The sequence below is a fragment of the Nocardioides sp. OK12 genome (assembly GCF_024341885.1).
GTDB classification, from domain to species: Bacteria; Actinomycetota; Actinomycetes; order Propionibacteriales; family Nocardioidaceae; genus Nocardioides; species Nocardioides marinisabuli.
This window is the reverse complement of the sequence record NZ_BNET01000003.1, coordinates 1-55150: the sequence shown is the minus strand read 5'-3', so window position 1 is coordinate 55150 and position 55150 is coordinate 1. Positions and strand designations below refer to the sequence as shown.

Genomic DNA, 55150 nt, shown 5'->3' with positions numbered 1-55150 from the left:
AACGAGCGCGCCCTCCTGCTGGCCCGCGAGAACGCCCGGTCGCTGGGGGTCGCCGAGCGCTACGCCGCACTGCTGCCCGACGAGGTGCCGGCGGAGGCGGCGTACGACGAGATCTGGTCGAACCCGCCGATCAGGATCGGCAAGCAGGCGCTGCACGAGCTGCTGCTGACCTGGCTGCCGCGGCTCGCGCCGGGCGGTCGTGCGGTGATGGTCGTGGGCAAGAACCTCGGCGGCGACTCGCTGCAGCGCTGGCTCGGCGAGCAGGGCTGGCCCACCACCCGGCTCGCCAGCGCCAAGGGCTTCCGGGTGCTGGAGACCCGGCGCGCGGCGGACGTGGGCGCCGGACCCGTCAGGGAGTGAGCCCGAGCGCCAGGAGCGCCGCTGCGGCGGGGTCGTCGCTGGTACGACGCCGGTAGGCCAGCAGCGCTAGCTCGCCCGCAGGGGCGTTGAGCTCGACCACGGGGCGCCCGTCGCCGACGGCGACCGGCTCGTCGTCGAGGTCGGTGGGGGTCAGCAGCAGGGTGCCCGGCAGCGGGTCGATGCGTCCCATCCGCAGCTGGCGGGGGTAGAAGAGGGTGACCACCTCGCGCACGGCCTCCCAGGCCAACGGTGCCGGCACGTCCCACTCCCCGGCCCGGCCCTGCGAGTCGAGCAGGTCGAAGGTGTGCAGCGTGGTCTCGAGGGTCTGGCGGCGGGTCCACCAGCCGGCGGTGCCGCGGCCGCGGCCGAAGGTCCAGGTCTCCTGGTCGGGGTCGGTGCCGGTCAGCACCCGCACCAGCTCGTCGACGTGGCCGCGGAACCAGACCGGCAGCTCGCCGAGGTCGGTGGGCGCCGGCACGGGGTGCACCTCGGGGTCGCCGGTGCGGACCACGTGGGCGGCCCACTGGTAGACCCCGCCGACGTGCTCGACCAGGTCGGCCGCGCACCAGTCGGGGCACCCCGGCACCGGTGCGGCCGGGTCGGCGTCGTCCACGAGCCCGGCCAGCCGCTCGGTGGTGGTCTGCAGCAGCCGGTTCCAGTCGTGGGGCACCGAGCCATCCAAGCACGACGACGGCGCCCGGTCCGCGAGGGACCGGGCGCCGCCGTCAGTGGTGGTGCCCTGGGTGGTGCTCGTAGTGGTGCTCTGGGTGGTGCGGATCAGCCGGCGTCCGGGACACCGCTCTCGGGCGGGGCGTCGTTGGCCTGGTCGGAGGAGTCCTCCTCGATGGGGGCGTCGCCGATGTCGCTGACGAGCACCGGGGTGAGCTCCTCGGCCTTGCCGCCCTGGAGCTCCACGACACGCATGCCGGAGATGCCCATGTGGCTGTCGGCGCTGAAGCGGAACGGCGCCAGCTGCGGGCCCTCGATGTCCTCGAACGACTCGACTGCCTCGACCAGGCCGTCGCGGGTCAGGTCCTCGCCGGCGGCCTGCAGGGCCTGCACGAAGGCGTAGGCCTGCGACATGCCGTAGATCCGGTAGTTGGTCAGCTCACCGCCCTCGCCCTCCTGGTCCCAGACCTTCTGCCACAGCTGGACCCACGGGTCGTCGGCGGCGTCGACGCCGGGGATGTACTCGGTGGTGAGCACGCCGTTGAGCGCGCTGTTGTCACCCTCGACGGCACCCTCGGAGAAGCGGTTGAGCAGCGAGCCGACGAGCTGGGGGTCGGAGCCGACGTTGGAGTAGAACCAGGTCGGGTCGTAGCCGAGGGCCAGCGAGGTGAGCTGGGTCAGCGCGGTGTACGACGGGGTGTTGAACGCGATCACGAGGTCGGCGCCCGCCGCCTGGAGACCGGCCACCTGCGGGCCGACGTCGGTGTTGCCGGAGGTGTAGCGCTCCACGCCGACGATCTGCTTGTCGAGGTACTGGCGCACACCCTTCTCGCCGTCCTCGCCGAAGTCGTCGTCCTGGAGGAACAGCCCGACCTTCGCCTTGGGCATGTTCTCGGCGATGTACTGGCCGATGATCTTGCCCTCGATCTCGTAGTCGGGCTGCCAGCCGAAGGTGTAGGGCTTGGACTCGACGTCGTCGCCCCACTGCAGCGAGCCCGAGGAGACGAACAGGTCGGGCACGCCCTCGGAGTTGAGGAAGTCGACGACGGCGCTGTGAGTGGGGGTGCCGAGGCCGCCCACCATCGCGAAGATCTCGTCTTGGAGGACCAGCTCGTTGGTGACCTGGCTGGTGTTGGTCGGGTTGTAGCCGTCGTCCTTGACGATGTACTCGATCTGGCGGCCGTTGACGCCGCCGGCGGCGTTGACGAAGTCGAAGTAGGCCTGGGCGCCGGTGGGGATCTCGCTGTAGCCGGGCGCGGCGACACCGGTGAGCGGGAAGTGGCCGCCGACGGTGACGGTGTCCTCGGTGACACCGACGTCGGAGGCGCCCCCGCCGTCGCTGCCGCCGTCGCTCTCGCGGTCGCCTCCGGCGCCGCAGCCCGCCAGGACCATGGTGGCCGTGAGCAGGCCGGCCACGGGGGCCAGCAGTCGTGCCTTCATCGTGTACTTCCCTTCGAGGTGGTGGACCCGGATGCCGAGGGCTTGCCGGGGTCGGGCTCGGTGGTGCTGTGGTGCGGGTCGTGCGGGGAGTCGTTGCGGTCGGGGGAGTCGGGGGACGTGGCGCCGCCGGCGGCGGCCATCTGGCGCCGTGCCCGGCGGGTGGCCAGCGACATCTTGGTGGTGCCGACCAGGCCGGCCGGGGCCAGGAGGATGACCAGGACCATCACCAGGCCGTAGACCAGCGGCGCCAGCTCGGCGGCGCGGATGTCGGAGAGCCCGGCGTCGCCGCCGATGCGGGTGACGAACGGCGGCAGGAAGGTCAGCAGGCCGGCACCGATCAGGGCGCCGGACAGATAGCCGAGACCGCCGAGGACCACGGCGGTGAGCAGCGTCAGGCTGAGCACGATCGTGAAGCCGCTGGGGGCCGCGAGCCGGGCGGTGATGGCCAGGACCGAGCCGGCGGCGCCGGCCGCGGCCGCGCTGACCATGAACGCCGAGATGCGGGCCCGGCCCAGCCGGATGCCGGCGAGCTCGGCGGAGACCTCGTCGTCGCGCACCGCGCGCCAGCGGCGACCGACCCGGCCGCGGGCCAGGTTGGCCAGCAGCACGAAGGTGACGATGAGGGTGATCCAGCCCAGGTAGGCGACGTACTGGCTGCGCGACATCTCGGTGCCGGTGACCAGGTACTCCAGGTCGAGCGCCCAGGTCGGGACCTCGGGCAGCGAGACCCGCAGACCCTGCTCGCCGCCCAGGAAGTCACGGAAGTAGAGCGCGATGCCGGGCACGGCGATGGCGAGCGCGAGCGTCGCGCCGGCCAGGTAGGGCCCGTGCAGGCGGGCGGCGGCCACGCCGACGGCGGTGCCCACGACGAGCGCCACGACCGTCGAGGCGAGCACGACCAGCGAGATCGGCATCGAGCCGGTCGGGTCGTCGAGCAGCAGCGCGGTGGTGTAGGCGCCGAAGGCCATCAGTGCCCCGTGGCCCAGGGAGATCTGGCCGTTGATGCCGGTGAGCACCGTCAGGCCGCCGGCGGCGATGCCGAGGTAGGCCATGGCGGCCAGCTGGAGGGCGCGGAAGTCGCTGACGCCCTCGAGGACCACCATCACCACGAGCAGGCCGAGGACGGCGGTGAGCAGGTGGCGACCCAGCACCGAGTGGCGCCACACGTCGAGGAAGCGGTTCATCAGACCCTCCTGGCGGAGGCGACGGCGAAGAGCCCGCCGGGCCTCAGGGTGAGCACGAGCATCAGGATCAGCAGGGCGGCGAGGGCGACCAGCTCGGAGCCGAGGTAGCCGCTGACGAAGCTCAGCGACAGGCCCAGGGTCAACCCGCCGACGACGGCACCGACGGGGCTCTCGAGCCCGCCGAGCACGGCGGCGACGAAGCCGTAGACGACGATGGAGTCCATGTAGCCGGGGTGCACCAGGCCGCCGCTGGCGATCAGCAGGCCCGAGAGGGACCCGACCACCGCGGCCAGGGCCCAGCCCAGGGTGAGCATCCGGCCCACCCGCACGCCCAGCAGGCGCGCGACCTCGGGGTTGTACGCCGAGGCGCGCATCCGCAGACCCACGTCGGTGTAGCGGAAGAGCAGGAGCAGCAGCACCATCACCGTCGCGACCGCGGCGATGGTGAAGATGCCGGAGGTCGTGAGCCGGATGGTGGTGCCCCCGACCTCGAGGCCGCGCAGCCCGAACGGGGCGGGGAAGGAGCGGAAGCGGTTGCCGAAGATGACCGCGGCCAGCGCGTGCAGGGTGATGAAGAGACCCAGCGTCAGGATGACCGCGTTGATCTCGGGCTTGTCCTCGACGGGGCGGATGATCACCCGCTCGATCACCGCGCCGAGCACCAGGCCGGCCAGGAGGGCGGCGGCGAAGCCGATCCAGTAGGAGTAGCCGGCGTCGATCAGGGTCAGTGCGATGAAGGTGGTCACCATCGCCATCGGTGCCTGGGCGAAGTTGACGATCCGGGTGGACCGGAAGATCAGCACCAGCGCCAGCGCGAACGCGGCGTACACGGCGCCGAGCGTGAGCCCGCCGAGGGCGGTGTTCACGAGTTGTTGCACGTCGATCTCCGTTCTTGGGGTGGGCGGTGCGGTCAGAAGCCGAGGTAGGCGTGGCGCAGCTGGTCGTCGGCGGCCAGGACGGAGGCGGCCTCGTCGGCCACGACGCGGCCGAGGTTGAGGACGATCCCGTGGTCGGCGACCGACAGGGCGCTGCGGGCGTTCTGCTCGACCAGCAGGACGCTGAGGCCCTGGTCGTCGACGAGCCCGCGCAGCAGGTCGAAGATCTGGGCCACGATGCGCGGCGCCAGCCCCAGCGACGGCTCGTCGAGCAGCAGCAGCCGGGGCTCCGACATCAGGGCCCGGCCGATGACCAGCATCTGCCGCTCGCCGCCCGAGAGGGTGTGGGCCAGGCCCGCGCGCCGGTCGGCCAGCACGGGGAAGAGGTCGAAGACGCGCTGCAGGTCCTCGGAGCGGAACTTGCCGCCCTTCGCCAGGCCGCCGAGGCGCAGGTTCTCCTCGATGGTGAGCTCGGTGATCACACCGCGGCCCTCGGGGACGTGCACCATGCCCAGCGCCGGCATCTGCTCGGCGGTGACCTTGCGCAACGGCTGGCCGTCGAGGGAGATGGTGCCGGACTCGGGACGGTGCAGGCCCGAGACGGTGCGCAGCAGCGTCGTCTTGCCGGCGCCGTTGGCGCCGAGCACGGCGGTGATCTGGCCCTTGCCGGCGGTGAAGGAGACGTCCTGCAGCGCGGTCACGGGTCCGTAGCCGGCGGTGAGACGGTCGAGGGTCAGCATCAGTGGGTCACCTCGTCGCCCAGGTAGGCCGCGAGCACGGCGGGGTCGTTGCGCACCTCGTCGGGGGTGCCGTGGGCGATCACCTTGCCGAAGTCCAGCACGGTGATCTCGTCGCAGACCCGCATCACCAGGTCCATGTGGTGCTCCACGAGCATCACCGACATCCGCGAGCCCAGCGACGACACGAGGTCGCCGAGCTCGTCCATCTCGGCCGCCGACAGGCCGCTGGCGGGCTCGTCGAGCAGCAGCAGCGTCGGCTCGGCCGCCAGGGCGCGGGCCAGGGCGACGCGCTTGCGGACCGGGTAGGGGAGGCTGGCGGGGTAGCGGCCGGCGTACTGCTCGATGCCGAGGTCGGCGAGGACCGCCATCGCCCGCTCGCGCAGCGCCTTCTCCTCGCGGCTCGCGCCGGGCAGGGCCAGCAGCGAGCCGAGGAAGCCCGAGCTGGCGTGGCGGTCGGCGCCGACGATGACGTTGTCGAGCACGGTGATGCGGTCGAAGAGGCCGAGGCCCTGCAGCGTGCGGGCCATCGAGAGGCCGGCGAGCTGGTGCGGGGCCAGCTTGTCGAGCGTCCTGCCCTCGCGCACGATCCGACCGGTGTCGGGGGTGACGAAGCCGCAGGCGACGTTGAACAGCGTGGTCTTGCCGGCGCCGTTGGGACCGATGACGCCGTGCACGGAGCCGGGACGCACCGAGAGGCCCACCTCGCTGAGGGCGGTGATGCCACCGAAGCGGACGGTGACGTCAGAGAGCTCCAGGGCTGCGGCCCTCGTGCCGGTGGCGGCGGACGGTGTGGACGACATGGGGTCCTTCCGGGAACGGGCAGCCGGACGCGTTCGTCCCGCTGTGACGTCCACCACTTTGGTCGCAGCGCACAGATCGCGCACTAGGCGCATCGCACAAAATATGTTGGCCGATGCGCCATTTCACCGCCTTTACGCTGGCGCTCCTTGTGCGATGGGTGCGAACGTGCTCGTCATGCGTCTCGACGTCGGACCCGGGCGGGTCACCCTGGAGGACGTCCAGCGCGCCTGGCTGCCCCTCGTCGAGCAGTCCGACCGCATCGCCGACAGCATCACGCTGACCCTGCTCGAGCGCGACGCCGCGATCTACGACCAGGTCGACCCGGACATGCGTGCCGACGTGCGGGAGAGCACCCGGGTGCACATCCGGCGCGGCCTGGAGGTGCTCACCGGCCAACGCCCCGCGGGCAGCTCGGCGGCGGTCCAGGTGTGGCGCGAGACCGGCCGGCGACGGGCCCAGCAGGGCGTGCCGCTGGAGCTGGTGCTCAACGCCTACACGGTCGGGGCGCGGATGCTGTGGGAGGCGCTGGTGGCCGACTCCCAGCGCCGCGACGGGCGTGGCGACGAGCCGGTGCTGCTGCTCGCCGCGCGCATCGTGTGGTCGAACCTCGACGTCCAGACCGCGGTGCTCATCGACTCCTACCGGCGCGAGAGCGCCCGCCTCACCCGCGCCGACCTGCAGCGCCAGCAGTCGGTGCTCGACGCGCTCGTCGAGGGCCGCGGCGCCGACCCGGAGTACGCCGCGGAGGTGCGCGACGCGCTCGGCGTCGACCCCGACGCCCCGGTCGGCTGCCTGGTGGCCCTGCTGGACGGCGAGCCCGACGGCGGCATGGGCCCCAGCGAGGACCGCCTCGAACGGCTCGGCCTGAGCGTGCGCTGGCACGTGCGCGGCGGCACCTACTTCGGGCTCGTCGCCGCCTCGGCCGACGTCGCCCACCCCGTCCCGGTCACCCTCGGTGAGGACCAGCTCGTCGAGGCTGTCGGCCCCCAGGTCCTGGCTCGGGTCGGGGTCTGCGTCGCACCCGACGGCGTGGCCGGCTTCGCGTCGGCGTACCAGCTCGCCACCCGGGCCGCCGAGACGATGCCGCGCGGCACCACGGGCGCCGTCGCGGTCTCGCAGCGACTGCCCGAGGTGCTGCTCGCCGGGTCACCCCAGGTGGCGCCGCTGCTGCTGCGCGAGACGCTGGGACCGCTGCTGGCCCAGCCCGAGGCCCAGGCGCGCACCCTGCTCGACACCCTCGCGGCCCTGCTGCGCCACGACGGCTCGCCCACGCACGCCGCGGAGGAGCTCTACTGCCACCGCAACACCGTCATCTACCGGCTCAAGCAGATCGAGGAGCTGACCGGCCGGTCCCTGAACAGCCCCCGCGACAAGCTGCTGCTCGAGCTGGCACTGATGGCCCGCGACCGCTGACCCCCACCCACCCTCCGCAGCCGGAGCGGTCGTCGAGACCCGCCGTGTGGTTGCCGCCCGTTGGTCGAGCAGTGACGAGCGCCAGCGAGGAACGTCGTCGAGACCCGGTGAGGTGGGCGCCGCCGTACGCCGGGCCGTCCCGTGCGCGGAGTGGTCACGGACGACAGGTCAGTGGCCCTCTGCTGTGTCGTCGGTGACCACTCTGCGCCGTGCCGCTGCCCGCCGTACGCCGTGTGGTCGCGGGTTCTCGACGCCGCTCGGGCCTTCGGCCCTCGCTGCTCGACCAACGCTGCTCGACCCGCGCGCCGAGCCGGCCCGTTCGAACGAGCCGGCTCGCGGTGGGTCAGGGGTGCAGGAGGGGGCGGAAGAGGGCGAGGGTGTCCTCGACCGCCTTGTCGGCGGCCTCGGAGTGGCGGCCCATGTCGACGAAGCCGTGGATGAGGCCGGGGAAGACCTCGTGCTGCACCGGGACGCCGGCGGCCTCGAGGGCACGGGCGTAGGCGTTGCCGTCGTCGCGCAGCGGGTCGAGCTCGGCGGTGACCACCACGGCCGGGGCGAGGCCGTCGAGGTTCCCGTGCAGCGGCGAGAGGCGCGGGTCGGCGGGGTCGAGGTCGGTGGCGTCGCCGACGTACTGAGCGCCGAACCAGGCCATGGTGGCGGCGTCGAGGAAGTAGCCCTCGGCGTTCTCGGAGTGCGAGGGGTAGGAGCCGGCCGAGTCGGTGACGGGGTAGATCAGCAGCTGCCCGGCCAGCGCCCGGCCCTCGTCGCGCAGCACCTGCGCGGTGACCGCGGCGAGGTTGCCGCCGGCGGAGTCGCCGGCCACGCCCATCGCCTCGGAGCCGCCGAGGTCGGCGAGGTGGTCGTGGATCCAGTGCGAGGCGGCCAGCACGTCCTCGAGCCCGGCGGGGAAGGGGTGCTCGGGGGCGAGGCGGTAGTCGACCGAGACGACGACGGCCTCGCAGCGCGCGGCGATCAGCCGGCAGGTCAGGTCGTGGGTGTCGAGGTCGCCGATGACGAACCCGCCGCCGTGGAAGAACGCGACCGTGGGCAGCCGGTCGAGGTCGCTGACCGGCCGGTAGACCCGGCCCGGGCGGGCCGCGGCGCCGCCGGGGAGCCGGACCTCCTCGACCGAGGCCATCTCGGGCAGCACCGACGGGTCGCGCAGGTCGACGGCCAGGGTGCGGAACCCGGCGCGCGCCTCGTCGGCCGTCCCCTCGTGCATCGGCGGGGTGCCGGCCTGCTCGAGGAAGGTGAGCAGGGTGGCGAGCTGCGGGTCGATCGGCACGGGTGGTCCTCCTGGTGGCGCGGTCGGGTGGGTGCGGTGCTGGGGAGCGGGGCTGCTGCGGCTCAGACGAAGGCGCTGATGCCGGTCTCGTGGCGACCGATGAGCAGCTTCTGGATCTGGCTGGTGCCTTCGTAGAGCGTCATCACGCGGGCGTCGCGCAGGTACTTGGCCGGCGGGTACTCGTCGACGTACCCGGCGCCGCCGTGCACCTGCAGCGCGTTGTTGGCCGCGCGCACCGCCGCCTCGGAGGCGAAGAGCTTGGCCTTCGAGGCCGCCACCCCGTAGGGCTCGCCGCGGTCGATGAGGTCGGCGCAGCGCCAGGCCAGCAGGCGGGCGGCGTCGGCGTCGAGCGAGATGTCGGCGATCATGTCCTGCACCAGCTGGAAGCCGGCCAGCGGACGACCGAACTGGGTGCGCGAGGTGGCGTACTCGACCGCCGTCTCCAGGCAGCCCTGGACGATGCCCACGCAGCCCGAGGCCACGGCCAGGCGGCCCTTGTCGAGGGTGCTCATCGCGATCTTGAAGCCGCTGCCCTCCTCGCCGAGCATCGCCGAGGCCGGCACCCGCACCCCGTCGAGGAAAAGCTCGGCGGTGGCCTGGCCGCGCAGGCCGAGCTTGCCCTTGATCTCGCGGGCCTCGAAGCCGGGGGAGTCGGTGGGCACGAGGAAGGCGGAGATGCCGCGTGGCCCGTCGCCGCCGGTGCGGGCGAAGACCAGCGCCACGTCGGCCCAGGTGCCGTTGGTGATGTAGAGCTTCTGGCCGTCGATGACGTAGTCGTCGCCGTCGCGGCGGGCCCGCGTGGTCAGGTTGCCGGCGTCGGAGCCCACGTCGGGCTCGGTGAGCCCGAAGCAGCCCAGCTTGGTGGCCTCCGCCAGCTGCGGCAGCCACTCCTGCTTCTGCTCCTCGCTGCCGTGGAAGAGGATCGACTTCCCGACCAGGCCGCTGGAGACCGAGACGATGCCGCGCAGCGCCGAGTCGGCGCGCCCGAGCTCCTCCATGGCCAGCGAGTAGGTCACGTAGTCGCCGCCGAGGCCGCCGTACTCCTCGGGGATGGTGAGGCCGAAGAAGCCGATCTCGGCCATCTTCGGCACGATCGCGAGGTCGACGGACTCGGCGCGGTCCCACTCGACGCGGTGCGGCACGGCCTCCCGGTCGAGGAAGTCACGGGCCAGCGACCGGAAGGCCTGCTGCTCGTCGCTCAGTGAGAGGTCCATGGCGTCATCCTGCCTCGGGGCCGGGCAGGCCGACCAGGGTCGCGAGGGCGTCGCGGTGGGCGTCGGGGCTGCCGAGCAGCACGTGGTCGGCCTTGGCCCGCTTGAGCCGCAGGTGCACCGGGCTCTCCCAGGTCATCCCGAGCCCGCCGTGCAGCTGGACCGCCTCCTCGGCGGCGTGCACCGCCACCTCGGAGCAGAAGGCCTGCGCCACCGCCACCGACACGGGTACGTCGGTGCCCTCGGCGAGCGCGGCGGCCGCGTGGGCCGCGACGGCTGAGGCCTGGCCGACCTCGGCGTACAGGTCGGCGAGGCGGTGCTTGAGCGCCTGGAAGCCACCGACCACGCGCCCGAACTGGCGGCGCTCGGAGAGGTGGGCGACGGTCTGCTCCAGGCACCAGGCGGCGAGGCCGGCCTGCTCGGCGGCCAGCAGGCCGGCGGCGGTGGCCAGCGCGTGGTCGAGCGCGGCGGTGACCATCTCGCCGGTGGCCAGGGGCGTGCCCGCCCCGTCGAGCGGGACGTCGAGGTGGACGTCGGTGAGCGGGCGGGTGGCGTCGAGCGAGGTGACCGCGGTCAGGGTGACGCCCTCCGCGCCTGCCTCGACCAGGTGCAGGGCGGGCCCGTCGGGACCGGCCACGGGGACGAGCAGCAGGTCGGCGGGCAGCCCCACCACACCGCGCACGTCGCCGACCAGGCGGCCCCCGGTCGCGGAGACGGCCGCGCCCCGGGACCAGCCCTGCGCGGAGCGGGTGGCGGCCGGGACGACGAGGGCCGCGGTGCCGCCCTCGGCGAGCCGGCCCAGCGCCTCGGTGGCGCCGAGGGTGACGAGCAGGTCGGTGGCCAGCACGGCGCTGGTCAGGAACGGCACCGGGGCGCAGGCGCGCCCGCACTCCTCCGCCACGACGGCCGCCTCGCGCGGCCCGGCGCCGGCGCCGCCGTGCTCCTCGGGCACCAGCAGCGCGGCCAGCCCCAGGTCGTCGGTCAGTGCCGACCAGGCGGCGGCCGAGACCTCGTCGGTGCCGTCGGCGAGCGCGGTGAGCGCCTCGGTGGGGCAGGTCTTGGCGAGCACCGCGCGCACCGAGCGGCGCAGGTCGGTCTCGACGTCGGTGGCGAGCAGGTCGAGGTCGGGGGCGGGGGGCAGCGTGGGGGTGGTCATCGGGGCAGGTCCTTCCACGCCACGTCCTTGTCGACGCGCGGTTCGCCGGGCAGGCCGAGGACGCGCTCGGCGATGATGTTGCGCAGGATCTCGGAGGTGCCGCCCTCGATCGAGTTGCCCTTGGCGCGCAGGTAGCGGTAGCCCGCGTCGCGGCCGGTGAAGTCGACCTTCTCGGGCCGCGTCGGGGTCCAGTCGTCGTAGCGCAGGCCCTCCTCGCCGAGCAGCTCGACCTCGAGCGCGGAGAGCTGCTGGGCCAGCCGGGCGAAGACCAGCTTGGTGGCCGAGCCCTCCGGCCCGGGGGCGCCGACGGCCAGCTGCTGGCGCACCCGGCTGCCGGTGATCCGGGCGGCCTCGGCCTGCACCCACAGGTCGAGCAGGCGCTGGTGCGCGCCGTGCGTACGACGCCCGGGGTGCGTGCGCCAGGTCTCGGCGACCTTGCCGACCATGCCGGCCTCGCGCGGCACGGCCTGGCCGCCGATCGAGACCCGCTCGCTGTTGAGGGTGGTGTTGGCGATCGGCCAGCCCTCGCCGACCGAGCCGAGCAGCTGGTCGCCGGGCACCCGCACGTCGGTGAGGAAGACCTCGTTGAACTCGGCCTCGCCGGTGAGCTGGCGCAGCGGCCGGACCTCGACGCCGGGCTCGCGCATGCCGAGCAGGAAGTAGCTCAGCCCGCCGTGCTTGGGCACGTCGGGGTCGGTGCGCGCGACGAGGATGGCGAAGTCGGCCAGGTGGGCCGAGGAGGTCCACACCTTCTGGCCGTTGACGACCCACTCGCCGGTGGCCTCGTCGGGCACCGCCCGGGTCGCCACGGCGGCCAGGTCGGAGCCGGCACCGGGCTCGGAGAAGAGCTGGCACCAGATCTCCTCGCCGAGCCACAGGGGCCGCAGGAAGCGCTCGTGCTGCTCGGGGGTGCCGTGGGCCAGGATCGTCGGGGCGGCCATGCCCAGGCCGATGCCGTTGCGCTCGGGGGCGTTGTCGGGCGCGCCGGCGGCGGCCAGCAGGTCGTCGACGTACGCCTGCAGGTCGCGGGGCAGGCCCAGCCCGCCGAGGCCGACGGGGAAGTGCACCCAGGCGAGGCCTGCGTCCCAGCGGGCGCGCAGGAACGCGGCGCGCCCGGTGGTGGCGGGGTCGTGGGCCTCGAGCAGCGCGGTGACGCGCTGCTCGAGGTCGCTGCGCTGCTCGCTCACGAGGTCGCGGTCTGCTTGCGGATCTCGGCCTTGGCCAGGGCGTTCTTGTGCACCTCGTCGGGGCCGTCGGCGAAGCGCAGGGTGCGGATCGAGGCGTAGGCGTTGGCGAGCGGGAAGTCCTGCGAGAGGCCGCCGGCGCCGTGCACCTGGATGGCCTTGTCGAGGATCCACTGCACCGTCCTGGGCGTGGCGATCTTGATGGCCTGGATCTCGGTGTGGGCGCCGCGGGCGCCCACGTCGTCCATCATCCAGGCGGTCTTGAGCACCAGCAGCCGCAGCTGCTCGAGGCGCACCCGGGACTCCGCGATCCAGTCGCGGACGACGCCCTGCTCGGAGATCGCGCGGCCGAAGGCGACCCGCGAGTCGGCGCGGGTGCACATCAGCTCGATGGCCTTCTCGGCCACGCCGATGGCGCGCATGCAGTGGTGGATGCGGCCGGGGCCGAGCCGGGCCTGCGCGACGCCGAAGCCGCCGCCCTCCTCGCCGATCAGGTTGGCGACCGGCACCCGCACGTCCTCGAAGCGCAGCTCGGCGTGGCCGCCGTGCTCGTGGTCGTCGTAGCCCATCACGTGCATCGGGCGCACGACGGTGAGCCCGGGGGTGTCGCGGGGGACCAGGATCTGGCTCTGCTGGCGGTGCCGCGAGGCGCTCGGGTCGGTCTTGCCCATCACGATGAAGACCTCGCACTGCGGGTTCATCGCCCCGGTGATCCACCACTTGCGGCCGTTGATGACGTACTCGTCGCCGTCGCGCACGATCGAGGTCTCGATGTTGGTGGCGTCGGAGGAGGCCACGTCGGGCTCGGTCATCGCGAACGCCGATCGGATCTGGCCCTCCATCAGCGGGCGCAGCCAGCGCTCCTGCTGCTCGGGGGTGCCGAACATCGCCAGCACCTCCATGTTGCCGGTGTCGGGCGCCGCGCAGTTGAGGGCCGCTGGGGCGAGGTGGCCGGCGCGGCCGGTGATCTCGGCGAGCGGGGCGTACTGCAGGTTGGTCAGCCCGGCGCCCAGGTCGCCGTAGTGGCCCACCGGCAGGAAGAGGTTCCACAGGCCGCGGCTGCGGGCCTCGGCGCGCAGCTCCTGCAGCACCGGGGCCGTCGACCAGGCCCACCGGTCCTCGAGCCCGGCGAGCTGGTCGGCGAAGACCTGCTCGTTGGGGTGGACGTGGGTGTCCATGAAGTCGAGCAGGCTCTCGCGGAGCTCCTCGGTGCGGGTGTCGAAGGCGAAGTCCATGGTGGGGTCCCTTCCGGGGGTCAGAGGTGCGAGGTGGCGGCCAGGCCGGCCGCCAGCAGCGGCGGCACCGCCTCGCCGATGGCGTCGAAGCCCTCGCCGACGGTCTGGCCGTGGGCGTGGCGGTAGTGGATGCCCTCGAGGATGACGGCGAGCTTGAGGTGGGCCAGGCCGAGGTGGAAGTCCATGGGGCCCAGGTCGCGCCCCGAGGCGGCGGCGTACGCCGTCAGCTGGTCGTCGGGCGAGGGGTAGCCCGGTGCGGTGGAGACGTCGGCGAGCCCGGCGTCGGCGACCGAGGCGCCGGAGCCGGCGACCAGGTCGGCGAGCCGGTCGTAGACCACCAGCAGGGCCAGGTCGGTGAGCGGGTCGCCGAGGGTGGCCATCTCCCAGTCGACGACTGCGCGCACCGGCTGGGCGTGGTCGGGGTCGACGAGCAGGTTGTCGAGCCGGTAGTCGCCGTGCACCACCGCGGGCGCGCCGTCGGGCGGCACGTGGGCGGCCAGCCGCTCGAGCAGCAGGTCGGCGTCGGGCAGGTCGCGGCTGCGCGACCCCTCGAGCTGGCGGCCCCAGCGACGGACCTGGCGCTCCAGGAACCCGGCCGGTCGACCGAGGTCGCCCAGGCCGACCGTGCCGGGGTCGACGGCGTGCAGGTCGGCGAGCACCCCGACCATCCGCTCGACCAGGTCGCGGGTGCGCTGCGGGCCGAGCGGCTCGAGCTCGGCGGCGCGGCGCAGCGCCACGCCGTCGACGACCTCCATCAGGTAGAAGGGCGTCCCGAGGACGGAGTCGTCGGCGCAGTGGGCGTACATCTGCGGCACCGGCACGGGCGTGGGGGCGAGCGCGTCCATCACCCGGAACTCGCGGCCCATGTCGTGGGCGGTCGCTTGCACGTGGCCGAGCGGGGGACGGCGCAGCACCCAGCGGCGGGCGGGGTCCTCGCGCACGTGCAGCGCGTAGGTGAGGTTGGAGCGGCCGCCGGCCAGCAGCCGGGCCTCGACCTCCTCGGGCGGCGGCATGTCGCCAGGTCGCTGCGTGTCGTACCAGCGCTGGACGGCGGCGACGTCGAGGCCGGGCAGGGAGCCGCTCATGCGGGCCCGGCCAGGTGCTCGTCGAGCTTGCCCTGCAGCCGGCGCATCCCGGCGAGCCACCGGTCGGTGTCGGTGGCGCGGGCGGCGTAGTAGCCCGCCACCTCGGGGTGCGGCAGCACCAGGAAGCGGTCGTCGGCCAGGGCCTCGACCCAGCAGCCTGCGACGGTCTCGGGGGTCAGCGCCTCGTCGTGGGAGAGCAGGTCCTGCAGCGGGCCGGCCTCCTCGAGCATCCGGGTGCGCACGCCCTGGGGGCAGATTGCCTGCACCGTCACGCCGCGGTGGCCGTAGGTGACCGAGAGCCACTCGGCGAAGCCGACCGCGGCGTGCTTGGTCACCGAGTACGGCGCGCTGCCGATCATCGTCAGCAGGCCGGCGGCCGACGCGGTCACCACGAAGCGGCCGCCAGGGCCGCCCGCCTCGGCGGAGGCGACCCACTCGGGCACCAGCAGCCGCGCGGCACGCACGTGGGCCATCACGTTGACGTCGACCACGCGCTCCCACACGTCGTCGGGGGTCTGCAGGCTGTCGGGCCCGCCGGCGCCGTCGATGCCGGCGTTGGCCAGGTAGACGTCGATGCGGCCCAGCTCGGCGGTGGCCTGCTCGACCAGGGCGCGCACGCCCTCGTCGGAGGAGCAGTCACCCGGGACGGCGACCGCGCCGATCTCCTCGGCCGTGCGGCGTACGGCGTCGGCGTCGAGGTCGTTGACCACGACCCGGGCGCCCTCGGCCACCAGGCGGGTGGCCAGCGCCCGGCCGATGCCGCCGGCGGCGCCGGTGACGACCGCGCCGCGGTCGGCCAGGGCCTCGTGGCCGGCCATCACACGCCGCCGGTGAGGGTGACGCCGCCGTCGATGAGCATCGTCTGGCCGGTGACCCAGCCGGCGTCGTCGGAGAGCAGGAAGGCGACCGCGCCGGCGACGTCCTCGGGCACGCCGAGGCGCTTGAGGGGGTACTGCGAGGCGACCTCCTCCTCGCGGCCCTCGTAGAGCGCGGAGGCGAACTGGGTCTTGACCACCGCGGGCGCCACGGCGTTGACGCGGATGCTCGGGCCGAGCTCGACGGCCAGCGACTCGGTCAGCGAGATCATCATGGCCTTGCTGGCGCCGTACATCGAGATGCCGGGGGCGGGCTTGACGCCGCTGACCGAGGAGATGTTGACGACCGAGCCGCCGTGCTCGCCCATCCAGGCGCGGTGCGCGGCCTGCACCCAGGCCAGCGCGCCGATCGCGTTGACCTCCACGATCTTGCGGGCGGCGTCGAGGTCGAGGTCGACCAGCGGGCCGTAGGCGGGGTTGATGCCGGCGTTGTTGACCAGCAGGTCGAGGCTGCCGAACGTCTCGACGGCGCGGGTGACGACCTCCTCGCGGTGCGCGGGGTCGTCGGCCTTGCCGGCCACGGCGAGCGCGACCTCGGGGCCGCCCAGCGCGGCGACGGCCTCCTCGAGGGCCTCGGGCTTGCGGGCGGTCAGCACGACGCGCGCGCCCTCGTCGACGAGTCGCTGGGCGATGCCCAGGCCGATCCCGCGGCTGGCGCCGGTCACGACGGCGGTGCGGCCCTTGAGTCCCTGCATGGTGCTCCCTCTCGAGTGGGTCGTTGCGCTCTGACTAAGCGCTTGCTTACTCTGACGCCATGGCCGCCGCTCGTCAACCCTCACCCACCGACGCGCGCGAGCGCCTGCTCGAGGCCGCGGTGGCCGCCTTCGCGGTGCGCGGGTTCCACGGCACCACGACGCGCGACATCGCCGCCGGCGCCGGGATGAGCCCCGCCGCGCTCTACGTGCACCACCGCTCCAAGGAGGAGCTGCTGCACCTGATCTCGCGCGAGGGGCACCTGCGCACGCTCGCGCTCGTGGAGGCAGCCGTGGCCGGGCACGACGACCCCGTCGCCCAGCTGACCGTGCTGGTCGAGGAGTTCGTGCGCCACCACGCGCTGACCCACACCACGGCGCGGGTCATCAACTACGAGATGGCCGCGCTGAGTGCCGAGCACCTGGCCGAGATCATGGACCTGCGCCGGCGCATCGACGCGGTGGTGCGCGACGTCATCGAGCGCGGCGTCGCCGCCGGCGTCCTGGCCACCCCCCACCCCGCCATGACCGCCACCGCCCTGCTCTCCCTGGGCATCGACGTCGCGCGCTGGTACCGCGACGACGCCGGCTGGACCCCCGAGCAGGTCGCCGCCCACTACCGCGACCTGGCCCTGCGGATGGCCGGCGCCTGAGCGACGCGACTGGTCGAGCGTCGCCGAGACCCCGTGAGCGGTCGGCGTACGGCGCCGCCCCTGCTCGACCGCCCCTGGCGCTGGGTCAGGCCGCGTCGAGGGTGGCCACGACCAGGTCGGCGACCTCCGCTGCGTCGGCGGCGTCGGCGGAGGTGACGGTGATGGTGACGACGTCACCGCCGACCTGGGCCAGCAGCACCTCGAACTGGCCGGCGGTGCCGTTGATGTCGAGCTGGTAGTCGGCGCGCAGCACGTCGCCGACCGGGGCCTCGACGGTGGCGACGTCGCCGGTGGTGTCGGCGAACTGCTCGAGCTGGGCGGCGAACTCGTCCTCGCCGGGCAGCTCGCCGGACTGGTGCAGCACGTTGACGTTGGTCAGCACGCCGTCCTGGGCGCCGCCGTCGGCGACCGCGACCAGGTCGACGTTCTGCAGGGTGGCCTCGAGCTGCTCGGGCGGGACGCCGAGGCGCTCGGCGATCGAGGCGAGCGTCCCGTCCTCGCCGTCGGCCTGGGCGAGCGCCTCCTCGGCGTCGAGGCTCTCCCAGCCCCCGGGCAGGCGCAGCGTGACCTGGTCGGTGCTGACCTCCTGGCTGTCCTCGGTGGACCCGGCCCCCTCGGGGTCGTCGGTGCCATCGCCCCCGTCGGTGCCCGCGGAGGCCGAGGTGGAGGTGTCGTCGGCGGTGCCGGTCTCCGCGTCGTCGCCGCAGGCGCTCAGGCCCCCGGCGGCGAGGAGGGCGAGCAGGGCGAGGGCGGCAGGCGCGGTGCGCGGTCGTCGGGTCACCACCGCACGTCTACCCACCTGCTCGCCGTCCACACCTGCGCCGGCCTCCGGACGCAGCTCGGCCGGGCGACGCCCGCAGGCGCCGCCCGGCCGGTGGGACGAGCGAGGTGGAGCTGGACCGAGCAGGATCAGGCGATGGCGAGGGGGTCGAGGTCCTCGTGGTCGGTGATCCGCTCGGACAGGCCGGCCAGGTGGTGGGAGCCGTCGCCGAGCAGGTGCTCGAGCATCGTCAGCACCGACGTGTAGGAGCCGACGGCGTACTCCGCGGTCATGCCGATGCCGCCGTGGAGCTGGATCGCCTCCTGGCCCACGTGCCGCCCGGCCCGGCTGACCTGCAGCCCCGCGCGGGCCGCGGCGTCGCGCACCGCGTCCGGGTCGCCGCTCTCGACGACCATGGTGGCCCACTGCACGAGGCTGGTGGCCAGCTCGAGCGAGACGTACATGTCGGCGGCCCGGAAGGTCAGCGCCTGGAAGGTGCTCAGCGGCACCCCGAACTGCTTGCGGCTCTTGAGGTACTCGGTGGTCTGGCGCAGCGCGACCTCCATCGCCCCGATCGCCTGGTTGCCGGCCATGATCCGGCCCAGGTCGAGGATGGTGGCGATGCTCGAGGTCAGGTCGCGGCCCGGCTCGCCCAGCGGCGTCGCCGGGGTCGAGTCGAGCACGACCTTCGCCGCGCGCCCGCCGTCGTACGTCGGGTAGCCGGTGCGGGTGGCCGCCTCGCCGTCGACGACGAAGAGGCCGGTGCCGCCGTCGGGCAGCTGCGCGCTGACCACGAGGGTGTCGGCGCGCGCGCCCTGCACCACGGGCTCCTTGGTGCCGCTCAGCGTCCACGACCCGCCGTCCTCGGTGGCGCTGACGCCGCTCGCGGTGGCGGCCCAGCGCGAGCCGGGCTCGTCGTGGGCGAAGGCCAGCAGCCGCTCGCCGGCGGAGAGCGCCCCGAGGAGCTCGCCGCGCTGCTCGGCGCTGCCGCACGCGGCGACCAGGCCACCGGCCAGCACCACGGCGTGCAGGTAGGGCTCGGGGGCGACCACGCGGCCCAGCTCCTGGCACACGATCGCGATCTCGACCGGGCCGGCGCCGACCCCGCCGTCGTCCTCCGAGAACGGCAGGCCCAGCAGGCCCATCTCGGCCATCTGGGTCCAGGTCTTCTCGGAGAAGCCCGGGTCGACCTTGGTGGTCTGGCGGCGCTGCTCGAAGTCGCCGTACGCCTTGGTCAGCAGCCCGCGCACCGCGTCGCGGAGGGCGTCCTGCTCGTCGTCATAGGTGAAGTCCATGTCTGCTCCTCACAGTCCCAGGATCGTGCGGCTGATGATCTGGCGCTGGATCTCGTTGGACCCGCCGTAGATCGAGGCCTTGCGCAGGTTGAGGTACGTCGGCGTCGTGTGGTGGGTCCACTCGTCGAGGGCGCTGTCCTCGCCCGCGCCGGAGGCGATGCTGGCCGGGCCGGCCAGGTCGACCATCAGCTCGCTGACCGCCTGCTGCAGCTCGGTGCCGCGCAGCTTGAGCACCGAGGAGGCCGGGTGCGGCTCGCCGTCGGCGGAGTGGGCGACCACGCGCAGCGCGGTCAGCTCGAGCGCGAGCAGGTCGTTCTCGAGCTCGGCGATGCGGGCCGCGAGCAGCGGCTCGCTCGCCCGCTCGCCGGCCAGCGACTTGGCCCGGGCCAGGATGCGCTTGGTGGTGCCGACGGGTGCGACGCCGACCCGCTCGTTGCCGAGCAGGAACTTGGCGATCGTCCAGCCGCTGTTGAGCTCGCCGACGAGGTTCTCGGCGGGCACGCGCACGTCCTCGAACCAGACCTCGTTGACCTCGTGGCCGCCGTCGATCAGCTCGATGGGGCGCACGGTCAGCCCCGGGCTGGTCATGTCGATGAGCAGCATCGAGATGCCGGCCTGCTTCTTGACGTCGGGGTCGGTGCGCACGAGCGTGAAGATCCAGTCGCCGTACTGGCCCAGCGTGGTCCAGGTCTTCTGGCCGTTGACGACCCAGTCGTCGCCGTCCTTGACCGCGGTGGTGCGCAGGCTGGCCAGGTCGGAGCCGGCGTCGGGCTCCGAGAAGCCCTGGCTCCACCAGATGTCGAGGTTGGCGGTCTTGGGCAGGAACCGCTCCTTGATCTCCTGGCTGCCGAACTGCGCGAGCACCGGGCCGATCATGCTGGCGTTGAAGGCCAGCGGCGTCGGGACGCCGGCGCGCTGCATCTCCTCGTTCCAGATGTGGCGCTGCAGGTCGCTCCAGTCCTGCCCGCCCCACTCGGTCGGCCAGTGCGGCACCGCCAGGCCGGCCTTGTTGAGGGTCTGCTGGCTCTCGACGATCTGCTCCTTGGTGAGCTCACGTCCCTCGATCACCGCGCGACGGATGTCCTCGGACACCTCGGTGGTGAAGAAGGTGCGCATCTGCTCGCGGAACTTCTGGTCCTCGGCGGACAGGGCAAGCTGCATCCGGGGCCTCTCTCGGATCGGGTGGCGCCTCGCGGCGCGAGGGGCGGGTCCTGTCCATCATGGCCCCTCGGCGCAACGTCCGGCGCAGCAGGATCCCACCGTGGACCGACCCCGTGGCGGCCCGACCAGACGGGGTTGTGGCCGGCGCCCAAACGGGCGGCGGCTCAGACGTCGACGGCGATCTCCTCACCCAGCCGGGCGCCGTGCTGCAGCGCCAGCGCGTCGCCCGACCAGAAGGTGCCCGGGTCGTAGTAGTTGCTCGGCAGGTCGTCGGGCAGCAGGCCCATCGCGACGTACGACGACGCGACCACCTCGGCGCAGTAGGTCAGCTCGGCGGGTGCCGCGCGGCGTACCCGACCGCGCGCCCAGCGGCCCACGAGGGCTGCGGTGCTGGGGAACGGGGTGCCGTCGAGGCGCGCGATGCTGGCCAGCAGGGCGTCCTCCATCGCGGGCGTGACCTCGACGTCGAGCTGGCGCAGCCAGGCGCGCTGCTCGTAGCGGCCGGTCCACTGCCCGACGGCCGCCCGCAGGTCGTGCAGCTGCACCCCGCGCTGGTGCTTGCCGCTCCACACGTCGACGAGCCCCTTGCCGAGCTCGGCGTGCCACATCAGCGGGGGCAGGTCGTCGAGGACCACCGCCATCCCGACGTGGTTGACCGGCGCGTTGGTCAGCACCCGGATCGCGTGGTCGGCCGCCGAGTGGCCGCGGAAGAGCCACAGGTCGCCGGTGCGGGTCAGCTCGACCGCCTCGTCGAGGCCGATCCGGCTGCCCGGTCGGCGTCGGCCGGGGCCGCGGTGCCGGGGGTGCTGGTGCTCCATGGTGGGAGAGTCTGGGCCATGGATGCGAGCAGGGTGTGGAAGGTGCTGGGCGTGGCCGGCCTGGCCGGGGTCGCGGCTACCGGGGTGGTGGTGGCGCGCGACCAGCGACGGCGTGCGCGCCTGACGCCCGACGAGGTGCGCGCCCGGCTGCACGAGCGGGTCAACGGGACCGCGGCCGACCCCGGCGAGGGGAAGTAGCGCCGGCTCGGCGAGGAAGTGGCGCCGGCTCGGCGAGGAAGTGGCGCCGGCTCGCGCTACTGGCCGAGCATCGCCCCGACCCGCTCGCGCTGGAAGCCGGGGAAGACGACGGCGGGGGAGGCGGGGGTGCGGGCGGCGACGACCTCGGCGAGCACGGAGCGGTAGTCGGTGGTGACGGGCACGTCGGCGTCCAGGCCGGTGCCGAGCGGGGTCCACGAGCCGTGGTAGCCGCCGCGCACGCCGGCGCCGGCCAGCAGCATCACGGTGCCCCAGCCGTGGTCGAGGCCGTGGTTGGCGTTCTCGGCCACCCGGCGGCCGAACTCCGAGACCGTCACCAGGGTGACCCGGTCGGCGACCGGTCCGAGGTCGTCGAAGAAGGCGGCGATGCCGCTGGCCAGCGACTCGGCCTCGCGCCGCATCCGGCCCCAGCCCAGGGTGCCGAGGTCGGTGTGCATGTCCCAGTCGCCGTGGTCGACGGTGACCAGCGAGACGCCGACGTCGCCGCGCAGCGTGCGGGCCACCGAGGCCAGCGCGCGGCCCAGGTCGTCGTCGGGGTACGCCGCGCTGCGGTCGGCCTGGGCGCGGGCGGGCTCGAGGTCGTCGACGGCCGCCATGGCCGAGCGGAAGGCCCGGCCCATCGGGTCGGAGGAGCGCTTCCACATCCGCTCCAGCGACCGCACCCGGGTGCCGTTGGGGTCCCACTTGTCGTCGCCGGCGATGCGCGTCCGCTCCAGGGAGCGGAAGCCCATCACCGGCTCGGGGCCGAAGAGCGAGGTCGGCACCTCGGCCCGGCCGGCCGCGAGCCCCTGCAGCGGGGAGGAGCCGGGCAGCTCGCCGAGCAGCCGGTTGAGCCAGCCGACCCGCTCGGTCGAGCCGGGGGCGGCGTCCTCGACGGCCTCCATGGCCGCGAAGTGCGACCGGTTGACCACCGGCAGCCCGGTGCCGTGCACACCGGCCAGCCTGCCGGCCCGCCACAGCGGCAGCAACGGCTCGAGCGAGGGGTGCAGGCCGAAGAAGCCGTCGGGCACCAGCAGCCTCTCGGCCGGTACGGCGATCCGCGGGCGCGCCGCGTAGTAGGCCGGGTCGCCGTGGGGCACGACCAGGGACAGCCCGTCGGCCGCGCCGCGCAGCGAGAGCACCACCACGACCGACCCGTCGGTCGCGGTCGAGGTGGTGGTGGCGGCCAGCGCCGGCCCGGCGGCGCTGACGACGGCGGAGCCGACGCTCCAGGTCAGGGCGGCGGCGCCCATGCCGCGCAGCAGTCCGCGGCGCGACACGGCGGCGTACTCGGCGCAGCCGCAGGAGGCGCCGGAGCCGGTGGGGGCGGTGAGCTCGGGGGTGCTCAAGGTGGCCTCAGCGGTGGTAGTGGTGGGGATGGTCGAGCAGGACGCCCAGCAGCCGGTTGAACTGCCAGGCCATCAGCCGGTGGTCGCCGGTGATCCGCTCGCCGGGGCGGGTCTCGACCGCGTCGCACGCCGCGCGCAGCAGCTGGCGGCTCGAGCGGCGTCCGTGCACCGCCCGGGAGAGGTGGTCGACGAGGTCGCGGAACTCGATCGGCAGCTCAGGGGCCCACTGCTGCGGCGACTGCCAGGTGACGCCCTTCTTGGGCCACCAGCCGCCGGCCAGCGACCAGTGCACCTCCATCGAGGCCAGCGCCCGGCTGGGCGAGGCCCACGGGTCGCCGTGCAGCGGCGGGCCGTCGGGGCGCGGCCAGGCCGCCGGGCGCATCCCGACGGCGTCGCTCTGCCAGAGCACCGCGTTGGCCGCGTGGTCGTCGGCGCGGGGAGCGACCACCGCGGCGCCCAGCGCCCGGTAGGAGGCCACGACGTCCTCGGCGGGGTCGCGCAGCTTCTGGCCCTTGGCCTTGCGGAACTCCTGGGTGCGCACCAGCGCGCGCAGCACCGGCACCACCGCGGTGTCGTGGGCCAGGTAGACCTCGGCGAGCTCGTCGACCACCTGCTCGGAGGGGGTGTCGCTGATGAACTTGGTCGCCAGCTTGCGCGCGATGCGGCGCGCGGTGGCGGGGTGGTGGGCCAGGTGGCGCAGGTAGCGGCGGGTCAGCCTGCGCCCGTCGGGGTCGGTGTTGGCGTCGCGGAAGTCGCCGACGGCGACGGGGCCGGTCCAGTGGTCCTGGGGCGAGTAGGAGGCCTCCCAGGTGCGCCACAGGTCGACCCGCCAGCCGGTCAGGATGCGCGCCGAGGCCTTCACGTCGGCCTCGGTGTGGGCGCCGACCCCGACCGTGTGCAGCTCGAGCAGCTCGCGCCCGAGGTTCTCGTTGGGGTGCGACTTCGTGGAGGTCGCGTTGTCGAGGAAGATCAGCATCGCGGGGTGCGTGACCGCCTCGACGAGCAGCTCGTCGAAGCGCCCCAGCGCGTGGCGGCGCACCACGTCGCCGTACGACGCGCGCCAGACGCCCTGCGAGTCGCCGTTGGCCGGCACGTGCAGGTGCGACTCCCAGAAGTCGGTCATCACCTCGTGCACCTGGTGCGGCGAGGTCATCCGGCGCACCAGCAGCCGCCGTGCGTAGTCGGCCATCACCTCCCAGGTGCCGCGGCCGCCGCTGACCTGGCGCTGCCAGATCGTGGCGGCGTCGAGGTGCAGGTCGGGCCACCAGTCGCACAGCGAGGCGTCGGCGGTGGCGTCGTAGGGCCGGTCGAGCTGGGCGTCGAACCAGGCCAGCCCGCCCCCCGCCCCCTTGACCGCCGAGACCAGCCCGGGGGTCAGCCCGTAGGAGAAGCGCAGCGCCAGGTGCCGGGCACCGCCACCGAGCGTGGGGGTGGCCCGGTAGCGACCGGGGGCGTACGGCGACGGCACGGCGGGCCTCTCTGCGGGCGGGGGCGGGGGCGGGTCCTGGGGGGATGGGGGGCGACGTCGGGGGACGGCGTGGCACCCACTGTGGGGTGCCCGGCGCCCGCGCGGGAGGTCCTCGGGCGGGATCCGGCCGCTCGAGGCCCAGATGTGCCCGACCGGTGCGCGGCATGGCCCGAACGGACTACGCCGGTGGCGTCCGGGGGTCGGTAGGGTCACGGCTCCGAGCCCGATACCTGGAGGTCCCGTGTCCGAGCAGAGCCCCTTCCCGCCGCCGCCCCCGACGGGGGAGCCCGTCGCGGGCCAGCAGCCGCCGCCGCCCTACGGCTACGCCCCGCAGGCCTACGGCCAGGCGCAGCCGCAGGGTCCCGGTCCGGTGGGCGAGGTGCGCAGCACCGGGGTGGCGATGCTGCTGTTCGTGGTGACCTTCGGGATCTACGGCTGGTACTGGTGGTTCAAGGTGCACGAGGAGATGAAGCGCCACACCGGTCAGGGCATCGGGGGCGTGGTCGCGCTCGTGCTCGCGATCTTCGTGGGCATCGTGATGCCCTACCTGACCTCGGCCGAGGTCGGCACGATGCAGGAGCGCGCCGGTCGCCGGCGCACGGTCAGCGGCGCCACCGGGCTGTGGTACTTCCCCGGCATGTTCATCCTGGTCGGCCCGATCGTCTGGTTCGTCAAGACCAACGGCGCGATCAACGACTACTGGCGCTCGCTGGGCGCCCGCGGCTGATCCGCGGGACCGAGGTCCCACAGGTGCCGGCTGCTCGGCACCAGGTCGAGGTCGCGGTCGGCGCCGATGCGCGCGACGCTGGCCATCAGCTGCTCCAGGCGTCGCCCCAGCTCGGCGTCGTCGCCCCCGCTGCCGTAGAAGTCGTGCACGTCGTGCACGGCGGCAGCGGGGAACAGCTCCTCGACCAGCGCCTCGACGCGCGCGTCCTCGGGGGCGACGCGGCCCAGGGGTGCGACGACGACGTTCTGCACGTAGCCGGTGGTGGCCTGGGTGCGGATGGCGACACCCGTGTGGTCGACCAGCCAGCGCTGCAGCCAGGTGGCCCGGTCGAGCTCGGGCGGACGGCGCAGCAGGGCCACGTTGGCCAGCTCCTCGGCGCGGGAGCCGTCGTAGGTCTCGGCGGGGTCGAGGCGACGCCGCTCGTCGACCAGCCAGCCCGAGGTCGGCCCGACCGCGTCGGTGACGACCGCGGCCACCTCGGCCGGGTCGTGCGCGGGGTCGGACCAGACGCTGAGCACCGCGGCCACCGGGGCTGCCGTGCTCAGCCGCAGCGCAGGCGCGACGTGCTCGTCGTCGAGGTTGAGCTGCACCCGCAGCGCCCCGGCCCCGGCGAGACCGGCGCGCAGGTCCGGACCGCCCAACGGCGTCGGGTCCTGGCGCACCAGGTACATCGTCTTGGTGGTGCCGGCGGGCAGCCAGGTGGTCATCGCGCTCACAGCCCGGGCAGCGCGTGCAGCAGCCCGCGCACCAGGTCGTACGTCGCCCGGTCGGCGGCCGCGACGAGCCCCGCGGGGGCGGGCGCCTGCGGCCGGTAGGGCTCGCCGTCGAAGGTGCCGAGCACCCCGCCGGCCTCGCTGAGCAGCAGCGCACCCGGTGCGTGGTCCCACGGCTTGGTCTTGCGGTAGAGCGCGTAGTCGGCGCCGCCCTCGACCACGCGCGGGTAGTCGACGCCGCAGCAGACCCAGGTCAGCTCCAGCGCACCCAGGGTGCCGAGCGCGCGGCCGATCCAGCTGCGGCGCGAGGTGACCCCGCGCAGGTGCTCGCCGACCGGCGGGCGGGTGAGCCGCTCCCCGTTGCGCCAGGCGCCGCGGCCGCGCTCGGCGACGTACGCCGTGCGGTGCTGCGGCTGCCAGATCCAGCTGCGCACGACCTCGCCGTCACGCAGCTCGGCGATCATCATGGCGTGGTCGGGCGAGCCGCGGACGAAGTTCTTGGTGCCGTCGACCGGGTCGACGGTGAACGCGTGGTCGGCGGTGGCGAAGCGCTCGAGGACCGAGTCGTCCTCCTCGGCGGCCTCCTCGCCGAGCACGACGGCGCCCGGGTGCTCGCGCTCGAGGACCTCGGTGATGCGGACCTCCGCCTCGCGGTCGGCGACGGTGACCAGGTCGCCGGGGTTCTTCTCCATCACCTCGGCGTCGGCGAGGCTGCGGAAGCGGGGCTCGACGACCTCCTCGCCCACGGTCCGGAGCAGGGTCAGCACGTCGGTTGTCTGCACGTGCTGACCGTACCGATGCGGGGCTCAGGCCGAGGTCGGCAGGTCGTCGCCCATCACGTCGTCGCCCATCACGTCGTCGCCCACCAGGTCGTCGGCGGGCAGCGGCACCAGCCGCTGGTCGGTGGCCAGGTGCACCACGTCGGTGACGACCCCGGCGCGGCGGCAGGCCTGGGCCAGCCCCCGCGCCCAGGCGCGGTCGGTGCGGTCGGGCCCGTGCGAGCCGGGCCGGCTGCGCAGGAAGACCCAGCGGCCCGGCGGGGTGCCGGCGACCCGCAGCAGCATGGTGGTGAGGGAGTCGAGGTCGTCGGCGACGGGCTCGCCCGCGCAGTCGTCGATCTCCAGCAACCGTCGGGTGGGCCGGTCGTCCTCGTCGAGGTGCAGCACCCAGGTGGAGGAGCGCGTGAAGCCGAGGTCGCCCATCAGACCGCGCCACAGCTGCAGCAGGTCGCTCTGGGTGCGCACGACGGGGCGGTGGTGGGCGAGGGGAGTGGGGTCCGGTGTGGTGTCCATGGCCGTCACGCTGCCGCGTCGCGGTCCCTCCCGCGACCGGCTCTCCACAGGCCACCGGCGCCGGGCGGACGGGGCGTGGCCGCTCCACAGCCGAGGGGTGCGGGCCTTGACAGCCGGGCCGCTCACAGCACCGAGCGGTAGACCTCCATGGTGCGCTCGGCGATCGCCGGCCACCCGAAGGACGCGACGGCCCGCTCGCGCCCGGCCCGGCCCATGCTCGCGGCCCGCTCGGGGTCGGTGACCAGCGACGTCAGCGCCTCGGCGAAGTCGGCGACGTAGCGCTCAGGGTCGAGGGGCGTGCCGCTGCCGTCGTCGGCCTGCTCGATCGGGACCAGCAGCCCGGTCGCCGCGGCCTCGCCACCGGGCGCCACGACCACCTCGGGGATGCCCCCGGTCGCGGTCGCCACCACGGCGGTCTCGCAGGCCATCGCCTCGAGGTTGACGATGCCCAGCGGCTCGTAGACCGAGGGGCAGGCGAAGACGGTGGCGGCGCTGAGCAGGGCGACCACGTCGGCGCGCGGCAGCATGTCGGCGATCCACACGACGCCGTCGCGCCCGGTGCGCAGGTCGGCGACCAGCGCCTCGACCTCGGCCATGATCTCGGGGGTGTCCGGGGCGCCCGCGCACAGCACCACCTGCACGTCGGGCGGCAGCGCGGCCACGGCGCGCAGGAAGAGCGGCAGGCCCTTCTGGCGGGTGATCCGCCCGACGAAGACGACCGACGGGCGGTCGGGGTCGACGCCCAGGCGGCGTACCCGCTCGGGGTCGTCGACCGGGGTCCACAGCGCCGTGTCGATGCCGTTGTGCACCGTGTGCACCCGGGCGGGGTCGACGGCGGGGTAGGAGCGCAGCACGTCGTCGCGCATCGCCGCCGACACCGCGATGACCGCGGCCGCCGACTCGTACGCCGTCCGCTCGACCCACGAGGAGAGGCGGTAGCCGCCGCCGAGCTGCTCGGCCTTCCACGGCCGCAGCGGCTCCAGGGAGTGCGCCGAGACGACGTGGGGCACGTCGTGCAGCAGGCCGGCCAGGTGACCGGCGAGGTTGGCGTACCAGGTGTGGGAGTGCACCAGGTCGGTGCCGGCGCAGCCGGCCGCGATGGCCAGGTCGACGCCCATCGTGCGCAGCGCCGCGTTGGCACCCTCGAGCTCGGCGGGCTCGGCGTAGGAGGAGGTCAGGTCCTCGGCCCGGGGCGCGCCGAACGCGTGGACCCGGGCGGTGAGGTCGTCGCGCGCCCGCAGCGCGCGCACCAGCTCGGCGACGTGCACGCCGGCGCCGCCGTACACCTCGGGTGGGTACTCCTTGGTCAGCACATCGACTCGCACCCTGCTGAACCTACTCGCCCTGCCGGACCTGTGGGCAGTCGAGCGTGTCGCCGGTCACAGGGCAGTACGGTGGGCCCATGAGATCCGCGGCGCGCAAGAAGGTCCTGGCGATCGTGCTGGCGGGGGGCGAGGGCAAGCGCCTGATGCCGCTGACCGCTGACCGCGCCAAACCGGCCGTGCCCTTCGCCGGGATCTACCGGCTCATCGACTTCGCGCTGAGCAACGTCGTGAACTCCGGCTACCTCAAGGTGGTCGTGCTGACGCAGTACAAGTCGCACAGCCTCGACCGTCACGTCTCGCAGACCTGGCGGATGTCGACGCTGCTGGGCAACTACGTCACCCCGGTGCCGGCGCAGCAGCGCGTCGGCAAGCACTGGTACCTCGGCAGCGCCGACGCGATCTTCCAGTCGCTGAACCTGATCAAGGACGAGAAGCCCGACATCGTGGTCGTGGTCGGCGCCGACCACGTCTACCGCATGGACTTCGCGCAGATGGTCGAGCAGCACGTCGAGAGCGGCGCGGCCTGCACCGTGGCGGCGATCCGCCAGCCGATCGGGATGGCCGACCAGTTCGGCGTCATCGACGTGCACCCCGACGAGCCGTCACGCATCCGCGACTTCCTCGAGAAGCCGACCGACCCCACCGGGCTGCCCGACAGCCCCGGCGAGGTGCTGGCCTCGATGGGCAACTACGTCTTCGACGCCGACGCGCTGGTCGAGGCGGTGACCCGCGACGCCACGACCACGGGCTCCAAGCACGACATGGGCGGCGACATCGTGCCGGCGTTCGTGCGCCGCTCGCAGGCCGGGGTCTACGACTACAAGGACAACGTGGTCCCCGGCGCGACCCAGCGCGACAGCGGCTACTGGCGCGACGTCGGGACGCTCGGCTCCTACTACGCCGCCCACATGGACGTCGTCTCGCCGCTGCCGGTCTTCAACCTCTACAACTTCGACTGGCCGATCTACACCTCGTACGGCCCGCAGCCCCCGGTCAAGGTCGTCCAGGGCGCCGACGGCACCCCCGGTGTCACCGACGAGGCGGTCCTCTCGCCCGGCGTCGTGGTGACCGGAGGCCAGGTGCGCCGCTCGGTGCTCTCGCCGGCCTGCTGGGTCGACTCGGGCGCCGACGTGAGCGGCTCGGTGCTGCTCAACGGCGTGATCATCGGTGCCGGCGCGGTGGTGAAGGACGCGATCCTCGACAAGAACGTCGTGGTGCCCGCGGGTGCGCGGATCGGCGTCGACCCCGAGGAGGACCTGGCGCGCGGGCTGATCGTGCAGGACGGGCTCACCGTGATGGGCAAGGACCAGCAGCTGCCCCGCTGAGGTCCTGGCCCCGGCGCGAGCCTCAGGCTCCCCAGGGACGCACCTCGACGTCCACCGGCATCCGGTCCGCCTCGGCGACGGTGACGGGTGCGGTGCGCCGTGCGAGCATCCGCCGCCGCACCAGCTGCTCGTGCGGCTCGTCGCTCCAGTCGTTGCCGTCCATCCCCACCAGCCACACCAGCCCGCGGCCGTCGCGGGGGTCCTCGACGACGAGGGCGATGGCGTACGTCGCCGATGCCCCGGCCTGGCGCTGGGCCCAGTCGACGACCTGCAGGACGTCGGCGCCGGTGACGTCGTAGGTCGCGGTCGTGCCGCCGGTCGTCTCTGCGGTGCCGGCGCGCGCCCCGCCCTGGACGTAGACCCGGTAGCGATGACCCGGGCGCTCCCAGGACGAGTCGCGCTCGTCCACCTGGCTGACGTCGATCGTGTTCATCGACGCATCGTGCCAGCGTCGATGATGCCGGCGGCGCGTCCGACCTCGGCGTACGCCTCGGCAAGGGTGGCGACGGTCTCGTGCGCGTTGAGGCCCGAGGGGTTGGGCACCACCCACAGCTCGCTGCCGGCCAGCGGCTCGGGCTGGCGCCCGACCTGGGCCTTCGGCTGGCCGAAGGCGCTGCGGTAGGCGGTCACCCCGGCGACCGCGACCACGCGCGGACGCACCTCGGCCACCAGGGCGCGCAGCCGCTCGCCGCCCTCGACGAGCTCGTCGCGCGTCAGCTCGGAGGCCTTCGCGGTGGCGCGGCGCACCAGGTTGGTGATGGCGATGCCGCGGCGGCGCAGCACGTCGCGCTCGGCCTCGCTCATCCCCGCCGCCGGGTCGACCGGCTCGGTGATGACTCCCGCGCGCAGCAGCGCGGGGTAGAAGCGGTTGCCGGGGTGGGCGAAGTGGGTGCCGGTCGCGGCGGTCCACAGCCCGGGGTTGATGCCGACGAAGAGCAGCCGTACGTCGGGGCCCAGCAGGTCGGGCACCTCCGCGTCACGGAAGGACTCCAGCTCGGCGCGCGAGAACGATCGACCCACGCCCCGAGCCTCCCACGCCCGGGCTTGTGGTCCGGCTTGTGGTTCGGGTCGTGTGCCCGAGGCCGCGCCCTGGCGCGTCACCGGGCCACGACCCAGACCACGACCCAGACCACGACCCAGGCCACGACCCGGGCCACGACCCGGGCCACGACCCAGACCGGCGCGGGAACCGCGCTGCGGTGGGTACCGTCGCATCCTCATGCGACCTCTCGGAACCCTCCTGCACCTGCCTGCTGCGCTGCTCGTGGCCACCTCGCTGGTGGCGTGCGGCGGGGACCCGGAGCCGCGGGGCGCCGACGGCGCTGCCGCGAGCGTCGGCGACTCCGCCGAGACCGAGCCCGTGGTGCTCCGGCAGCGCCTGGTGACGGCGACCGACGCGGGGGAGGGGCCGGGCGAGGTGGCGGGCGAGGTGGCGGTGGCCGTGGGCGACGACGCGGCGATGGACGCCTTCACCGCCGACCTCGGAGAGGACCTCGCCGCCGACGTGGTTGAGGCGGCCGACGCCCTCGAGGTCGGGGGCGACGAGGAGCTGGCCGCCCAGGTGGTCGCCATCGGCTGCGACGAGCCGACCAGCGTCACGGTGCGCCGTACGCCGGCTGGCGTGGTGCTCGAGCCCGGCCCGGTGCCGAGCCCGGGGCGTCAGTGCTTCGCGGCGATGACCACCGTCGCGGTCGTGGTGCTCGAGGCCGGCACGCTCAGCGCTGGGTGACGACGAGGCCGTTGGCGACCTGGCGCAGCGACCCGTCGGAGGGCGAGTTCTGCACCTGCAGCGCCCCCTGCTCGCGGGCCACCATGGTGCTGGAGCCGCCGCCGTCGAGGTTGAGCGCCTCGTCGGCGCCCAGCTCGACCATCGTGCGGGCCAGCTCGACGAGGGTCTGGCCGCGGCTGGTCGAGGAGCGGCCGTCGACGACCAGCAGCAGCACCTCGTTGGTGTCGCGGTCGATGCCGACCGCGGTGCGCGGGTGCATCTCGGTGTCGTCGACGACCTGCACCACGCCCTCGTCGATGAGGGCCTTGCTGCCGGTGACGACCATCGAGGGTCGTCCGCCCAGCCACCAGCGCACGGTCGCAGAGCCGCGCCGCAGCTTGCGCAGCTGCTTGGCGCCCTCGCCGCGGCCGACGAGCACGAGCCCGCGGATCTTCGAGCCGGGGCGCAGCCTGGCGCGGTTGGCCACGACCCGGCCGTCGCGCACCTCGACCATCCGCACGTCCTTCTCCTGGCCCTGCGTGACGGCGTACCCCGGCGAGGAGCCCCAGCGCTGGGTGTAGACGCCGATGCCGCCGGGCGCCACGAAGTGGGAGTTGAAGTTGGTGACGGTGGCGGCGGGGCGCTCCTTGATGGCGCCGCGCAGGGTCACCTCGCCGACCTGGGGGCGGCCCTTCCTGGTGAGGTAGAACGCCGAGTTCCAGCCGCTGGCCCGGGCGTTGAACAGCCCGCGGGTCACCGAGCGGCCGACGCCCAGCGGGGCACCGGTGCGGCCGATGTCGAAGAAGTCGCCGTTGACGGCAGCGATCGCCTCGCGGGCTCGCGCCAGGGACATCACGTCGTCGGTGGCGGCCACCGTGGTCGGTGCGGCGTAGTCGAGCTGGAGGCTGCTCTCGTCGAGGTCGACGGCGAGCAGGTGGGAGCGCACCGGGCCGCGCGAGTCGGTCTCGCTCCACGAGGAGAACTTCACGCCCGGGGCGATGCGGCGCTGCTCGAGCACCACCCGCGTGCCCGGCTCGTCGTCGCGCGCCACGGCGCGCGGGGCGACCTCACCGCGCACCCCGTCGGAGCTGTGCGGACCGTCGACCCCGCCGGCCGGGACCCCGGGCTCGGTCGCGGCGAGGGGGGCCCGACCCGTGGGGGACTCGTCGGCCAGCGCGGGCGTGCCGAGACCCGCGAGCACGACGGCGAGCGCGAGGGCGGTGGTGCGTGAGCGGGGGAGCACCGGCCCAGGTTAAGGGCGGCGAGCCACCAGGCGGCGCAGGTGCACCACCGTGTCCTCGAGCACGATGACACCCGGGGTGCGGCTGCTCATGCCCACGAAGGTCTCGCTGACCGGGCTGGCCAGCAGGTAGAGGCTCTGCCCCGCGGGCACGTCGACGCCCACGGCGGGCAGCGGGATGCGGCGCTTCTCCCCGACCACGGGCAGCGGCTCGCGCAGCGGGAGCACGTTGTTCTGCACCAGGCGCGCGTTCGCCGGCGAGGTGCCGACGGCCAGGCCGTAGAAGGCGCGGTTCTCGACACCGACCGCGGTCACGTCGGCGGTCAGGTACGCCGAGCCGGCCACCGTGAACGGGCCTGCGGCGATCTCGGTCGCCAGGGGCAGGCCGGCGGCGGTCGAGCTGGCCACGGTGCCGATCTCGATGCTGCGGTTGGGGCGCTCGGCGCGCGTGGTCAGGCACTCGTCGGTGGGCGTGGCGATGTGCAGGCGGCCGTAGCCGGCCAGGCCGGTGTCCTGCCCGCGCAGCTGCTCGTCGAAGAACCGCAGCGAGAGCTGCTCGAAGCTGCCGCCGGCCAGTGCCTTGCTGCACGGGTCGGAGGTGATCGAGACGCCCATCGGGAGCACGGCCGGCAGCACGTGGCCGCCGTTGTAGCCGACGAAGATGCTCTGCCTGCGGGCCTTCGGAGTCAGCGCGGTGCGCCAGTTCTCCAGACCCTCCTGGAGCGGGAACAGGCCGTCGGTGGTGCCCTGGCCGAGCAGGACCGGGATGTCGAGGCGGCGTCCCTTCGAGACGTGCCACGCGGGGCCGTTCCTCCTCATGAAGGAGGCCATGTCCTCGGTGCCGGGCACCGAGCCGTCGGGCCACTCACCGAGAGCAGCCCCCTCGAGGAGCGCCTTGTAGACGTTCTGCGGCAGCGCGTCGGCGGGCACCGAGGCAGCGGCCAGCAGCAGCGCCCACTCGGTGCGCACGACACCCTCAGGAGCCAGGCTCGAGGAGAGGTCGTTCCAGGTGATCTGCGGGGCCAGCGCGTCGAAGACCGGGCGGCCCTTGGTGCGCAGCGACTCGAAGGCGCCGAGGAACTGGTAGCCGCCCCCGTAGGAGCCACCGATCGCGCCGAGGCGCGGGTCGCCCGGGCGGTCCTGCTGCACCCACCCGAGGCGGCTGACGAGCCGCACCAGGCGTCGTACGTCGTGGCCCTCGAAGGCAGGGTTCTCGACATGGGCGTGGCCGCCGGACTCGCCCCAGCCGCGCTGGTCGAAGGAGAGCACGCCGTAGCCCGCGTCGAGGAAGGTCTCGAAGGAGGCGGGGTCGGTGGTGCGCGAGCCGCCCCAGCCGTGGCTGTGCACGATCATCGGCACCGGCCTCTTGCGCGTCGCCCCGGCGGGCCGGAACAGCGAGTAGCAGATCTCGACCGCGTCGCTCCCGCCCGGCTCGGGCACGCTGCCCACGCAGCCCTCGCTCACCCTGACCTCGCCGGTCGCGGCGTACGCCGACGGGGCGGCCGGGCCGCCCAGGGCGCTGAGCCCCAGGGTGGCGAGCGTGGCGGCCGCGGTGGCCAGGGCGGTGACTCGACGCATGTGTGCTCCTGGTGGGTGGTGACGACCGACACAACGAGTGCGGGGACCCGGGGTCACGCGCTCGCCCCCGCGCCGGCGCGAGTCCACGCCGTACGACGCTCCGTTGGTCGAGCAGCAAGGAGCGCCAGCGACGCGCGTCGCCGAGACCCCACAAGAATTGCGCGGACCTCGCCGCACGCCATGGGGTCACCAGGTATCGACGGTCGCTCGACCCACGGCGGTACGCCGAGTCGGCTCGTTCGAACCGGCCGGCTCGCGGCGTTCGCCGTCCTGGTGCTCACGCAGGGAAGAGCGGGGTCTAGGTGCGGTGGTGGAAGGTGACCTGGTTGTCCCCACCGATGCTGGTCTCGTAGTCGGGGTCGTGGATGCGCCGGTGGTGGTACGGGCACAGCAGGCGGCCGCGGGCCAGGTCGGTGAGGCCGTGGTGGGCCCAGGGGTCGTCGTGGTGGGCGTGGCACATCGCGGGTGGTGCGTCGCAGCCCTTGGCGGTGCAGCCGCCGTCGCGGATGCCCATCGCGATGCGCTGGGTCTTGGTGAAGAACCGCTTGGCCCGGCCCACGTCCAGCGGTTTGCTCTCCCCGTCGAGGACGACGGGGACGATGCCGGCCTCGCACGCCAACCGCCGTGCGGCCCCGGCGCTGATCCGGCCGCCGGTGTCGAGCGCAGCCGCGGCGAGCCCACCCTGCAGCGAGGCGAGGGTCATGGTGACGACCACGGTGGCGTTGACTCCGCCGGCGCGGGGCAGTCGCTTGGGGTCGAGGCGTTCGATGAGCTCGACGAACGCATCGCCCAGCCGCCGCGCGGTGGGCCGGCGTACCGGTTCCGGTGCCTCGTCCGTGCCTGCCCGGTTGGCGATCTGGTGCTTGGGGGCGGCGAACGCCATCAGGGCTTTCTCGAGCATCTGCCCGACCAGGGTCGGGACGGTGAAGGAGCCTTTGATGCGGCCGTGGCCGTCCTCGCGCATCCGGAACACCGACGACTTCTCGGCCTCGCGTTCCTCGCGGTCCAGCTGCTCGGCCTCCCAGGCCTCACCGACTTCGGGTGCGACGACGTCGAGGATGCGGCGCCCCAGCACCCGCAGCGCTTTCGCGTCGTGCACCTGCGCGAACTCGACCAGCGCTGTCGTGGCCTGCTCGAGGACCGCCGCCTCGAGGTCGTCGGGCAGCGCGTCCAGCGACGTACAGATCACCGAGGCCTGCTCCGCGACCAGGTCCCCACGCCCCAGCGCTTCACGCACCAGCACGTGTCGGGCGAGCCCTTCGGCGAGGCGTACCTGGCGGAACGACTCCCGCTTGGTCGACCTGGTGACGTTGGAGTGCCAGACCGCCAACGACGGCGAGGCGTTGCGCTCCTGCACCCCGACGCTCTCGGCATGGGTCAGCAACCCCGAGCGCACCTCGACCAACATGGCCTCCACCCGCGCGACCTCCGCCAGCGCCTCAGCAGCCTCGCCTTGGCTCATCGACCACAACGGCGTACCGGCGACCTCGCTCAGCACCGAGCGCACCTGCGCGACAGCACTCCCGACGGGGTGCGCGGCGGTGGTCGACATGAGTGAAGTATCTCAGCCGCCACCGACAAAGCACCAGGTCAAACCCCGTTTTCCACAGGTGGATCGAAAACTTTTTCGAGGGTGCGGAAGTGACTGGTCGAGGGTTCAAACCTGACTGCTCGATGGTTCAGAAGTGACTGCTCGGCCGACTTGGGGTCGGGATGGGCGAGCCCCCATACTTCCCGCTCGTGACCACTACGACGCAGTCCTCCCGACCCGCACTCAGCTCCGGCTGGTCCACCCTGTCCCGAGCGCTGGTGGTGGTCCTCGGCCTCGCGCTGCTCGGCAACGCGGTCAACGCGGTGTTCTCGTCCTGGGCCTGGCGCACCTTCGCCGGCTGGGCCTCCGACCCGGCCTCCATCGACCAGGGCCGCGCGACGGCGTACGACGCCGGCACCGTCGTCACCGGGCTGGTGCTGGTCGTCCTGCACATCATGGTGCTGGTGCTGATGATCATCTGGCTGTTCCAGGCCCACCGCAGCGACCGGATGGACCCGGCGCGGCTGGAGCACAGGTCGGGGTGGGCGATCGGTGGGTGGTTCGTGCCGGTGCTCAACCTGTGGCGGCCCTACCAGATGGTCGAGGACGTGCGGCTGGGCAGCCGGAGCGGCTCGGGCCCCTCGACCAACGTCGTCCTGTGGTGGTGGATCAGCGTGGTCGGTGCCTCCATCGCCGACCGCGTGACCTCGGTGCTGCTCGGTGGCGCGGACCCTGCCGACCCCGACTACTTCTCCGCCCTCGCGAACGCCAACCTGTCCGACGTCGTCGCATCGGCCCTGTGGGTGGCGGCCGCGGTCCTGGGCATCCTGGTGGTCAAGGACGTCACCGAGGCTGTGGAGCAGTCGCCGCACGCGCCCGCCCCGGCGCGCGCCTGATCAGTCCTGGCCCGCGCGGCGGCGGGCGGCCAGCGCGACGGCGGCGCGGCCGCGCAGCCCGCGCGGCAGGGCGTAGGTGCCGACCGGGTCGTCCGCGTCGGCGAAGCGGTACTTGTAGTCCTCGTCGCCGCGCAGGAACCGGAACTCACGCGCGCCCGACTCGAGCGCGTCGCGCACGGCGTGCACGAGGAGCACGAAGCCCACGGACTCGCGGTCCATCTCCGGATCGCGCCCGAACTGGTAGCAGTACACGTCGGGGCCGAAGGCGAAGGTGAGCAGCGACGAGACGCACCGGCCGTCGACGTCCATCGACCACAACCGCAGCCAGCCGCGCTCCAGCGCCAGCGTGGCGAAGGCCCGCGTGAAGCGGTGCTGGCGGGGGTCGAGCAGGGGGCTGTCACCCTCCCACCTCGCGGCGTGCAGGGCGAAGAGCGCGTCGAGGTCGCCCGCGAGCGTCTCGGCCGTGGCCAGGCGGACCACCACGTCGTGGTCGCGCTCGAGGGTGCGCGGCTTGCGGTTGACCTGACCGCGGAAGTTCTTGCTCTTCGAGCCCAGCCACGACTCCCAGGTCAGGCCCTCGGCGAAGCGCAGCACCGGGCTCACCTCGGTGCTGATCGGGCGGGCGTCGAACGGCTCCCACCAGGGCGCGGCGACCGGGCAGTCCTGGAGGAGCACCACGTCGGCCGGCAGGTCGCCGCCCTCGAGCGCCGCGCGCAGCAGGGGAGCCGCACGGGGCAGGTCCTCGGGCGCGCACACCGGCCCGAGCAGGTCGGCCGGGCCGTGGCCGATCCAGCGCACCTGGCGCAGCGCACGACCGCGCGAGTGCAGCGGCAGCACCACCCGGGGTGCCTGCGGGTCGTCCACGAGCACGTGCGGGGTGGCGCCGTCGGCGTACTCGCCCCACCACGTGCTGGCCCAGGCGTGGGTGGCGAAGAGGTTGCGGGCGGCCAGCGCGAGGTCGTCCCAGGTCGTGGGGTCCGGTCCTCCGAGGGGCAGCACGGCGCGAGTCTAGGGGGGAGGCACCGCATAGGGTGGCGGCGCCATGGACGCCCTGGACCTCTACGACGAGCACGCGCGCGAGCGCCTGGTGCCCGAGCCGCCCAAGCGGGTCGACGCGCCCGAGCGCACCCCCTTCGAGCGCGACCGCGCCCGCGTGGTGCACGCCGCAGCCTCCCGGCGGCTCGCGGCCAAGACCCAGGTGGTGGGTCCGCAGAGCGACGACTTCGTGCGCAATCGGCTCACCCACAGTCTCGAGGTCGCCCAGGTGGCCCGCGACCTGTCGCGCGCGCTGGGCAGCCTGCCCGACATCGCCGAGACCGCGGCGCTCGCCCACGACCTGGGCCACCCGCCGTTCGGCCACAACGGCGAGCGGGTGCTGGCCGAGCTGAGCGGTGCCTGCGGCGGCTTCGAGGGCAACGCCCAGACGCTGCGGCTGCTGACCCGGCTCGAGGCCAAGACCATCGACGCCGAGGGCCGCTCGGTCGGGCTCAACCTGACCCGGGCCACCCTCGACGCCTGCACGAAGTACCCGTGGCCCCGCGGGGCCGCCGAGGCACCCAGCGGGGTGCACGCCGACGGCTCGCCGCGCGAGGTGCACAAGTTCGGGGTCTACGAGGACGACCTGCCGGTTTTCGACTGGATGCGCGCCCCGGTGCCCGGGGGTGGGGTGCGCCGCTGCCTCGAGGCGCAGGTGATGGACCTCGCCGACGACGTCGCCTACTCGGTGCACGACGTCGAGGACGGCACCGTCGCCGGACGCGTCGACCTCACCGAGCTCGACACCGCAGGGGTCTGGGCGACCGTCCGCGCCTGGTACGAGCCGGGCGCCGACGACGACGTGCTCGACGAGGTGCTCTCAGGGCTGCGCTCGGTCGGCTCGTGGCCCACCACGCCGTACGACGCCTCGCGGCGCAGCCTGGCGGCGCTGAAGAACCTGACCAGCGACCTGATCGGCCGCTTCTGCGGCGAGGTGCAGGCCGCGACCTTCGCGGCCGCCGACGGCCCGTTCGTGCGCTACCGCGCCGACCTGGTCGTGCCCGAGCGCACCCGCCTCGAGGTCGCGGTGCTCAAGGGGGTCGCGGCCCACTACGTGATGCAGGCCGAGGACCGGATCGCGGTGATGTCGCGCCAGCGCGAGCTGATGGCCGAGCTGGTCTCCCTGCTCCTCGAGCGTGGTCCCGACGCCCTCGACCGGCCCTTCGCCGACGACTGGCACGAGGCCCGCGACGACGCCGAGCGGCTGCGGGTGGTCGTCGACCAGGTGGCCTCGCTGACCGACGCGAGCGCGGTGGCGCGCTGGGAACAGCTCAGGGCCCGCGGCTAGCGTGTGGCCATGACCGATCAGCGCGAGCCGCTCGTCTGGCTGCCCTTCGACCCCGCCGAGCTGGGCGAGGTGCCCCGCGGTCTGCGCTACGAGGTCGTCGACCCCCGCGAGCACGTGCCCGACACGGTCGCCGACGTCGCCTTCTACGTGACGCCGTACGCCATGGGGCCGCAGGTCGGCGACGTGCTGGAGCGGATGAGCGGCCTCCAGGTGGTGCAGACCCTCAGCGCCGGCGTCGACAACGTGCGCAGCCGGGTCCCCGAGGGCGTCACCCTGTGCAACGGCCGCGGCATCCACGACACCTCGACGGCCGAGCTGACCCTGACGCTGGTGCTGGCGGCGCTGCGCGACGTGCCGGGCATGGTCCGCGACCAGGAACAGCACCGGTGGAACACCCGGTGGCGGCCCTCGCTCGCCGACAAGCGGGTCCTGCTCGTCGGGTACGGCGCGATCGGCCAGGCGATCGAGGACCGGCTGCTGCCCAACGAGTGCGAGGTCGTCAAGGTCGCGCGCACCGCCAGGGAGACCGAGCGGGGGCCGGTGCACGGCTTCGACGAGCTGCCCGACCTGGTCGGCGACGCCGACGTGGTGGTGCTCATCGTGCCGCTCACCGACGAGACCCGGGGGCTGGTCGACGCCGACCTGCTGGCGCGGATGAAGGACGGCGCCCTGCTGGTGAACATGGCCCGGGGGCCGGTCGTCGTCACCGCCGACCTGCTGGCCGAGCTGCACGCCGGCCGCCTGGTCGCGGCCGTCGACGTGGTCGACACCGAGCCGCTGCCCGCCGACGACCCGCTGTGGGACGCACCCGGTCTGCTGGTCTCCCCGCACGTCGGCGGCGCCACCTCGGCCATGTGGCCGCGTGCCCACCGGCTGGTGCGCGAGCAGCTCGAGAGGTACGCCGCGGGGGAGCCCCTCCACAACCAGATGACGGGCGAGTACTGACCGCGCCCGCCCGCCCGTAGGATCGCCGACGTGGTGGGCAGGATTCGCGAGCAGAGCATCGCCGAGGTGCGCGAGAAGGCCCGTATCGACGAGGTCGTCTCGCAGTACGTGACCCTGCGCAACGCCGGCGGCGGCTCGATGAAGGGCCTGTGCCCCTTCCACGACGAGAAGTCCGCCTCCTTCCACGTCACCCCCTCCCGTGGCTTCTTCCACTGCTTCGGGTGCCAGGAGGGCGGCGACGTCATCAGCTTCGTGATGAAGATCGACGGGCTCTCCTTCGGCGAGGCCGTCGAGCGCCTCGCCGACAAGTCCGGCGTGGCGCTGCAGCGCGACGAGGGCGACGGCACCTACGAGAAGCCCAAGGGCCCCCAGCGCGGCCGGCTCGTCGAGGCGCACAAGGAGGCGCAGGCCTGGTACGCCGAGCAGCTCGCCACGCCCGACGCCCTCGTGGCCCGCCAGTTCCTCGACGAGCGCGGCTTCGACCAGGCCGCCGCCCAGACGTTCGGTGTCGGCTTCGCGCCGCGCGACGGCGAGGCGCTCTTCAAGCACCTGCGCCAGAAGGGGTTCAGCGTCGACGAGCTGACCACCGGCGGGCTCGTCGCGGTCGGCCGCTCGCCGTACGACCGGTTCCGTGGACGGCTGCTGTGGCCCATCCGCGACGCCTCCGGAGACACCATCGGCTTCGGTGCCCGACGCATCTTCGACGACGACCGCATCGACGCGAAGTACCTCAACACCTCCGAGACCCCGATCTACAAGAAGAGCCAGGTGCTCTACGGCATCGACCTGGCGCGCCGCGAGATCGGCCGGTCCAGCCAGGCCGTGATCGTGGAGGGCTACACCGACGTGATGGCCTGCCACCTGGCCGGCGTCGGCACCGCGGTGGCCACCTGCGGCACCGCCTTCGGTGACGAGCACGCCAGGGTGCTGCGCCGCTTCCTCAACGACCACGAGGAGTTCCGCGGCGAGGTGATCTTCACCTTCGACGGCGACGCCGCCGGGCAGAAGGCGGCCCTGCGGGCCTTCGGCGGCGACCAGAACTTCGTGTCCCAGACCTACGTCGCGGTCGAGCCCGGCGGGATGGACCCCTGCGACCTGCGCATCCAGCAGGGCGACGCCGCCGTGCGCGAGCTGGTCGCGCGCCGGGTGCCGCTCTACCGCTTCGTGCTCTCGAACGTGGTGTCCCGCTTCGACCTCGACCGCGCCGACGGCCGCGTCGACGCGCTGCGCGAGGGGGCCAAGCTGGTCACGAGCGTGCGCGACAAGTCGAAGGTCGACGCCTTCTCGCGCGAGCTCGCGCAGATGGTCGGCACCGACCCCGACGAGGCGCGGTCCGAGGTGCGCCGGGCCGCGGCCCGCGGCCCGCAGAGGTCCGGGCGTCCCGACCGGCGCGACAGCGCCACCACCGGCGCCCAGTCGCCCGACGCGGGGGAGCAGCCGGCCGCCCCGGCGCGCCAGGCGCTGCCCGACCTGCGCGACCCCCGGTTCGAGCTCGAGCGCGAGACGCTGAAGCTGGTGGTGCAGCACCCGATGGCGATCGGTCGCAGCACCGCCGACATCGGGCCCGACGACTTCACCCACCCCACCTACCGCGGCGTGTGGGCGGTCGTGGCCGCCGCCGGCGGGCCGGCCGCCGGTGCGGGCGACCCCGGGTGGGCGGGGCGGCTGCGCGACGGTGCCAGCGACCCCGACGTGCTGGCCGCGGTCTCGATGCTGGCCGTCGAGCCGCTGCTGACCGACAAGGAGCCCGACGCGGCGTACGTCGGCCACCACGTGCTGCGCCTGCTCGAGCTGACTGCGGCACGGCGGATCACCGAGGTGAAGTCGCGGCTCCAGCGCACCAACCCCGTCGACGACCCCGACAGCTACAACCGGATGTTCGGCGAGCTGGCCGCGCTCGAGCAGCACCGCCGCGCGCTGCGCGACCGGGTGGTGGGCGCATGAGGTTCTCTCGGCGTGCCGCCCGGCCCGACCTCGGCGTCGCCCGCGGCGAGCGGCTGCTGGCCTGGGCCGGCCCCGACGGCCCCGACGGCCCCGACGGCCCCGTGGTCGGCGGCAGCCGCGATGCGCTCTACCTGCGGCGGGGCCAGGCACCGGTGCGCCGGCTGCCCTGGGAGCAGGTCGAGGCGGCCGACTGGGACGCCGAGACCGACACGCTGCGCGTCAGCGAGGTCGGCTCGTGGGGCGAGCAGCGCGTCGAGCACGAGCTGGTGCTGCACGAGGCCACCCGCCTGCTGGAGCTGGTCCGCGAGCGGGTGACGGCCAGCATGGTCTACCAGCACCAGGTCTCCCTCGGCCCGCGCCGCGGACTGCGGGTGGTGGCCCGCCGGGCGCCGTCCGGGCGCGAGCCGGTGCGCTGGTTCTACGAGTACGACGAGGGCGTCGACCCCGCGGATCCGGCGGTCCGGGAGGCGGCCGAGCAGGCGCTCGCCCTGGCCCGCCAGCAGGTCGAGGGCGGCTGAGGACCTCGATTTCTCACCGCCCGGGCACCTTGCTACTGTGTGCGCGCTGCACCGATCCCCTGTAGCTCAACTGGCAGAGCATTCGACTGTTAATCGGAGGGTTGTTGGTTCGAGTCCAACCGGGGGAGCAGAGAGCGAAGGGCCCGCACGCGACATCGTCGCGGCGGGCCCTTCGGCGTTGCTGGCGGGGCTACTCGCCCCAGCCCATCGGGAACACCTCGAAGGGCGCGGCCAGCGGCGTGCCGAGGCGCTGCCCGCTCGCGCGGGCCATGCCCTCGAGGAACTCGCGGGCGTCGAAGTCCTCCCAGCCCAGGCCGTCGATGTAGGCCCGGTGCGCCTCGAGGGAGGCGACGCCGGCGTCGAAGCTGTCGGTCGTGTCGACCGCGTGGGTGGCCTGCGGGGAGCCGAACGCCCACACCTCGCGCACCCCGCCCCACGGCTCGAGGGTGCCGACGGAGCGCTCGCCGGTGAGCTGCTCGGGGAAGACCCAGCGGTTGCCGGCGTCGCGCACGGCGTCGAGGACCGCCTGGCCGACGGCGATGTGGTCGGCCTGGTTGAGGTTGCGCCCGCCCCAGGTCTCGCGGAAGTTGCCGGTCAGCACGATGTCGGGGCGGTGGCGGCGCACGACCTCGGCGATCACCCGCCGCAGCGCGACGCCGTACTCCAGCACCCCGTCGGGCAGGCCGAGGAACTCGACCACGTCGACCCCGACGACCCTGGCGCTGTCGACCTGCTCCTGCTCGCGCAGCGGCCTGGCCTCGTCGGGGTGCAGCGCGTCGATGCCGGCCTCGCCGCTGGTGACCATGCAGTAGGCGACCTCCTTGCCCTGCCCGGTCCAGCGCGCCACCGCCGCTGCGGCCCCGAACTCCAGGTCGTCGGGGTGCGCGACCACGCACAGCATCCGCTGCCAGGTCTCGTCGAGGTGCTCCAGGGGCTGCGGTGTCTCGGTCGGCTGCGACATCCCCCGAGACTGGCACGCCCCGCCCGGCCGCGCATCCCCTCCGCCGGGGGGCGGGCGCCCGCGGGGGAGTTTCATCGGGCACCCGATGCACCTGTCGCCGGGACCATGAAGGTTCATGCTCCCGCCAGGAGATCTGTCGGGCACCCGATGAAACTCCCGGGCCCGGCGGCACCCGCGGTGGGGGAGGCTGGCTAAGGTACGACGCCGAGGGGCGGTAGCTCAGCCGGTCAGAGCAGAGGACTCATAATCCTTGGGTCGTGGGTTCGAGCCCCACCCGCCCTACCAGGGGATCGCCGTGCCTGGGGCTACTGTGCCCGGCATGGGTGACAAGGCGACCGACCTGCTCGACGCGCTGGTCGGGGCCGGGCCCCGGGTGCTGCTGGCCCTGGGGGTCGTCGTGCTCGGGTACCTGCTGTCGCGGGGGCTGCGGTGGGTCCTGCAGCGGCTCCTGCGCTCGCGGCACACCCCGAGCTTCACGACGGTGATGAGCAAGCTGGCCGGCTGGGTGCTGCTGTTCCTCGCGGTGATGGCCGCCGTCGTGCTGGTCTTCCCCTCGGTCAAGCCGGTCAACATGCTCGCCGGGCTCGGGTTCTTCTCGGTGGCCGCCGGCTTCGCGTTCCAGGACATCCTGGAGAACCTGCTCTCCGGCCTGCTGCTCATCCTGCGCCAGCCGTTCCGCTCCGGTGACCAGATCAGCGTGGGGGAGGTCTCCGGCACCGTCCAGGCGATCACGATCCGCGAGACCCGGCTCAGGACCTTCGACGGACAGCTCGTGCTGATCCCCAACCGCGACGTCTACAAGGCGGTCATCACGGTCCGCACCCACTTCCCGAGCCGCCGGGTGGCCTTCGTCGTCGGGATCGCCTACGAGAACGACACCGGCGAGGCGTGCCGGGTGATCCGCGCGGCGCTGGAGGAGAACCTGCCGCGCGTCGACGACACCCCCGAGCCGGAGGCCGTCGTGACCCAGCTGGGGGTCTCCACGGTCGACATCGAGGCCCGCTTCTGGTGCGCGCCCGACCAGCACGACGTCGTGCTGGCCACCGACGCCGCCATCCGGTCGGTCAAGGCCGCGCTCGACGGGGCCGGCATCGAGATGCCGGCCGACATCGTCGTCCTGCAGGCCACCCCGAGCCTGCGCGCCGCGATCTCGGGCGAGGCCGAGGTGACCCCCGGCGGCGGGGTGCGCGACTCCTCGGGCTAGGCCCCCTCAGCCCCTCGCGTCGTACGCCGCCCGCTCGCGCTCGGCGGCGACGCGGTCGCGGCTGCGCACCAGGCGCAGCAGCGTCACCAGCCCGATGCCGCCGACCATGTTGCCGAGCACGGTCCAGGAGAACCACCGCGCCCAGTCGGCGTACCCGAAGCCGGCCTCGCCGGTGTGCAGGGCGCCGAAGGCCATCAGCGAGTCGAGGATGGAGTGGAACATCTGCAGGCCCGCGAGCAGGAAGCCGATGGCCACGGCCGCGATGATCTTGGCGACCATCTCGTCGGTGCCCTGCTGCATGCGGGTCATCAGGGTGATGGCGGCGCCGGCGAGCACGGCGAGGCTGAAGGTCTCCAGCGACAGGCCCGCGTCGACGAAGTGGGTGCCCATGTCGACCAGGTCGGAGTGGTATGCCGGGAAGGCCTGCACGACCAGCCACATGATCACCCAGCCGCCGAGCAGGTTGCCCAGCAGCGTGAGGCCCCACAGCCGCAGCAGCGAGCGGAACCGCGCCCGTCGTGCGGCCACCGTCACCACCGGGATGAGGAAGCCCTCGGTGAAGAGCTCCGAGCGCGCCAGCAGCAGCGCCACGAAGCCCAGCGAGAAGGCGATGCCGGCCAGCAGGTGGCTGCCGGTCTCGTGGTAGACCGCGAGCAGCGCCAGCACCCCGAAGGCCACCTCGGAACCGCCGAAGAAGCCGGTGACCGCGGTGGCCACGACGCCGCGGCCCATCCGCTGCACGCCCTCGTCGAGCTGGCGGTCGATGGCGTCCTCGAGCTCGTCCTCGAGCGGCCCGTCGGTGCTGCCGCGCGAGCGCGAGGGATCGTCCGCGTGGTCGCGGTCGCCGGTGGACGGGTGCTCGCTCATGGGCCCATCCTGTGGCCGGTCGTGCCGCCCCGTCGCGCGCCGCGCCGCTCAGCCCTGCGCGTCACCGCTCTGGTCACTGTTCTGGCCGCCGCCCTGGTCACCGGTCTGGAGCCGGTCGATGTGCTGGGAGGCCTCGGCCTTGGTGAGGTCGGCGTCGATGGTCTCGCCGGCCTCGCGGGCCAGCGTGTCGAGGTAGCTCTTCTGGGCACCGGTGGCCGGCTCGTCGCCGCTGACCCAGTCCGAGGGGTCCTTCTCGGTGGCGCTGGGGTCGGGGCGCTCGGCACCCAGGACATCGGGCTGCTCGGCGGGGACGTCGTTCGTACGTGCGTTCGATTCCATGCCGGTGACGCTACCCACCGGCGACCACCGCCCCAAGGCCCCTGTGGGGTGAGGGCCGGCCACGCGGCAGACTGGAGCCATGATCGCCGCCCCCAAGTACGGCTTCGTCGTCCTCGCCGTGCCCAAGTCGGGCTCCACCGCCCTGGAGGCGGCCTTCGCCAAGCACGCCCAGCTCGTGACCTCGGGCCCGCACTCGCTCAAGCACGTCGGGGTGCAGGGCTTCGAGCGTGACATCGCCCCGCTGCTCGACGAGCACGGCTACCCGCGCACCGGCTACGAGGTCGCGGCCCTGGTGCGCGACCCGGTGTCCTGGATGTCGTCGTGGTGGCGCTACCGCTCGCGGCCGGGCATCGTCGGCACCGCGACGTACACCGGCGAGATGAGCTTCGACGAGTTCGTGGGCCGGGTGTCGACCGGCGAGATCGACCTGCCCTCGCAGTCCAGCTACGTCACCGGCCCCGATGGCGCCCCCGGCGTGGACCGGCTCTACCGCTACGAGGACCTCGACGACTTCCTGGCCTGGCTGCACGAGTGCCTGGGGCCCAAGAAGGCGCGCAAGAGCCAGCTCAAGCAGCGCAACGTCTCGCCCGAGCGCCAGCACGAGGTCTCGGCCGCCACCCGCGACCTGGTCGAGGAGGTGTACGCCGCCGACGTGGCGCTGCACCGCGACGTCGCCACCGGACGCCTCACCGGCCGCTGAGCCGCACGACGGCAAAGCCTGACGAGCCCCGCGCCGAGGTCCCCGTCGGGGCCCGGCGCGGCTGGTACCTTCCCAGCGCCCGTCTTCCCCTGCCAGCGAGGTCGTCATGGACGAGCCCAGCGCCCCACCGCGCCGCGGCAAGCGTCGCCGCCCCCCGTCGCGCCGGCGCGCGCAGGGGCTGCCCGGCACCGTCGGGGTGACCCTGATGGGCGCCCTGCTCCCGGGCTCCGGCTTCGTCTGGACCGGTCGCACGCTGCTGGGCCTGCTGGTGCTCGTGCCCAGCTGCGTGGCGGCGGCGTACGCCGTCGGGATGGCGAGCCGGGCGGCCGACCTGCGCGCCCTCATCGACCTGGCCATGGACCCCGGGCGCCTGAAGGTGCTGGCCGCGGTGGCGCTGGTCGGGCTGGTGGTCTGGGCCCTGACGGTCTGGCTCACCTATCGCCAGGCCCGTCCCGTACGCCGCTCGCGCACCGCGACCGTGGCCGGCCACGCCTTCGTGCTGCTGCTGGTCGTCCTGGTCGGTGCTCCGCTCGGGGTCGCGGCGCGCTACGCCACGGTGCAGGCCGACCTCGTCGAGACGGTCTTCGAGGAGGCCCCGCGCAGCGCCACCATCCCGCGCGACGTGACGGTGGCCGACCCCTGGGGCGGGCGCGAGCGCGTCAACGTGCTGCTCCTGGGCGGCGACGGCTCCGACTCCCGCGCGGGGGTGCGCACCGACAGCCTGATCCTGGCCAGCATCGAGACCGCCACCGGGAAGACGGTCCTCTTCTCGCTGCCGCGCAACATGATGTACGCCCAGTTCCCCGAGGGCAGCGTGCTGCACGAGCTCTACCCCGACGGCTTCACGGGCTACGGCGATCCGGCCGGCTACATGCTCAACGCGGTCTACGGCCAGGTGCCGCTGCTGCACCCCGGGGTCCTGGGTGCCAGCGCGGAGGAGGGGGCCGACGAGGGCGCCGACGCCCTCAAGCTCGCCGTCGCCGGCTCCCTGGGCATCGACGTCGACTACTACGTGCTGGTCAACCTGCGTGGGTTCGAGCAGGTGGTCGACGCGATCGGCGGCATCACCGTCAACGTCAACGAGCCGGTGGCCGTCAACGGCAACACCGACGCCGGCATCGAGCCGACCGCGTGGATCGAACCGGGGCCCGACCAGCACCTCGACGGGTTCCACGCCCTGTGGTTCGCCCGCGGCCGCTACGGCTCCGACGACTACCGCCGCATGGAGCGGCAGCGCTGTGCGGTCGACGCCATCATCGAGGCCGCCGACCCGATGACGCTGCTGCGCCGCTACACCGGGCTCGCCGAGGCCGGCATGGACATCGTGACGACCGACATCCCGCGCGACCTGCTGCCGCCGTTCGTCGAGCTGGGGCTGCGGATGAAGGACGCCAAGGTCCGCTCGGTGGTCTTCAAGCCCTCGGAGCGCTTCTCCTCCGGCGACCCCGACTACGACCACGTGCGGGCGACGGTGGCGCGGGCCATCGACCCGCCCGAGCGCTCGGTGCGCAAGGCCGACCCCGACCGGGCCCGCGGCACCGAGGGCTCGTGCGCCTGGACCGGCGACGACGTCGTCGAGGCCCAGGACCCCGGCAGCACGACGACGGAGCCGGTCAGCCGCTGAGGCCCCGGTACCACTCCTGGTAGGAGGCCAGCGCCGCGCGGCCCCGCTCGAGCGCCTCGTCGGCCTGGGGCAGCAGGTCGGCGGCGCCCTCGACGGTCCCGCTGTCGGCGACCTGCTCGATGCGCCGCACCGCCTCGCCCGCGTAGGTCACGCCGAGGTTGAGCGCACCGCCGGCGAGCTTGTGCGAGGCCTGGCGCAGGGCGTCGGCGTCGCCCGCGGCGATCGCGTCGCCCATCGCGGTCATGGCCTCGCCGCAGTTGCGGGAGAAGTTCGCGATGGCGCGGTCGAGGTAGTCGGTGCTGTCCTCGTCGAGCTCGCGCAGCATCTCGAGCCGGTCGACGTCGATGCCGGCCAGCGCGGGGTCGTGCGTGGGCGGGACGGGCTCGCTCATCGCGGTCTCCTGGGGTTCGGTGCCGGGTGGCAGGTGGTGCTGGGTGTCGGTGGCGGGGTCGGGCGCGGCGTCGAGCCAGCGGGCGAGGGTCTCGGCGAGCGCGGCCGGGTCGACCGGCTTGGTCAGGTAGTCGTCCATGCCGGCCTCGGCGCACCGCTCGCGCTCGCCCTCCACGGCGGCGGCGGTCATCGCGATCACCGGCAGCCGGGGCGCGCCGGCGTCGGCCTCGGCCGCGCGGATGCACCGGGTCGCGGCGTACCCGTCGAGCACGGGCATCTGCACGTCCATCAGCACCGCGTCCCAGCCGCCGGCGGCCACCGCCTCCACGGCCGCCCGGCCGTCGTCGACGGTGTCGTGGTCGTAGCCGAGGTGCTGGAGCAGCCCACCGGCGACCATCTGGTTGACCGGGTTGTCCTCGACGACCAGCACGCGGTGGCGACGACCGGGGCGCTGGGGCTGGCCCGCCTCGGCCGGGGCGGTCGCCAGGTGCTCGAGCAGCGTGGTGCGCAGCACCCCCGAGAGCACCGGCTTGACCAGGCAGTCGTCGAGACCCGCCCGGCGCAGCTCCGCGGTGCCGAGGTGGGTCATCGACGTCAGCATCAGCAGCACGGTCGCGTCGTGGGCGGGGTCGGCGCGCAGGGTGCGGGCCAGGTCGAGGCCGTCGCGCTCGGGCATGGCCATGTCCAGCAGCACCGCGGCGTACGGCGCCGCCTCGCGCCCGGCCCGGGCGGTCGCGGCCAGCGCCTCGTCGACCGACGCCGCCACCTCGACCTCCAGGTCCCACCAGCCGAGCTGCTCGACGAGGATCAGGCGGTTGGCCGGGTTGTCGTCGACCACCAGCACGCGGCGCCCGCCGAGCAGCGCGCGGGCCTGCTCGTCGGCGGCGTCGACGACGTCGCCGGTGGGGGGCGCGAGCGGGACCCGCGCGGTGAAGACGGCGCCACCGGTCGGGTTCGGGCGGTGCTCGAGGCTGCCGCCGAGCGCCTGCACGATCTCGTGCGAGATGGCCAGGCCCAGGCCGGTGCCGCCGTACATGCGGGTCGTGGAGGCGTCGGCCTGGGTGAAGGGGTCGAACAGCCCGGCGACCTTGTCGGGCGGCACCCCGATGCCGGTGTCGGTCACGGTGACGACGAGGGTGGTGTCCCCGCCACCGTCCCCGTCCTCGCCGGGCCGAGCGGTGGCGTCGACGTCGACACGGCCGTGCTCGGTGAACTTCACGGCGTTGGAGACGAGGTTGGTGAGCACCTGCGCGATGCGCGTGGGGTCGCCGGCCAGCACCCGGGGCACCTCGGGCGCGCACGACAGGGTCAGCTCCAGCCCCTTGGCGCGGGCCTGGCCGGCCAGCACGCCCACCACCTGGTCGAGCACCGGGCGCACCTCGAAGTCGAGGACCTCCAGCTCGAGCCGGCCCGCCTCGATCTTCGAGAAGTCGAGGATGTCGTTGATGACCCCCAGCAGGGCGCGGCTGGCGACCTGCACCCCGGCGGCCAGGCGCTGCTGCTCCCCGGAGAGGGAGGTGCGCAGCAGGAGGTCGTTGAGCCCGATCACGCCGTTGAGCGGGGTGCGGATCTCGTGGCTCATCGTGGCCAGGAACTCCGACTTCTGCCGGGAGGCCTCCATCGCCTGGTCGCGGGCCTCGGCCAGCTCGTGGCGGACCCGTTCGCGCCAGGCGACGCGGGCCATCTGCATCGACACGTGCTCCACCATCTGCTCGATCATGGCGTGGCGGTAGAGCGGCGGCGCGGAGGTGATCGTGAGCACGGCCCACACCTCGTCGAGCAGGACCACCGGGAAGGCGATCGTCAGGCGCGCCTGGTCCCACAGGACCCCGCCCTCCTCGAGGACGCGCTGGGCCAGCGCCAGCTCGGCACGCGCCGTGACCGGGTCGGCGCGGTCCTCGTCGGCTGCGTCGGCGTCGACGTAGAAGGGGACCAGACGCCCCTCGCGGACGGTGAAGGCGCGGGCCCGCTCCCAGTCGTCGTGCAGCAGCACCAGGTCGCGTGCCTGGCGCAGCAGCTGGTCGAACGTCTCGGCGTCGTTGGCCGCGGTCGAGACGGTCTGCATGAAGGTGTTCTGGGCCGCCTGGTCGGCCAGCGCGAGCTCGGTCTGCTTGCTCTCGGTGACGTCCTGGAGGGTGCCGATCATCCTGGGGTGGTCGGGGTCGTCCTGCAGGACGCCGCGGCCACGGGCCCAGCGCCACTCCTCGCCCACCAGGACCTGCACGGTGAAGTCGAGGTCGCCCCTGCCGGCGAGCCCGTCGGCCACCATGGCGCGCACCCGGTCCCGGTCGTCGGGGTGGACCTTCTCGACGAAGCGGTCGAGGGTCCACGGCTCGTTCGTGGCGTCGGTGTCGAAGAGGCGGTCGATCTGCTCGGAGCCCAGGATCTCGCCGGTGCCCAGGTCCCACGTCCAGGCCCCGATCCGGGCGATCTCCTGGGCCTCCTCGAGCCGTCGCAGGCTCTCCTCGTGGGCCAGCGCGGCGGCGCGACGCTCGTCGTAGTCGCTGAACGTCATCTGCACCGCGGTCGGTCGTCCCGCCTCGTCGCGGACCGCGCACTCGCGCACCAGCACCCACACGATGCTGCCGTCGCGGCGCACGAGCTGGACCTCGACCGAGTCGTCCTCGACGTGCCCGTCGCGCACCTGCGCCAGGTGCGCCTCCAGCTGGGTGCGACCGACCTCGTCGAGCGTCGCCTGCATCGGCACGCGCTGCATCTCGTCGTGCTCCACGCCGTACAGGCGCGCCATGGCCGGATTGGCGTAGATCGTCCGGCCGGCCAGGTCGACGACCCAGATGCCGTCGGGAGAGCGCTCGACGATGTCGCGGTACACCTCGCCAGTCGTCATCGCACCTCCCGCCCCGCCACACCCTAGGGCCTCAGGGCCCTCCGGCGCCGTCACAACGTGCGCGCGCCCGAGATGAGCAGACCGCCTCCCGGCTGCTGCTGCAGGGTGAGCTCGACCCGCTCGCTGACCGTGCCGACCCCGGCACGCTGGTAGGTGTAGTCGTAGGTCGCCGTGCCTGCTGCCGGGTCGGCCTCGACCATCTCGAAGTCGCTCACCTCGCGCACGCTGCCCCAGAACCCGGTGTAGCCGTCCAGCCCACCGCTGGCGCGCTGGTAGGCAGGGGTCAGCAGCGCGAACCCCTCCTCGGGGTCGGCGACCGCGGTGCTCACGTAGCCGCTGGCGAACTCCTCGATGTCCTCGGCGCTCGGCCGCTCGGGCTGCGCGGAGCCGGTGTCCTCGGGTGTGCTGCCGGCGGTGCTGGTGGGGTCGGTGCCGGCCGCCTCGTCGTCGCCCGGGTCGCGGCCCTGCCCCACGGCGAAGGCGATCACGACCAGGACGGCCACCACGGCGGCGCCCAGCGCCAGCGGCGCCAGCGCGCCGCGGCGTCGCCGCTCGGACGGCGATCCCGACCCGGTCGCAGGCCCGGTCGCGGGCCCGGTCGGCGGCTCGGCCGAGGGGATGACGGTGGGGTGCCCGCCGGTGGTGACGGGCGCGATCGTCTCGAGGGAGCGGGTGTCGTGGCGGCGCGGCACCGGGGGCGTGGGCGCCGAGGAGCCGGGTCCGCGCTGCAGCACGTCGCGCACCGTGGCCATGTCCCAGCGCTGCTCGGGGTCGCGGCACATGGTCGCCTCGAGGAGCGGCCCCAGCCACCCGGGCTGCTCGAGGCGCGGCGGCTCCTCGTGCACGATGCGGTAGAGCGCACCGAGCACGTTGTCGCTCACCTCGTACGGCGGGTGCCCGGCCAGCGCGTGGTAGAGCGAGGCACCCAGCGACCAGACGTCGCTGCGGGCGGTGGCGCTGGCGCCCGAGGCCACCTCGGGTGCCAGGTAGGCGGGGGAACCGGTCACCAGCCCGGTCCGGGTCAGCGAGGGGTCCGCCTCGGCCCTGGCGATGCCGAAGTCGGAGAGCTTCACCTGCCCGTCGGCGGTGACCAGCATGTTGGAGGGCTTCACGTCGCGGTGCACGATGCCGGCCTCGTGGGCGGCGGCCAGCGCCTCGGCGGCCTGTCCGAGCAGCTCGGCGGCCCGGTCGGGGGAGAGCGGTCCCTCGGCGCGCAGGTAGCCCGCCAGGTTGGTGCCGTCGACGTGCTCCATGACCAGGTACTGCTCGTCGTCCTGCTCGACCAGGTCGTAGACGGCCACCACGTGGGGGTGGCTCAGGCGGGCGGCGAGCCTGGCCTCCCGCTCGGCGCGCTCGGCGCGCTCGCGGTCGTCGGTGTCCTGGCCCGGCACGGCCCCCAGGCGCTTGATCGCCACGGCCCGGCCCAGCATCTCGTCGCGGCCCAGCCAGACCGCGCCCATGCCGCCTCGACCGATCTCCCGCTCGAGGGTGTACCTGCCCGCGATCACGCCCGCCCGACCTCCATGTGCCCGAGGATAGGGCGTCGCGGGCCAACCGGGTGGTCGGCCCGGTCGGCGATGAGGCAGGCTTGGGACCGTCCGGCGGACGGTCCGTCCGCACCCCGCCTGCGGAGAAGGCACAGACGTGAGCATCGACCCCACCCTCCTCGACGACCTCGAGTGGCGCGGTCTCGTCGCGCACTCGACGGACCGCGACGCGCTGCGCGCCGCGCTCGCGGAGGACAGCGTCCGCTACTACGTCGGCTTCGACCCCACGGCGCCGAGCCTGCACATGGGCAACCTGCTGCAGATCGTCACCGCCATGCGGCTCCAGCGCGCCGGCCACACGCCCTTCGTGCTCGTCGGCGGCTCGACCGGCATGATCGGCGATCCCCGCGACTCGGGCGAGCGCACCTTGAACACCGTCGAGACGGTCTCCGACTGGGTGCAGCGCATCCGCAGCCAGGTCGAGCCGTTCCTCGACTTCGACGGCGCCAACGGCGCGACCATGGTCAACAACCTCGACTGGACCGAGAACGTCTCGGCGATCGACTTCCTGCGCGACATCGGCAAGCACTTCCCGGTCAACCGGATGCTGGCGCGCGACGTGGTGCGCAACCGCCTCGACGACGGCATCAGCTACACCGAGTTCTCCTACATCCTGCTGCAGTCGATGGACTACCTGCACCTGCACCGGGCGCACGGCGTCACGCTGCAGCTCGGCGGCTCGGACCAGTGGGGCAACATCACCGGCGGCGTCGAGCTCGTGCGCCGTGCCGACGGGGCCCGGGTGCACGCCTTCGTGACGCCGCTGATCACCAAGGCCGACGGCACCAAGTACGGCAAGAGCGAGGGCGGCGCCCTGTGGCTGGACCCCGAGATGCTCTCGCCCTACGCCTTCTACCAGTTCTGGCTCAACGTCGAGGACGAGAAGGTCGGTGAGCTGCTGCGTGCGTTCACCTTCCTCGACCACGCCCGCATCGAGGAGCTCGAGGCGCTGCACGCCGAGAAGCCCTTCCTGCGGGCCGGGCAGAAGGCCCTCGCCGAGGAGATGACCTCCCTGGTGCACGGCGCCGACGAGACCGCCCGCATCCAGGCCGCCTCGGCGGCGCTCTTCGGCGGCGGGGAGATGCGCGAGCTCAGCCCCGACACCCTGGGGGCGGCGCTGCGCGAGACCGGCGTGCTGCAGGTGCGGGGCGAGCAGGGCCTGCCCTCGGTCGTCGACCTCCTCGTGGAGACCGGCCTGGCCAAGAGCCGGGGCGACGCACGGCGCACCGTGGGTGAGGGCGGCGCCTACCTCAACAACGTCCGGGTCGAGGACCCCGAGCACGTGCCGGGGGCCGAGGACCTCCTGGGCGGCACCTGGCTGGTGCTGCGCAAGGGCAAGAAGAGCTTCAAGGGCGTCGAGGTCGTCTGAGGTGGGCGACCCGGGCGGCAGCTGGTTGGCGGGTCTGCCGGCGCGCGCCGCCGGGTCGATGAGCACCCCGCTGCGCGAGTACGTCGAGCACGGCAGCGGTGCCTCGGTCACCGCGGGTGAGGCCACGCAGGCCTGGGGCCGGCTGCGGCTGCACCCGCACGTGCTGCGCGACGTCACCGACGTGGACCCCTCCGTCGCGCTGCTCGGTCGCACCAGTCGGGCCCCCTTCGGCGTCGCCCCCACCTCGCTCCAGAAGGCCGTGCACCCCGACGGGGAGGTGGCCACGGCGCGCGCCACCGCGGCGGCCGGCGCGGTGATGGTGGTCTCGAGCAACGCGGGCAGCACCTTCGCCGACATCGCCGCCACCGGGGTCACCTGGTGGCTCCAGGTCTACCTGCCCTCCGACCGCACGCTGGCCGGCCCGTTGCTCGACCGGGCCGTCGAGGCCGGTGCCGCTGCGGTGGTCCTGACCGTGGACACCCCGGTGGTCGCCACCTGGCACCCCACGCAGGCGCTGATCTGGGACGTCGCCGACCCGGCGTGGACCCGCGTCAACTTCGGCCCGGGCCACGACGACCAACCTGGTTCGGAGAAGGCGCTCGACCTGGGACCCCACGACATCGACTGGCTGCGCGACCGCACCGGTCTGCCCGTCGTGGTCAAGGGCGTCCTGCGCGGCGACGACGCCCGACGCTGCGTCCAGGCCGGTGCGGCCGCGGTGTGGGTCTCCACCCACGGCGGGCGCCAGCTCGACCGCAGCGTCAGCACCGCCGACGCGCTGCCCGACGTCCGGGCGGCCGTGGGCGAGGAGGCCGAGGTCTACGTCGACGGGGGAGTGCGCAGCGGCCTCGACGTGCTCACCGCACTGGCCGCCGGCGCCGACGCCGTCTTCGTCGGGCGGCCGGTGCTGCACGCCCTGGTCGACGGCGAGGCGGGCGTGGCGCGCTGGCACGCCGCCCTGCTCGACGAGACCGTCGAGGCCATGCGGCTGGCGGGGTGCCGCACGCCCGCTGACACCCGCGAGCTGCTGCCCGACGCACGCCAGGAACGGCCACACCCCCTCTGACCTGCGCAAACGCGTATGTGCTCCGGGTCACGCCCACTCGATTTGTCGTCCAGCGGACGTTCGCCTAATGTTTTCCATGTCGCCAGGGAGCGGCGGGGAGCAAGGCCGGTCTGGCCGGGCTCCCGGCCCCAGGACGACCACCGCTCAGATCGCAGCCCGCTGCGACGACGAGCACAGAGCCCCGCCGCCGGTGCCGAGAGGTGCTGGGACGGTGTGCGTCTGATTCTTGAGAACTCAACAGTGTGTCATAGTCGACGAATTAGTTT

The 55150-nt window shown here is 73.7% G+C and carries 52 protein-coding genes and 2 tRNA genes (1 of these 54 cut by a window edge); 19 read left to right on the top strand and 35 right to left on the bottom strand.

The genetic code is table 11. From position 1 onward, the window contains the following. Positions 1-360 carry the 3' portion of a class I SAM-dependent methyltransferase gene (locus OCU29_RS07455; RefSeq protein WP_261819423.1) on the top strand. It extends 270 nt beyond the left edge of the window, so 360 of the gene's 630 nt are visible here — the last part of the coding sequence; the start codon falls outside the window, past its left edge; the stop codon is at positions 358-360. Here the strand turns inward: OCU29_RS07455 and OCU29_RS07450 are convergent. The 6 genes from OCU29_RS07450 to OCU29_RS07425 all read right to left on the bottom strand — a co-directional run bounded on the left by OCU29_RS07450 (position 350) and on the right by OCU29_RS07425 (position 6068). After that, the gene (locus OCU29_RS07450; protein ID WP_261819422.1) at positions 350-1030 is read right to left on the bottom strand and encodes a maleylpyruvate isomerase family mycothiol-dependent enzyme; all 681 of its coding nucleotides are present in this window, start codon (positions 1028-1030) and stop codon (positions 350-352) included. The genes OCU29_RS07455 and OCU29_RS07450 overlap by 11 nt on opposite strands. A gap of 107 nt (positions 1031-1137) precedes the next feature. After that, complete coding sequence (locus OCU29_RS07445; protein ID WP_179614212.1) at positions 1138-2469, bottom strand: ABC transporter substrate-binding protein; 1332 nt, start codon at positions 2467-2469, stop codon at positions 1138-1140. Then, positions 2466-3653, bottom strand: coding sequence for a branched-chain amino acid ABC transporter permease (locus OCU29_RS07440; protein ID WP_261819421.1), 1188 nt, complete (start codon positions 3651-3653; stop codon positions 2466-2468). The genes OCU29_RS07445 and OCU29_RS07440 overlap by 4 nt, the downstream gene beginning before the upstream one ends. Further along, on the bottom strand, positions 3653-4519 hold the full coding sequence (locus OCU29_RS07435) for a branched-chain amino acid ABC transporter permease (protein ID WP_258017084.1): 867 nt from the start codon (positions 4517-4519) through the stop codon (positions 3653-3655). The genes OCU29_RS07440 and OCU29_RS07435 overlap by 1 nt, the downstream gene beginning before the upstream one ends. Positions 4520-4563: 44 nt before the next feature. Continuing rightward, entirely contained in the window at positions 4564-5268 is a 705-nt protein-coding gene (locus tag OCU29_RS07430; protein ID WP_261819420.1) for an ABC transporter ATP-binding protein, read from the bottom strand. Further along, positions 5268-6068 (bottom strand): ABC transporter ATP-binding protein, encoded by an 801-nt coding sequence (locus OCU29_RS07425; protein ID WP_261819419.1) that lies wholly within the window; start codon positions 6066-6068, stop codon positions 5268-5270. The genes OCU29_RS07430 and OCU29_RS07425 overlap by 1 nt, the downstream gene beginning before the upstream one ends. 175 nt (positions 6069-6243) lie before the next feature. On the opposite strand from OCU29_RS07425, the gene OCU29_RS07420 reads away from it, so the two are divergent. Continuing rightward, positions 6244-7482 (top strand): CdaR family transcriptional regulator, encoded by a 1239-nt coding sequence (locus OCU29_RS07420; RefSeq protein ID WP_179614207.1) that lies wholly within the window; start codon positions 6244-6246, stop codon positions 7480-7482. Between the two features lie 343 nt (positions 7483-7825). On the opposite strand, the gene OCU29_RS07415 is transcribed toward OCU29_RS07420, so the two are convergent. From OCU29_RS07415 to OCU29_RS07380, 8 genes are all read right to left on the bottom strand, one after another. Beyond that, a complete protein-coding gene (locus tag OCU29_RS07415) occupies positions 7826-8767 on the bottom strand; it encodes an alpha/beta hydrolase (protein WP_261819418.1) in 942 nt (313 codons plus the stop codon). A gap of 62 nt (positions 8768-8829) precedes the next feature. Beyond that, positions 8830-9981, bottom strand: a complete 1152-nt coding sequence (locus OCU29_RS07410) for an acyl-CoA dehydrogenase family protein (protein ID WP_261819417.1) — start codon at positions 9979-9981, stop codon at positions 8830-8832. Positions 9982-9985: 4 nt separating this feature from the next. Beyond that, a complete protein-coding gene (locus OCU29_RS07405) occupies positions 9986-11134 on the bottom strand; it encodes an acyl-CoA dehydrogenase family protein (protein WP_261819416.1) in 1149 nt (382 codons plus the stop codon). Further along, the gene (locus OCU29_RS07400; protein WP_261819415.1) at positions 11131-12321 is read right to left on the bottom strand and encodes an acyl-CoA dehydrogenase family protein; all 1191 of its coding nucleotides are present in this window, start codon (positions 12319-12321) and stop codon (positions 11131-11133) included. Before OCU29_RS07400 ends, OCU29_RS07405 begins: the two co-directional genes overlap by 4 nt. Then, entirely contained in the window at positions 12318-13553 is a 1236-nt protein-coding gene (locus OCU29_RS07395) for an acyl-CoA dehydrogenase family protein (RefSeq protein WP_179614202.1), read from the bottom strand. Before OCU29_RS07395 ends, OCU29_RS07400 begins: the two co-directional genes overlap by 4 nt. Positions 13554-13573: 20 nt before the next feature. After that, positions 13574-14638 (bottom strand): phosphotransferase family protein, encoded by a 1065-nt coding sequence (locus OCU29_RS07390; protein ID WP_261819414.1) that lies wholly within the window; start codon positions 14636-14638, stop codon positions 13574-13576. Next, positions 14635-15456, bottom strand: a complete 822-nt coding sequence (locus tag OCU29_RS07385) for an SDR family NAD(P)-dependent oxidoreductase (protein WP_179614200.1) — start codon at positions 15454-15456, stop codon at positions 14635-14637. Before OCU29_RS07385 ends, OCU29_RS07390 begins: the two co-directional genes overlap by 4 nt. Continuing rightward, entirely contained in the window at positions 15456-16208 is a 753-nt protein-coding gene (locus tag OCU29_RS07380; protein WP_261819413.1) for an SDR family oxidoreductase, read from the bottom strand. Before OCU29_RS07380 ends, OCU29_RS07385 begins: the two co-directional genes overlap by 1 nt. Positions 16209-16267: 59 nt before the next feature. Between OCU29_RS07380 and OCU29_RS07375 the strand changes: the two genes are divergently transcribed. Further along, the gene (locus OCU29_RS07375; RefSeq protein ID WP_261819412.1) at positions 16268-16858 is read left to right on the top strand and encodes a TetR/AcrR family transcriptional regulator; all 591 of its coding nucleotides are present in this window, start codon (positions 16268-16270) and stop codon (positions 16856-16858) included. Between the two features lie 85 nt (positions 16859-16943). On the opposite strand, the gene OCU29_RS07370 is transcribed toward OCU29_RS07375, so the two are convergent. The 4 genes from OCU29_RS07370 to OCU29_RS07355 all read right to left on the bottom strand — a co-directional run bounded on the left by OCU29_RS07370 (position 16944) and on the right by OCU29_RS07355 (position 20892). Next, positions 16944-17639, bottom strand: coding sequence for a hypothetical protein (locus OCU29_RS07370; RefSeq protein WP_261819411.1), 696 nt, complete (start codon positions 17637-17639; stop codon positions 16944-16946). Positions 17640-17767: 128 nt separating this feature from the next. After that, positions 17768-18913 (bottom strand): acyl-CoA dehydrogenase family protein, encoded by a 1146-nt coding sequence (locus OCU29_RS07365; protein WP_261819410.1) that lies wholly within the window; start codon positions 18911-18913, stop codon positions 17768-17770. A gap of 9 nt (positions 18914-18922) precedes the next feature. Then, on the bottom strand, positions 18923-20074 hold the full coding sequence (locus tag OCU29_RS07360; protein ID WP_261819409.1) for an acyl-CoA dehydrogenase family protein: 1152 nt from the start codon (positions 20072-20074) through the stop codon (positions 18923-18925). A gap of 164 nt (positions 20075-20238) precedes the next feature. Further along, positions 20239-20892 (bottom strand): hypothetical protein, encoded by a 654-nt coding sequence (locus OCU29_RS07355; RefSeq protein ID WP_261819408.1) that lies wholly within the window; start codon positions 20890-20892, stop codon positions 20239-20241. Positions 20893-20910: 18 nt separating this feature from the next. Here OCU29_RS07355 and OCU29_RS07350 point away from each other — a divergent pair, with 18 nt between their 5' ends. Beyond that, positions 20911-21090, top strand: a complete 180-nt coding sequence (locus OCU29_RS07350; protein ID WP_261819407.1) for a hypothetical protein — start codon at positions 20911-20913, stop codon at positions 21088-21090. Between the two features lie 56 nt (positions 21091-21146). Here the strand turns inward: OCU29_RS07350 and OCU29_RS07345 are convergent, their stop codons facing one another. Together OCU29_RS07345 and OCU29_RS07340 are read right to left on the bottom strand one after the other, a co-directional pair. Then, positions 21147-22436: a DUF1501 domain-containing protein gene (locus OCU29_RS07345; protein WP_261819406.1), complete on the bottom strand. Its 1290-nt coding sequence runs from the start codon at positions 22434-22436 to the stop codon at positions 21147-21149. 7 nt (positions 22437-22443) lie between these two features. Continuing rightward, positions 22444-23904: a DUF1800 domain-containing protein gene (locus OCU29_RS07340; protein WP_261819405.1), complete on the bottom strand. Its 1461-nt coding sequence runs from the start codon at positions 23902-23904 to the stop codon at positions 22444-22446. A gap of 241 nt (positions 23905-24145) precedes the next feature. On the opposite strand from OCU29_RS07340, the gene OCU29_RS07335 reads away from it, so the two are divergent. Next, positions 24146-24631: a DUF4234 domain-containing protein gene (locus OCU29_RS07335; protein ID WP_261819404.1), complete on the top strand. Its 486-nt coding sequence runs from the start codon at positions 24146-24148 to the stop codon at positions 24629-24631. Here OCU29_RS07335 and OCU29_RS07330 read toward each other — a convergent pair. The 4 genes from OCU29_RS07330 to glgA form a co-directional block, all read right to left on the bottom strand. Continuing rightward, on the bottom strand, positions 24601-25338 hold the full coding sequence (locus OCU29_RS07330; RefSeq protein WP_261819883.1) for a hypothetical protein: 738 nt from the start codon (positions 25336-25338) through the stop codon (positions 24601-24603). The two genes, OCU29_RS07335 and OCU29_RS07330, sit on opposite strands and share 31 nt — an antisense overlap. A gap of 5 nt (positions 25339-25343) precedes the next feature. Next, positions 25344-26126 (bottom strand): inositol monophosphatase family protein, encoded by a 783-nt coding sequence (locus OCU29_RS07325; RefSeq protein WP_261819403.1) that lies wholly within the window; start codon positions 26124-26126, stop codon positions 25344-25346. A 24-nt stretch (positions 26127-26150) separates the two neighbouring features. After that, positions 26151-26636: a hypothetical protein gene (locus OCU29_RS07320; RefSeq protein WP_261819402.1), complete on the bottom strand. Its 486-nt coding sequence runs from the start codon at positions 26634-26636 to the stop codon at positions 26151-26153. A gap of 122 nt (positions 26637-26758) precedes the next feature. After that, a complete protein-coding gene (gene glgA / locus OCU29_RS07315; protein ID WP_261819401.1) occupies positions 26759-27961 on the bottom strand; it encodes a glycogen synthase in 1203 nt (400 codons plus the stop codon). Between the two features lie 77 nt (positions 27962-28038). On the opposite strand from glgA, the gene OCU29_RS07310 reads away from it, so the two are divergent. Beyond that, a complete protein-coding gene (locus OCU29_RS07310) occupies positions 28039-29286 on the top strand; it encodes a glucose-1-phosphate adenylyltransferase (RefSeq protein ID WP_179614185.1) in 1248 nt (415 codons plus the stop codon). Between the two features lie 22 nt (positions 29287-29308). Here OCU29_RS07310 and OCU29_RS07305 read toward each other — a convergent pair whose 3' ends face one another. Next, a complete protein-coding gene (locus OCU29_RS07305) occupies positions 29309-29719 on the bottom strand; it encodes a hypothetical protein (protein WP_261819400.1) in 411 nt (136 codons plus the stop codon). After that, on the bottom strand, positions 29716-30306 hold the full coding sequence (locus OCU29_RS07300; RefSeq protein ID WP_261819399.1) for a mismatch-specific DNA-glycosylase: 591 nt from the start codon (positions 30304-30306) through the stop codon (positions 29716-29718). Before OCU29_RS07300 ends, OCU29_RS07305 begins: the two co-directional genes overlap by 4 nt. A gap of 199 nt (positions 30307-30505) precedes the next feature. Here OCU29_RS07300 and OCU29_RS07295 point away from each other — a divergent pair, with 199 nt between their 5' ends. After that, the gene (locus OCU29_RS07295; protein ID WP_261819398.1) at positions 30506-31015 is read left to right on the top strand and encodes a hypothetical protein; all 510 of its coding nucleotides are present in this window, start codon (positions 30506-30508) and stop codon (positions 31013-31015) included. On the opposite strand, the gene OCU29_RS07290 is transcribed toward OCU29_RS07295, so the two are convergent. From OCU29_RS07290 to OCU29_RS07280, 3 genes are all read right to left on the bottom strand, one after another. After that, positions 31002-32237 (bottom strand): phosphodiester glycosidase family protein, encoded by a 1236-nt coding sequence (locus tag OCU29_RS07290; protein ID WP_261819397.1) that lies wholly within the window; start codon positions 32235-32237, stop codon positions 31002-31004. The genes OCU29_RS07295 and OCU29_RS07290 overlap by 14 nt on opposite strands. Before the next feature lie 9 nt (positions 32238-32246). Continuing rightward, on the bottom strand, positions 32247-33812 hold the full coding sequence (locus tag OCU29_RS07285; RefSeq protein ID WP_261819396.1) for an alpha/beta fold hydrolase: 1566 nt from the start codon (positions 33810-33812) through the stop codon (positions 32247-32249). 298 nt (positions 33813-34110) lie between these two features. Further along, positions 34111-35364, bottom strand: a complete 1254-nt coding sequence (locus OCU29_RS07280; RefSeq protein ID WP_261819395.1) for an HNH endonuclease signature motif containing protein — start codon at positions 35362-35364, stop codon at positions 34111-34113. 188 nt (positions 35365-35552) lie between these two features. Between OCU29_RS07280 and OCU29_RS07275 the strand changes: the two genes are divergently transcribed. Continuing rightward, positions 35553-36239, top strand: a complete 687-nt coding sequence (locus tag OCU29_RS07275; RefSeq protein ID WP_261819394.1) for a DUF4328 domain-containing protein — start codon at positions 35553-35555, stop codon at positions 36237-36239. On the opposite strand, the gene OCU29_RS07270 is transcribed toward OCU29_RS07275, so the two are convergent. Then, positions 36240-37238, bottom strand: coding sequence for a GNAT family N-acetyltransferase (locus tag OCU29_RS07270; protein ID WP_261819393.1), 999 nt, complete (start codon positions 37236-37238; stop codon positions 36240-36242). Between the two features lie 43 nt (positions 37239-37281). Between OCU29_RS07270 and OCU29_RS07265 the strand changes: the two genes are divergently transcribed. The 5 genes from OCU29_RS07265 (at position 37282) to OCU29_RS07245 (ending at position 42097) form a co-directional block, all read left to right on the top strand. Beyond that, entirely contained in the window at positions 37282-38562 is a 1281-nt protein-coding gene (locus OCU29_RS07265) for a deoxyguanosinetriphosphate triphosphohydrolase (protein ID WP_261819392.1), read from the top strand. 9 nt (positions 38563-38571) lie between these two features. Beyond that, positions 38572-39507 carry a 2-hydroxyacid dehydrogenase gene (locus OCU29_RS07260; RefSeq protein ID WP_261819391.1) on the top strand — a complete coding sequence of 312 codons (936 nt, stop codon included), beginning with the start codon at positions 38572-38574 and terminating at the stop codon, positions 39505-39507. A 30-nt stretch (positions 39508-39537) separates the two neighbouring features. Next, entirely contained in the window at positions 39538-41451 is a 1914-nt protein-coding gene (gene dnaG, locus OCU29_RS07255) for a DNA primase (RefSeq protein WP_261819390.1), read from the top strand. After that, on the top strand, positions 41448-41969 hold the full coding sequence (locus OCU29_RS07250; RefSeq protein WP_261819389.1) for a hypothetical protein: 522 nt from the start codon (positions 41448-41450) through the stop codon (positions 41967-41969). The genes dnaG and OCU29_RS07250 overlap by 4 nt, the downstream gene beginning before the upstream one ends. Before the next feature lie 55 nt (positions 41970-42024). Beyond that, positions 42025-42097 (top strand) — tRNA-Asn (locus OCU29_RS07245). Positions 42098-42159: 62 nt separating this feature from the next. Here the strand turns inward: OCU29_RS07245 and OCU29_RS07240 are convergent. Further along, positions 42160-42930 carry a PIG-L deacetylase family protein gene (locus OCU29_RS07240; RefSeq protein ID WP_261819388.1) on the bottom strand — a complete coding sequence of 257 codons (771 nt, stop codon included), beginning with the start codon at positions 42928-42930 and terminating at the stop codon, positions 42160-42162. Positions 42931-43138: 208 nt separating this feature from the next. On the opposite strand from OCU29_RS07240, the gene OCU29_RS07235 reads away from it, so the two are divergent. Together OCU29_RS07235 and OCU29_RS07230 are read left to right on the top strand one after the other, a co-directional pair. Continuing rightward, positions 43139-43215: transfer RNA gene (locus tag OCU29_RS07235), tRNA-Ile, on the top strand. Between the two features lie 34 nt (positions 43216-43249). Beyond that, positions 43250-44134, top strand: coding sequence for a mechanosensitive ion channel family protein (locus OCU29_RS07230; protein ID WP_261819387.1), 885 nt, complete (start codon positions 43250-43252; stop codon positions 44132-44134). A 6-nt stretch (positions 44135-44140) separates the two neighbouring features. Here the strand turns inward: OCU29_RS07230 and OCU29_RS07225 are convergent, their stop codons facing one another. Continuing rightward, positions 44141-45001 carry a formate/nitrite transporter family protein gene (locus OCU29_RS07225; RefSeq protein ID WP_179616884.1) on the bottom strand — a complete coding sequence of 287 codons (861 nt, stop codon included), beginning with the start codon at positions 44999-45001 and terminating at the stop codon, positions 44141-44143. 48 nt (positions 45002-45049) lie between these two features. Beyond that, a complete protein-coding gene (locus OCU29_RS07220; RefSeq protein ID WP_261819386.1) occupies positions 45050-45340 on the bottom strand; it encodes a DUF3072 domain-containing protein in 291 nt (96 codons plus the stop codon). A 79-nt stretch (positions 45341-45419) separates the two neighbouring features. On the opposite strand from OCU29_RS07220, the gene OCU29_RS07215 reads away from it, so the two are divergent. Together OCU29_RS07215 and OCU29_RS07210 are read left to right on the top strand one after the other, a co-directional pair. Further along, positions 45420-46040, top strand: a complete 621-nt coding sequence (locus tag OCU29_RS07215; RefSeq protein WP_179616882.1) for a hypothetical protein — start codon at positions 45420-45422, stop codon at positions 46038-46040. Between the two features lie 106 nt (positions 46041-46146). Further along, positions 46147-47664, top strand: a complete 1518-nt coding sequence (locus OCU29_RS07210) for an LCP family protein (protein ID WP_261819385.1) — start codon at positions 46147-46149, stop codon at positions 47662-47664. Here the strand turns inward: OCU29_RS07210 and OCU29_RS07205 are convergent. Beyond that, a complete protein-coding gene (locus OCU29_RS07205) occupies positions 47654-50902 on the bottom strand; it encodes a response regulator (RefSeq protein WP_261819384.1) in 3249 nt (1082 codons plus the stop codon). The two genes, OCU29_RS07210 and OCU29_RS07205, sit on opposite strands and share 11 nt — an antisense overlap. A 50-nt stretch (positions 50903-50952) precedes the next feature. Next, the gene (locus OCU29_RS07200; protein ID WP_261819383.1) at positions 50953-52410 is read right to left on the bottom strand and encodes a serine/threonine-protein kinase; all 1458 of its coding nucleotides are present in this window, start codon (positions 52408-52410) and stop codon (positions 50953-50955) included. A 136-nt stretch (positions 52411-52546) separates the two neighbouring features. On the opposite strand from OCU29_RS07200, the gene tyrS reads away from it, so the two are divergent. Next, complete coding sequence (tyrS, locus tag OCU29_RS07195) at positions 52547-53818, top strand: tyrosine--tRNA ligase (protein ID WP_261819382.1); 1272 nt, start codon at positions 52547-52549, stop codon at positions 53816-53818. A 1-nt stretch (position 53819) separates the two neighbouring features. Further along, positions 53820-54884, top strand: coding sequence for an alpha-hydroxy acid oxidase (locus tag OCU29_RS07190; protein WP_261819381.1), 1065 nt, complete (start codon positions 53820-53822; stop codon positions 54882-54884). The last annotated feature ends 266 nt before the right edge of the window (positions 54885-55150 follow it).

Coding starts and splice junctions, on each gene's coding strand:
- OCU29_RS07350 (WP_261819407.1), top strand. CDS start 20,911: ATGGATGCGAGCAGGGTGTGGAAGGTGCTGGGCGTGGCCGGCCTGGCC.
- OCU29_RS07225 (WP_179616884.1), bottom strand. CDS start 45,001: ATGAGCGAGCACCCGTCCACCGGCGACCGCGACCACGCGGACGATCCC.
- OCU29_RS07210 (WP_261819385.1), top strand. CDS start 46,147: ATGGACGAGCCCAGCGCCCCACCGCGCCGCGGCAAGCGTCGCCGCCCC.
- OCU29_RS07320 (WP_261819402.1), bottom strand. CDS start 26,636: ATGGACACCACACCGGACCCCACTCCCCTCGCCCACCACCGCCCCGTC.
- OCU29_RS07215 (WP_179616882.1), top strand. CDS start 45,420: ATGATCGCCGCCCCCAAGTACGGCTTCGTCGTCCTCGCCGTGCCCAAG.
- OCU29_RS07250 (WP_261819389.1), top strand. CDS start 41,448: ATGAGGTTCTCTCGGCGTGCCGCCCGGCCCGACCTCGGCGTCGCCCGC.
- OCU29_RS07305 (WP_261819400.1), bottom strand. CDS start 29,719: ATGAACACGATCGACGTCAGCCAGGTGGACGAGCGCGACTCGTCCTGG.
- OCU29_RS07285 (WP_261819396.1), bottom strand. CDS start 33,812: ATGCGTCGAGTCACCGCCCTGGCCACCGCGGCCGCCACGCTCGCCACC.
- OCU29_RS07395 (WP_179614202.1), bottom strand. CDS start 13,553: ATGGACTTCGCCTTCGACACCCGCACCGAGGAGCTCCGCGAGAGCCTG.
- OCU29_RS07330 (WP_261819883.1), bottom strand. CDS start 25,338: ATGACCACCTGGCTGCCCGCCGGCACCACCAAGACGATGTACCTGGTG.
- OCU29_RS07405 (WP_261819416.1), bottom strand. CDS start 11,134: ATGACCACCCCCACGCTGCCCCCCGCCCCCGACCTCGACCTGCTCGCC.
- OCU29_RS07355 (WP_261819408.1), bottom strand. CDS start 20,892: ATGGAGCACCAGCACCCCCGGCACCGCGGCCCCGGCCGACGCCGACCG.
- OCU29_RS07220 (WP_261819386.1), bottom strand. CDS start 45,340: ATGGAATCGAACGCACGTACGAACGACGTCCCCGCCGAGCAGCCCGAT.
- OCU29_RS07240 (WP_261819388.1), bottom strand. CDS start 42,930: ATGTCGCAGCCGACCGAGACACCGCAGCCCCTGGAGCACCTCGACGAG.
- OCU29_RS07230 (WP_261819387.1), top strand. CDS start 43,250: ATGGGTGACAAGGCGACCGACCTGCTCGACGCGCTGGTCGGGGCCGGG.
- OCU29_RS07430 (WP_261819420.1), bottom strand. CDS start 5,268: ATGCTGACCCTCGACCGTCTCACCGCCGGCTACGGACCCGTGACCGCG.
- OCU29_RS07380 (WP_261819413.1), bottom strand. CDS start 16,208: ATGCAGGGACTCAAGGGCCGCACCGCCGTCGTGACCGGCGCCAGCCGC.
- OCU29_RS07360 (WP_261819409.1), bottom strand. CDS start 20,074: ATGCAGCTTGCCCTGTCCGCCGAGGACCAGAAGTTCCGCGAGCAGATG.
- OCU29_RS07425 (WP_261819419.1), bottom strand. CDS start 6,068: ATGTCGTCCACACCGTCCGCCGCCACCGGCACGAGGGCCGCAGCCCTG.
- OCU29_RS07390 (WP_261819414.1), bottom strand. CDS start 14,638: ATGAGCGGCTCCCTGCCCGGCCTCGACGTCGCCGCCGTCCAGCGCTGG.
- OCU29_RS07385 (WP_179614200.1), bottom strand. CDS start 15,456: ATGGCCGGCCACGAGGCCCTGGCCGACCGCGGCGCGGTCGTCACCGGC.
- OCU29_RS07310 (WP_179614185.1), top strand. CDS start 28,039: ATGAGATCCGCGGCGCGCAAGAAGGTCCTGGCGATCGTGCTGGCGGGG.
- OCU29_RS07365 (WP_261819410.1), bottom strand. CDS start 18,913: ATGGACTTCACCTATGACGACGAGCAGGACGCCCTCCGCGACGCGGTG.
- OCU29_RS07410 (WP_261819417.1), bottom strand. CDS start 9,981: ATGGACCTCTCACTGAGCGACGAGCAGCAGGCCTTCCGGTCGCTGGCC.
- OCU29_RS07205 (WP_261819384.1), bottom strand. CDS start 50,902: ATGACGACTGGCGAGGTGTACCGCGACATCGTCGAGCGCTCTCCCGAC.
- OCU29_RS07445 (WP_179614212.1), bottom strand. CDS start 2,469: ATGAAGGCACGACTGCTGGCCCCCGTGGCCGGCCTGCTCACGGCCACC.
- OCU29_RS07260 (WP_261819391.1), top strand. CDS start 38,572: ATGACCGATCAGCGCGAGCCGCTCGTCTGGCTGCCCTTCGACCCCGCC.
- OCU29_RS07295 (WP_261819398.1), top strand. CDS start 30,506: ATGCGACCTCTCGGAACCCTCCTGCACCTGCCTGCTGCGCTGCTCGTG.
- OCU29_RS07420 (WP_179614207.1), top strand. CDS start 6,244: ATGCGTCTCGACGTCGGACCCGGGCGGGTCACCCTGGAGGACGTCCAG.
- OCU29_RS07440 (WP_261819421.1), bottom strand. CDS start 3,653: ATGAACCGCTTCCTCGACGTGTGGCGCCACTCGGTGCTGGGTCGCCAC.
- OCU29_RS07280 (WP_261819395.1), bottom strand. CDS start 35,364: ATGTCGACCACCGCCGCGCACCCCGTCGGGAGTGCTGTCGCGCAGGTG.
- OCU29_RS07375 (WP_261819412.1), top strand. CDS start 16,268: ATGGCCGCCGCTCGTCAACCCTCACCCACCGACGCGCGCGAGCGCCTG.
- OCU29_RS07265 (WP_261819392.1), top strand. CDS start 37,282: ATGGACGCCCTGGACCTCTACGACGAGCACGCGCGCGAGCGCCTGGTG.